Origin of the sequence: Trinickia dinghuensis, from assembly GCF_003367175.1 — a bacterium.
In the GTDB taxonomy this organism is placed as follows: Bacteria; Pseudomonadota; Gammaproteobacteria; order Burkholderiales; family Burkholderiaceae; genus Trinickia; species Trinickia dinghuensis.
Genome location: NZ_QRGA01000018.1, coordinates 1 through 57,671, shown reverse-complemented (window position 1 = coordinate 57,671; position 57,671 = coordinate 1). Strand labels below are relative to the sequence as shown.

The 57,671-nt window shown below is 62.8% G+C and carries 48 protein-coding genes and 2 tRNA genes (1 of these 50 running past the window's edge); 33 read left to right on the top strand and 17 right to left on the bottom strand.

What is annotated here, in order from left to right; genetic code table 11:
* From DWV00_RS27290 to DWV00_RS27245, 9 genes are all read left to right on the top strand, one after another.
* Nucleotides 1–748, top strand: the 3' portion of a protein-coding gene (locus tag DWV00_RS27290; RefSeq protein WP_115536749.1) for a transketolase. The gene continues 119 nt to the left of window position 1, outside the view; 748 of the gene's 867 nt are visible here — the last part of the coding sequence; the start codon falls outside the window, past its left edge; its stop codon occupies nt 746–748.
* Nucleotides 745–1,746 (top strand): transketolase family protein, encoded by a 1,002-nt coding sequence (locus tag DWV00_RS27285; protein ID WP_115536748.1) that lies wholly within the window; start codon nt 745–747, stop codon nt 1,744–1,746. Before DWV00_RS27290 ends, DWV00_RS27285 begins: the two co-directional genes overlap by 4 nt.
* 56 nt (nt 1,747–1,802) lie before the next feature.
* Complete coding sequence (locus tag DWV00_RS27280) at nt 1,803–2,567, top strand: SDR family NAD(P)-dependent oxidoreductase (protein WP_115536747.1); 765 nt, start codon at nt 1,803–1,805, stop codon at nt 2,565–2,567.
* A gap of 100 nt (nt 2,568–2,667) precedes the next feature.
* Complete coding sequence (locus DWV00_RS27275) at nt 2,668–3,711, top strand: TRAP transporter substrate-binding protein (RefSeq protein WP_115536857.1); 1,044 nt, start codon at nt 2,668–2,670, stop codon at nt 3,709–3,711.
* The gene (locus tag DWV00_RS27270; protein ID WP_115536746.1) at nt 3,708–5,564 is read left to right on the top strand and encodes a TRAP transporter large permease; all 1,857 of its coding nucleotides are present in this window, start codon (nt 3,708–3,710) and stop codon (nt 5,562–5,564) included. The genes DWV00_RS27275 and DWV00_RS27270 overlap by 4 nt, the downstream gene beginning before the upstream one ends.
* 103 nt (nt 5,565–5,667) lie before the next feature.
* A complete protein-coding gene (gene tkt / locus DWV00_RS27265; RefSeq protein ID WP_115536745.1) occupies nt 5,668–7,656 on the top strand; it encodes a transketolase in 1,989 nt (662 codons plus the stop codon).
* Nucleotides 7,657–7,675: 19 nt separating this feature from the next.
* Complete coding sequence (locus DWV00_RS27260) at nt 7,676–8,629, top strand: D-2-hydroxyacid dehydrogenase (protein WP_115536744.1); 954 nt, start codon at nt 7,676–7,678, stop codon at nt 8,627–8,629.
* A 176-nt stretch (nt 8,630–8,805) separates the two neighbouring features.
* Nucleotides 8,806–9,702: a hypothetical protein gene (locus DWV00_RS27255; protein WP_115536743.1), complete on the top strand. Its 897-nt coding sequence runs from the start codon at nt 8,806–8,808 to the stop codon at nt 9,700–9,702.
* Between the two features lie 604 nt (nt 9,703–10,306).
* Complete coding sequence (locus DWV00_RS27245) at nt 10,307–12,982, top strand: type I restriction endonuclease (protein WP_115536741.1); 2,676 nt, start codon at nt 10,307–10,309, stop codon at nt 12,980–12,982.
* Nucleotides 12,983–13,653: 671 nt separating this feature from the next.
* Here DWV00_RS27245 and DWV00_RS27240 read toward each other — a convergent pair.
* From DWV00_RS27240 to DWV00_RS27220, 5 genes are all read right to left on the bottom strand, one after another.
* Nucleotides 13,654–13,980, bottom strand: a complete 327-nt coding sequence (locus DWV00_RS27240; protein ID WP_115536740.1) for a type II toxin-antitoxin system Phd/YefM family antitoxin — start codon at nt 13,978–13,980, stop codon at nt 13,654–13,656.
* A 100-nt stretch (nt 13,981–14,080) separates the two neighbouring features.
* Nucleotides 14,081–14,155: transfer RNA gene (locus DWV00_RS27235), tRNA-Val, on the bottom strand.
* Between the two features lie 48 nt (nt 14,156–14,203).
* Nucleotides 14,204–14,962: a DNA polymerase III subunit epsilon gene (gene dnaQ / locus DWV00_RS27230; RefSeq protein ID WP_115536739.1), complete on the bottom strand. Its 759-nt coding sequence runs from the start codon at nt 14,960–14,962 to the stop codon at nt 14,204–14,206.
* Nucleotides 14,963–14,973: 11 nt separating this feature from the next.
* The gene (gene rnhA / locus DWV00_RS27225; RefSeq protein WP_115536738.1) at nt 14,974–15,429 is read right to left on the bottom strand and encodes a ribonuclease HI; all 456 of its coding nucleotides are present in this window, start codon (nt 15,427–15,429) and stop codon (nt 14,974–14,976) included.
* 1 nt (nt 15,430) lies between these two features.
* Nucleotides 15,431–16,276, bottom strand: a complete 846-nt coding sequence (locus tag DWV00_RS27220) for a methyltransferase domain-containing protein (RefSeq protein ID WP_115536737.1) — start codon at nt 16,274–16,276, stop codon at nt 15,431–15,433.
* 19 nt (nt 16,277–16,295) lie between these two features.
* Between DWV00_RS27220 and gloB the strand changes: the two genes are divergently transcribed.
* From gloB to DWV00_RS27190, 6 genes are all read left to right on the top strand, one after another.
* Nucleotides 16,296–17,087 (top strand): hydroxyacylglutathione hydrolase, encoded by a 792-nt coding sequence (gene gloB, locus DWV00_RS27215; protein ID WP_115536736.1) that lies wholly within the window; start codon nt 16,296–16,298, stop codon nt 17,085–17,087.
* 152 nt (nt 17,088–17,239) lie between these two features.
* Complete coding sequence (locus tag DWV00_RS27210) at nt 17,240–18,937, top strand: transglycosylase SLT domain-containing protein (RefSeq protein ID WP_115536856.1); 1,698 nt, start codon at nt 17,240–17,242, stop codon at nt 18,935–18,937.
* A gap of 526 nt (nt 18,938–19,463) precedes the next feature.
* The gene (carA, locus tag DWV00_RS27205; protein ID WP_115536735.1) at nt 19,464–20,612 is read left to right on the top strand and encodes a glutamine-hydrolyzing carbamoyl-phosphate synthase small subunit; all 1,149 of its coding nucleotides are present in this window, start codon (nt 19,464–19,466) and stop codon (nt 20,610–20,612) included.
* 78 nt (nt 20,613–20,690) lie between these two features.
* On the top strand, nt 20,691–23,945 hold the full coding sequence (gene carB / locus DWV00_RS27200; protein ID WP_115536855.1) for a carbamoyl-phosphate synthase large subunit: 3,255 nt from the start codon (nt 20,691–20,693) through the stop codon (nt 23,943–23,945).
* Nucleotides 23,946–24,090: 145 nt separating this feature from the next.
* Nucleotides 24,091–24,567 carry a transcription elongation factor GreA gene (gene greA / locus DWV00_RS27195; RefSeq protein ID WP_115536734.1) on the top strand — a complete coding sequence of 159 codons (477 nt, stop codon included), beginning with the start codon at nt 24,091–24,093 and terminating at the stop codon, nt 24,565–24,567.
* 18 nt (nt 24,568–24,585) lie between these two features.
* Nucleotides 24,586–25,089: a DUF4149 domain-containing protein gene (locus DWV00_RS27190; protein ID WP_115536733.1), complete on the top strand. Its 504-nt coding sequence runs from the start codon at nt 24,586–24,588 to the stop codon at nt 25,087–25,089.
* A 50-nt stretch (nt 25,090–25,139) separates the two neighbouring features.
* Here DWV00_RS27190 and DWV00_RS27185 read toward each other — a convergent pair whose 3' ends face one another.
* On the bottom strand, nt 25,140–25,685 hold the full coding sequence (locus DWV00_RS27185) for a YhbY family RNA-binding protein (RefSeq protein WP_115536732.1): 546 nt from the start codon (nt 25,683–25,685) through the stop codon (nt 25,140–25,142).
* 145 nt (nt 25,686–25,830) lie between these two features.
* Here DWV00_RS27185 and DWV00_RS27180 point away from each other — a divergent pair, with 145 nt between their 5' ends.
* From DWV00_RS27180 to phoR, 11 genes are all read left to right on the top strand, one after another.
* Nucleotides 25,831–26,493 carry an RlmE family RNA methyltransferase gene (locus DWV00_RS27180; RefSeq protein ID WP_115536731.1) on the top strand — a complete coding sequence of 221 codons (663 nt, stop codon included), beginning with the start codon at nt 25,831–25,833 and terminating at the stop codon, nt 26,491–26,493.
* Between the two features lie 182 nt (nt 26,494–26,675).
* A complete protein-coding gene (gene ftsH, locus DWV00_RS27175) occupies nt 26,676–28,568 on the top strand; it encodes an ATP-dependent zinc metalloprotease FtsH (protein WP_115536730.1) in 1,893 nt (630 codons plus the stop codon).
* 196 nt (nt 28,569–28,764) lie between these two features.
* A complete protein-coding gene (gene folP, locus DWV00_RS27170) occupies nt 28,765–29,580 on the top strand; it encodes a dihydropteroate synthase (RefSeq protein WP_115536729.1) in 816 nt (271 codons plus the stop codon).
* 77 nt (nt 29,581–29,657) lie between these two features.
* Nucleotides 29,658–31,016, top strand: coding sequence for a phosphoglucosamine mutase (gene glmM / locus DWV00_RS27165; RefSeq protein WP_115536728.1), 1,359 nt, complete (start codon nt 29,658–29,660; stop codon nt 31,014–31,016).
* A gap of 256 nt (nt 31,017–31,272) precedes the next feature.
* Nucleotides 31,273–32,304: a phosphate ABC transporter substrate-binding protein PstS gene (pstS, locus tag DWV00_RS27160; RefSeq protein ID WP_115536727.1), complete on the top strand. Its 1,032-nt coding sequence runs from the start codon at nt 31,273–31,275 to the stop codon at nt 32,302–32,304.
* Nucleotides 32,305–32,405: 101 nt separating this feature from the next.
* Complete coding sequence (pstC, locus tag DWV00_RS27155) at nt 32,406–33,389, top strand: phosphate ABC transporter permease PstC (protein ID WP_115536854.1); 984 nt, start codon at nt 32,406–32,408, stop codon at nt 33,387–33,389.
* Entirely contained in the window at nt 33,386–34,282 is an 897-nt protein-coding gene (gene pstA / locus DWV00_RS27150; protein ID WP_115536726.1) for a phosphate ABC transporter permease PstA, read from the top strand. The genes pstC and pstA overlap by 4 nt, the downstream gene beginning before the upstream one ends.
* A gap of 15 nt (nt 34,283–34,297) precedes the next feature.
* Nucleotides 34,298–35,146 carry a phosphate ABC transporter ATP-binding protein PstB gene (gene pstB, locus DWV00_RS27145; protein ID WP_115536725.1) on the top strand — a complete coding sequence of 283 codons (849 nt, stop codon included), beginning with the start codon at nt 34,298–34,300 and terminating at the stop codon, nt 35,144–35,146.
* 18 nt (nt 35,147–35,164) lie between these two features.
* Entirely contained in the window at nt 35,165–35,869 is a 705-nt protein-coding gene (gene phoU / locus DWV00_RS27140) for a phosphate signaling complex protein PhoU (protein WP_115536724.1), read from the top strand.
* Nucleotides 35,870–35,907: 38 nt separating this feature from the next.
* Nucleotides 35,908–36,609: a phosphate regulon transcriptional regulator PhoB gene (gene phoB, locus DWV00_RS27135; RefSeq protein WP_115536723.1), complete on the top strand. Its 702-nt coding sequence runs from the start codon at nt 35,908–35,910 to the stop codon at nt 36,607–36,609.
* A gap of 97 nt (nt 36,610–36,706) precedes the next feature.
* Nucleotides 36,707–38,020: a phosphate regulon sensor histidine kinase PhoR gene (gene phoR / locus DWV00_RS27130; RefSeq protein WP_115536722.1), complete on the top strand. Its 1,314-nt coding sequence runs from the start codon at nt 36,707–36,709 to the stop codon at nt 38,018–38,020.
* Between the two features lie 110 nt (nt 38,021–38,130).
* Here phoR and ppk1 read toward each other — a convergent pair whose 3' ends face one another.
* Nucleotides 38,131–40,194 carry a polyphosphate kinase 1 gene (ppk1, locus tag DWV00_RS27125; RefSeq protein ID WP_115536853.1) on the bottom strand — a complete coding sequence of 688 codons (2,064 nt, stop codon included), beginning with the start codon at nt 40,192–40,194 and terminating at the stop codon, nt 38,131–38,133.
* Between the two features lie 281 nt (nt 40,195–40,475).
* Here ppk1 and ppx point away from each other — a divergent pair, with 281 nt between their 5' ends.
* Nucleotides 40,476–41,987, top strand: coding sequence for an exopolyphosphatase (ppx, locus tag DWV00_RS27120; protein WP_115536721.1), 1,512 nt, complete (start codon nt 40,476–40,478; stop codon nt 41,985–41,987).
* A gap of 125 nt (nt 41,988–42,112) precedes the next feature.
* Here the strand turns inward: ppx and DWV00_RS27115 are convergent, their stop codons facing one another.
* Together DWV00_RS27115 and sixA are read right to left on the bottom strand one after the other, a co-directional pair.
* Nucleotides 42,113–42,916, bottom strand: a complete 804-nt coding sequence (locus DWV00_RS27115; RefSeq protein WP_115536720.1) for a GNAT family N-acetyltransferase — start codon at nt 42,914–42,916, stop codon at nt 42,113–42,115.
* A gap of 134 nt (nt 42,917–43,050) precedes the next feature.
* Complete coding sequence (gene sixA / locus DWV00_RS27110; protein ID WP_115536719.1) at nt 43,051–43,509, bottom strand: phosphohistidine phosphatase SixA; 459 nt, start codon at nt 43,507–43,509, stop codon at nt 43,051–43,053.
* Nucleotides 43,510–43,676: 167 nt separating this feature from the next.
* On the opposite strand from sixA, the gene DWV00_RS27105 reads away from it, so the two are divergent.
* Nucleotides 43,677–43,753, top strand: a tRNA-Pro gene (locus DWV00_RS27105).
* A gap of 257 nt (nt 43,754–44,010) precedes the next feature.
* On the top strand, nt 44,011–45,729 hold the full coding sequence (locus DWV00_RS27100) for a sensor histidine kinase (RefSeq protein WP_115536718.1): 1,719 nt from the start codon (nt 44,011–44,013) through the stop codon (nt 45,727–45,729).
* 128 nt (nt 45,730–45,857) lie between these two features.
* On the opposite strand, the gene DWV00_RS27095 is transcribed toward DWV00_RS27100, so the two are convergent.
* The 4 genes from DWV00_RS27095 to wrbA all read right to left on the bottom strand — a co-directional run bounded on the left by DWV00_RS27095 (nt 45,858) and on the right by wrbA (nt 49,285).
* Entirely contained in the window at nt 45,858–46,682 is an 825-nt protein-coding gene (locus DWV00_RS27095; RefSeq protein ID WP_115536717.1) for a metallophosphoesterase, read from the bottom strand.
* An 87-nt stretch (nt 46,683–46,769) separates the two neighbouring features.
* Nucleotides 46,770–48,233 (bottom strand): FAD-binding oxidoreductase, encoded by a 1,464-nt coding sequence (locus DWV00_RS27090; RefSeq protein ID WP_115536716.1) that lies wholly within the window; start codon nt 48,231–48,233, stop codon nt 46,770–46,772.
* Between the two features lie 15 nt (nt 48,234–48,248).
* Nucleotides 48,249–48,680 (bottom strand): DUF2069 domain-containing protein, encoded by a 432-nt coding sequence (locus DWV00_RS27085; protein WP_425452848.1) that lies wholly within the window; start codon nt 48,678–48,680, stop codon nt 48,249–48,251.
* 2 nt (nt 48,681–48,682) lie between these two features.
* On the bottom strand, nt 48,683–49,285 hold the full coding sequence (gene wrbA / locus DWV00_RS27080) for an NAD(P)H:quinone oxidoreductase (protein WP_115536851.1): 603 nt from the start codon (nt 49,283–49,285) through the stop codon (nt 48,683–48,685).
* Between the two features lie 120 nt (nt 49,286–49,405).
* Between wrbA and DWV00_RS27075 the strand changes: the two genes are divergently transcribed.
* On the top strand, nt 49,406–50,707 hold the full coding sequence (locus tag DWV00_RS27075) for a YihY family inner membrane protein (protein ID WP_115536715.1): 1,302 nt from the start codon (nt 49,406–49,408) through the stop codon (nt 50,705–50,707).
* A gap of 151 nt (nt 50,708–50,858) precedes the next feature.
* On the opposite strand, the gene DWV00_RS27070 is transcribed toward DWV00_RS27075, so the two are convergent.
* The 3 genes from DWV00_RS27070 to DWV00_RS27060 all read right to left on the bottom strand — a co-directional run bounded on the left by DWV00_RS27070 (nt 50,859) and on the right by DWV00_RS27060 (nt 53,552).
* Entirely contained in the window at nt 50,859–51,179 is a 321-nt protein-coding gene (locus DWV00_RS27070; RefSeq protein WP_115536850.1) for an Mpo1-like protein, read from the bottom strand.
* 202 nt (nt 51,180–51,381) lie between these two features.
* Nucleotides 51,382–52,218, bottom strand: a complete 837-nt coding sequence (locus DWV00_RS27065) for an alpha/beta fold hydrolase (protein ID WP_115536714.1) — start codon at nt 52,216–52,218, stop codon at nt 51,382–51,384.
* Nucleotides 52,215–53,552: an O-acetylhomoserine aminocarboxypropyltransferase gene (locus tag DWV00_RS27060; protein WP_115536713.1), complete on the bottom strand. Its 1,338-nt coding sequence runs from the start codon at nt 53,550–53,552 to the stop codon at nt 52,215–52,217. The genes DWV00_RS27065 and DWV00_RS27060 overlap by 4 nt, the downstream gene beginning before the upstream one ends.
* 181 nt (nt 53,553–53,733) lie before the next feature.
* Here DWV00_RS27060 and DWV00_RS27055 point away from each other — a divergent pair, with 181 nt between their 5' ends.
* The 3 genes from DWV00_RS27055 (at nt 53,734) to aroC (ending at nt 57,391) form a co-directional block, all read left to right on the top strand.
* The gene (locus DWV00_RS27055; protein WP_115536712.1) at nt 53,734–54,192 is read left to right on the top strand and encodes a CBS domain-containing protein; all 459 of its coding nucleotides are present in this window, start codon (nt 53,734–53,736) and stop codon (nt 54,190–54,192) included.
* A gap of 3 nt (nt 54,193–54,195) precedes the next feature.
* Entirely contained in the window at nt 54,196–56,133 is a 1,938-nt protein-coding gene (locus DWV00_RS27050; RefSeq protein WP_115536711.1) for an MFS transporter, read from the top strand.
* Nucleotides 56,134–56,290: 157 nt separating this feature from the next.
* Nucleotides 56,291–57,391 carry a chorismate synthase gene (gene aroC / locus DWV00_RS27045; protein WP_115536710.1) on the top strand — a complete coding sequence of 367 codons (1,101 nt, stop codon included), beginning with the start codon at nt 56,291–56,293 and terminating at the stop codon, nt 57,389–57,391.
* A gap of 108 nt (nt 57,392–57,499) precedes the next feature.
* On the opposite strand, the gene DWV00_RS27040 is transcribed toward aroC, so the two are convergent.
* The coding region (locus DWV00_RS27040) for a 4Fe-4S dicluster domain-containing protein (protein ID WP_181885593.1) at nt 57,500–57,671 on the bottom strand (172 nt) is incomplete at its 5' end.

Genomic DNA, 57,671 nt, shown 5'->3' with positions numbered 1-57,671 from the left:
CGATATTGCGGATGTGCTGGCCGTCGCGTACTGCGACGCGCTCAAACTCATGCCGGAAGACCCCGAATGGGAGGGGCGCGACCGCTTTCTGCTCTCCAACGGTCACTACGCCATTGCGCTGTATGCCGCGTTGATCGAGGCCGGCGTGATTCCCGAAGCCGAATTGGAGACTTACGGCAGCGACGACAGCCGCTTGCCGATGTCGGGTATGGCGAGCTACACACCTGGCATGGAGATGTCCGGCGGCTCGCTCGGACAGGGCCTGACGATCGCGGTCGGCCGCTGTCTAGGCCTCAAGCGCAAGGGCTCCGACGCGTTTGTGTACACGCTGTTTTCCGACGGCGAGCTCGATGAGGGGGCCGTTTGGGAGGCGCTCATGTCGGCCGCCCACTGGAAGCTCGATAACCTGATCGGTATCGTCGACGTCAACAACCAGCAGGCGGACGGTCCGTCGGCGCAAGTCATGTCGTTCGAGCCGCTCGTCGAGAAGCTCCAAGCGTTCGGATGGTACGTCCAGCGCGTGGACGGCAACGACCTCGCAGCCGTGGTGTCCGCATTCGACGCTGCGCGCGCCCACTCCGGGTCCTGCCCGCGAATGATCGTTTGCGATACGAAGATGGGGTGCGGCGTTCCCTTCCTGGAAGCGCGCGAAAAGAATCACTTCATTCGCGTGGAGCCTCACGAATGGCAACTCGCACTCGAAGCACTCGAAGCATCGGATGCGCACGACGCAGGGAGCCGCACATGAGCACGAACGCATCATCGAAGCCTCGTCTGAAGACGTCCGCGATGATCGCCTCGATCGCCGGCGAAGGACAAAAGACGCGTTCGGCCCCGTTCGGTCACGCGCTGGTGGAACTGGCACGCGAGCGAAGCGATGTGGTCGGCATGACGGCCGACCTCGGCAAGTACACCGATTTGCATCTTTTTGCCAAGGCATACCCCGAGCGCTTCTACCAGATGGGGATGGCCGAGCAGCTGCTGTTCGGCGCCGCCGCCGGCATGGCGCACGAAGGTGCGCTGCCGTTCGTGACGACCTACGCCGTATTCGCGGCGCGCCGAGCTTACGACTTCATCCATCAGGCGATTGCCGAGGACAACCTCGACGTCAAGATCGCTTGTGCGTTGCCCGGCTTGACGACGGGATATGGACCCAGCCACCAGGCCGCCGAGGACTTGGCGCTGTTCCGAGCGATGCCGAACCTCACCGTCATCGATCCTTGCGATGCGCTCGAAATCGAGCAGATGGTGCCGGCGATGGCCCGTCACCGCGGCCCTGTCTATGCGCGTCTGCTGCGCGGCAACGTTCCCGTGGTGCTCGACGAATACGGCTACCGCTTCGAAATCGGTCGGGCAAAGATGCTGCGCGACGGTGCCGACGTGCTGATCATCTCGTCGGGAATCATGACGATGCGCGCGCTCGAAGTGGCGAAGGCGCTCGAACTCGATCGGATCGGCGTAGGGGTATTGCACGTGCCGACGATCAAGCCGCTCGACACCGTGACCATTCTGCGTGAGGCCAAGCGTAACGCTCGCCTGGTCGTCGTCGCCGAGAATCATACGGTGATCGGCGGGCTCGGCGAAGCCGTTGCCGCGCTGCTGATCGGCAACGGCGTCACGCCGCCGTTTCGGCAAATCGGCTTGCCCGATGCATTCCTCGACGCCGGCGCGCTGCCGACGTTGCACGACCGTTACAAGATCTCGACGTCGGCGATCAGCGAGACGATCAAAGTCTGGCTTCGCTAGCCCCAGCACGCTCAACGATCCATTCAATTACCCATTACGTTACTTAGGAGAACTACATGTCAGAAACTCATCTGCTCGATGGCAAGGTGGCTGTCATCTCGGGTGCGGCTTCGCCGCGCGGCATCGGTCTGGCCACTGCGCGCATGTTCGCGCGTCATGGCGCCCGCGTCGCCATCCTCGATCTGAACGAGGCGGATGCCTCCGCCGCGGCGGCCTCGCTCGGCGCGGCACATCGCGGCTATGCCTGCGACGTGACGGATCGCGATGCATGCCAGGCAACGATCGAGCGGATCGTCCGCGAGTTCGACCGGATCGACGTGCTCGTCAACAACGCCGGCATCACGCAGCCGGCCAAGTTGCTCGATATCGACGCGGCAGGTTGGGACCGCATCCTGGACGTCAATCTGCGCGGCGTGCTTTATCTCTCGCAGGCCGTGCTGCCGCAGATGAAAAAGCAGCGGTCCGGTTCGATTGCGTGCATGTCCTCGGTGTCGGCGCAGCGCGGCGGCGGGATTTTAGGCGGTCCGCACTATTCGGCGGCGAAAGCGGGTGTGCTCGGATTGGCAAAAGCGATGGCTCGTGAATTCGGCATCGACGGTATCCGCGTCAATTGCGTGACCCCGGGCCTGATCCAGACCGACATCAACGCCGGGAAGATCAGCGACGAGAAACGGGCGGAAATCCTCACGGGCATTCCGCTCAATCGTCTGGGTGGGGTCGACGACGTCGCGGGGGCGTTCCTTTTCCTCGCGTCGGATCTGTCTTCGTACATCACGGGCGCGGTGATCGACGTGAACGGCGGCATGCTCATTCACGGCTGAGCGATCGGATCGGAGGCAGACGATCGGCGCGCTCGGCTGCGCGCCACGGTTTCGACGAACAACTAGAAAAACGACCCACACCATCATGGAGGAGCAGATCATGACGACGAATTCGAACACGAAGAGCCGTATGGACCGACGCACGTTTCTGAAAGCAGGAGCAGCGCTGTCGGTCGCTGCACCGCTTTGGGGCGTCGCGCGCCGCGCATCGGCAGCGCCGCAGTTTTCGTACAAGCTGGCGACGGGACAAGATCCCACCCACCCGGTCAACGTCCGAGCCAAGCAAGCCGCGGATCGGATCTTGGCCGCATCGGGCGGGCGGCTGGAAATCAAAGTCTTCCCGAGCAATCAGCTCGGCTCCGACACGGATTTGCTGTCGCAGATTCGCAATGGCGGCGTCGAGTTCATCAACATGGCTGCCTCCGTCATGTCGACGCTCGTGCCGGCGGCCGGCATCGCGAATACAGGCTTCGCATTCCCCGACTACGATCATGTCTGGAAGGCCATGGACGGCGAATTGGGCAAGTACATTCGCGGCCAGATCGACAAAGTCGGAATGTTGACCATGTCGCGTCCGTGGGACAACGGATTTCGGCAGATCACGTCGTCGACGAAGGCCATTCGGACGCCCGACGATCTGCGCGGATTCAAGATCCGGGTTCCGGTCGCGCCGATGATGATTTCTCTGTTTCGCTCGCTGCAAGCCGGTCCGACGCCGATCAATTTCAACGAACTCTATTCCGCGCTGCAAACCCACCTCGTCGACGGCCAGGAAAACCCGCTGCCGATCATCGCCACGGCCAAGCTCTACGAGGTGCAGAAATACGTGAGTCTGACCAGCCACGTATGGGATACCTACTGGATTCTCGGCAATCCGGCCGCATTCAAACGCTTGCCGCCCGACATCCAATCGATCGTGCAGCACGAGTTCGACCGTGCCGCGCTCGAGGAGCGCGCCGATATCGCAAGCTTGAACGACACGCTCAAGCAGAATCTCTCGTCGAAGGGGCTGCAGTTGCTCGACGTCGACAAGCAAGCCTTTCGCGATCAACTGCGCAAGACGAGCTTCTACAAGGATTGGCGGACGAAGTTCGGCGATCAAGCGTGGGCGCTGCTGCAAAACACGACGGGAGCGCTGGCATGAGCGGGACACTGTCGTTAGGCGAGCATCGTCCTCCCTTATGGCAGGTACGGTGCGATACCGCGCTCGGCTGGATCGTCGAATTGCCCGCGGCGCTCATTGTGCTGGCCGAGGTCGTCGTCTTGCTGGCCGGCGTCATTTCACGCTTCGTGTTCGACTATCCGCTCGTCTGGAGCGACGAGTTGGCCTCCATTCTCTTCCTGTGGCTCGCGATGCTCGGTTCGGCCGTGGCGTTGCGCCGAGGCGATCACATGAGGATGACGGTGCTCGCCCAGCGTCTGCAGCCGGCCTGGCGTGCATATGCCGAAGCGCTCGCCGTCGGAGCGCCGTGTCTGTTCCTCGCCGTCATGCTCGGGCCGTCGATCAACTACGCGCAAGATCAGTGGGTCGTGCAGACGCCGGTCATGGGGATTCCGGACACGATCCGAGTCGCGGCCGTCCCCGTCGGAAGCGTCCTGATGCTCGCGATCTGCTGCACGCAACTCGCGCGTCATCGGCTGCGCGAATTGGTGTGTGCGCTCGGCACGCTGGCGGCGATTGCGCTCGCGCTCTATTTCGCGCGGAACTGGATATGGGGGATCGGCAATTGGAGCCTCGTGATTTTCTTCGGCGTATTGCTGGCAGCCGGTGTGCTCGGCGGCCTGCCGATCGCATTTTGCTTCGGGCTCTCGACGGTTGCCTGTCTGCTCAGCACCACGACCACTCCGCTTGCGGTCATCACGGGGCAGATGAATGAAGGAATGAGTTCGCTCGTGTTGCTGGCGGTGCCGCTATTCGTGTTGCTCGGGCAACTGATCGTGATGACGCGGATGGCGAATGCGATGGTTGCATTTCTCGCTGCTTTGCTCGGACACGTCAAAGGTGGCCTGTCGTTCGTGTTGATCGGCGCGATGGTTCTGGTCTCGGGCATTTCCGGTGCCAAGACGGCCGATATGGCCGCTGTCGCCCCGGTGCTCTTTCCCGAGATGAAAAAGCGTGGGATCCCGGAAGGTGAACTCGTTTCGCTGCTCGCCGCTTGCGGCGCGATGGCGGAGACGATTCCTCCGTCGCTCGTGCTGATCATCATCGGCTCCGTGACCGGTGTGTCGATCGCCGCGCTGTTCACGGGCGGCTTGCTGCCCGGCCTCGTGCTGGCCGTAGCGCTCGGGGTGATTGCGCGCAAGCGCACAGGGGACCTAGCCGGGAAGGCGGAGCGTGCAAGCGCGAAGACGGTGCTGAAAACCTTTGTGGTGGCGTTGCCCGCGTTGGTGCTGCCTGTGCTGATCCGCTTCGTCGTGGCGGACGGCGTGGCCACGGCCACCGAGGTGTCGACGATCGGGATTGCCTATACGGTCGTGGTCGGCTTGCTCGTCTACCGTCATTTCGATTGGCGCCGTATTTATCCGATGCTCGTGGAAACCGCGTCGCTGTCGGGGGCGATCTTGCTGATCATCGGGGCCGCGACGGCGATGGCCTGGGCGCTCACGCAAGCCAGCTTTTCGCAGGCGCTGGCGCAGGCAATGGGGCACATGCCGGGTGGCGCTTGGGGCTTCTTGTTCATCTCCGTCATCGCCTTCATCGTATTGGGTAGCGTGCTCGAAGGTATTCCCGCGATGGTCCTGTTCGGTTCGCTGCTCTTTCCGATGGCACGTCAGGCTGGAATCCACGAGGTGCATTACGCGATCACCGTGATCCTCGCGATGGGCATCGGCTTGTTCACGCCGCCGTTTGGTTTGGGCTACTACGCCGCGTGCACGATCGGACGCGTCGATCCCAATGCGGGATTGCGGCGGATTTGGCCGTACTTGGGCGCCCTGGCGGTCGGACTTGCCGCGGTCGCGGCAATCCCTTGGATTTCCACGGGCTTCTTGAGCTGAATGGGCGGCGCGTTCCGCTCGCATCGATCCCTTTCCTTTTCCTTTTCCCTCACATTGCCGGCGGCGGCCCTGATTCAGGGCCGCGCGGAGGATGCTTTTTGCTATGTCGACCATGGACACCCCCTCTTTGCCCAACGCGATCCGCTTTCTTGCCATCGACGCTATATTGCGTGCCGGCGAGGGGCACCAGGGCGTACCGCTCGGAATGGCCGAAGTCGCGACGGCTTTGTTCACACGCCATTTGAAATTCAACTCGGGCGAACCCACTTGGCCCGATCGCGATCGATTCGTCCTGTCGAACGGCCATGGTTCGATGCTGCTGTATGCGTTGCTGTACTTGACCGGTTACGAAAGGGTGGGGCTAGAGCAGATCCGATCCTTCCGTGAGCTGGGCGCGCATTGCGCCGGCCATCCCGAATACGACCCCGCCTCAGGCATCGAGGTGACGACGGGTCCGCTCGGTCAAGGTATCGCGAACGCGTGCGGCATGGCGATTGCCGAAGCCTACCTGGCGGCCAAGTTCGGTAGCGGTATCGTCGACCATTACACCTATGCGTTCGTGGGCGACGGTTGCCTGCAGGAGGGTATCGGCCAGGAAATGATTTCGCTCGCGGGCCATTTGCAACTGGGCAAGCTGATCTTGTGCTGGGACGACAACCGCATCACCGACGACGGCAGCACGGCGCTGTCGATCAGCGAGGACGTCGGCGAGCGATTTCGCGTCGCGGGCTGGCACGTGCAAGAGGTGGACGGTCACGACGTCGACGCCGTTTCCGCCGCGCTGACGCTGGCGCGCAAAGACGCGAGGCCATCGATGATCGCCTGCCGGACCGTCATCGGCCGCGGTATCGCACGCCTGGAAGGTCAGCGCGGTGGACATAGCGGGCGCCTGTTTCCATCGGATGCCGATGAAGCGAGGACTCGGCTCGATTGGGCGCATGCCGAATTCGAGGTGCCGCCGGCCGTGCTCGACGCGTGGCGCGCGGCAGGGCGGCGCGGCGAGACCGAATACCTTCAATGGCAGGCGCGCGTGGATGCACTGCCCGAAGCCGATCGTGCCGAGTTCGAACGCATTCAGGCTGGCGTATTGCCCGACGATTGGCGAGAGGTACTCCATGCCTATCGCCGCCGCGCGATTGAAAGCGCCGAGGCGGTGCCGGGCATCATGATTTCGGCCGACATCAACGATGCGCTTACACGCTGCCTACCCGAGCGAATCGTGGGTTGCGCCGATCTCGAGGCGCCGACGGGGCACAAGCGCCAGTTGCAAGCGTTCACCGCGCACGATCGCGCTGGGGGCTACGTGCACTGCGGGGTGCGCGAACACCTGATGGGCGCGATGGCCAACGGCATGGCCGCGCATGGCGGCGTTATTCCGCTTGCCGTGACGTACCTCGCCTTTTCCGACTATGAGCGACCGGCGATGCGGATGGCGGCGCTGATGGGTTTGCCGGTGAAATTCGTCTTCAGTCACGACTCGATCGGCGTAGGCAAGAACGGTCCCACGCATCAGCCCGTCGAAATCCTCGCATCGTTGCGTGCGATGCCCAATATGCTCGTGATGAGGCCGGCCGACGCAGTCGAGGCCGCCGAATGCTGGGAGTTGGCGCTCGAGCATCGCACGGGGCCGAGCGCCTTGGTTTTTGCGCGCCAGGCGCTGCCGCCCGTGCGGCGCGAGCATGACGAGCGCAACCTTTGCCGGAGCGGCGCGTATGTGCTCGCCGAGGCCGAAGGCGGCCCGCGCCGCGTCACGCTGCTGGCCAGCGGCTCCGAAGTGACTGTCGCGCTGGAGGCGAGAGTGCGGTTGCAGGCGGCGGGTGTGGCGGCAGCGGTGGTCTCGATGCCCTGCTGGGAGCAATTCGATCTCCAAGATGCCGCGTATCGGGCAGCCGTGCTGGGCCCCGGCACCGTACGCGTCGCGGTCGAGGCGGCGGTCAGATTCGGCTGGGATCGGTATCTCGGCGAACGGGGCGGTTTCGTCGGCATGAACGGCTTCGGCGCATCGGGGCCGGCCGATGCGCTCTTCGAACACTTCGGCATCACGGCCAAGCATGTCGTGGCCGAAGCGATGCGTCTCATCAACTTAGGATGACCCATTGAATCAGCGCGCTATGCACAAGATCGTCTTTCTCGACCGCGCGACGCTCGCGCCTCAGATTCGGTTGCGCGTGCCGTCCTTCGCGCACGAGTGGATCGAATATGACCGCACGACGCCCGATCAGGTGGCCGAGCGGCTTGCGGGCGCCACGATCGCCATTACGAACAAGGTGGCGTTGCCCGGTGAAGTGCTGAAGATGCTGCCGAATCTCACGCTCGTTGCGGTGGCGGCGACCGGCACCGATTGCGTCGACAAGGCCGTGTGCCGGCAGATCGGCATCGTCGTGAGCAACATCCGCGGTTACGCTGCGAATACCGTTCCGGAGCACGCATTCGCGCTCATGCTGGCATTGCGCCGGAACCTCATCGCTTATCGCGAAGACGTATTGGCGGGCGAGTGGCAAAAGTCAGGGCAATTCTGCTTTTTCAACCATACGATCCGCGATCTTGCCGACGCGCGTCTCGGCATTATCGGAGAAGGCGTGCTCGGGCAGCGCGTGGCCGAGATCGGCAAGGCATTCGGGATGGTGCCGATGTTTGCGGCGCACAAGGGGCGCACGGGGCAGGGAGGGCTCTACACGCCGTGGGAGGACGTGCTTGCAACGAGCGACGTCATCACGCTGCATAGCCCGCTCACGGAACGGACGCGCAACATGTTGGCGCTTCCCGAGTTTCGTGCGATGGCGCGGCGGCCGTTGATCATCAATACGGGGCGGGGCGGCTTGGTCGACGAAGCCGATTTGGTCACGGCGCTCGACGAGGGACTCGTCAGCGGTGCGGGATTCGACGTCGCGGATGGCGAGCCGCCATCCATGGACAGTCCGCTCATGCGCGTGGCGTCGCGCCACAACGTGATCGTGACGCCGCACGTCGCGTGGGCCTCGAACGAAGCACAGCAAACGCTTGCCGATCAATTGATTGGGAACATCGAGTGGTTCGTCGAGGGGGCGCCGGTGAATGTTGTTTGAGCGGGGCCGCGTTGCCTCCAGCTTTTTTTGTGTTGCCGGGACTGATGATCGGTAGCGGGCCGCATCACGGTTCCCGCGTAGCGCGCTAGGGCGACTTGGTCCTAAATTTTTGCGAAGCTTATCGCGGATCGTTATCTGTTTGCTATGGTCCGGCCCACTGCTTTTGAAGTGGGCTTATGAAACCATTAACTGACGCGGATATTGAGGCGGAGCGGATGGATAAGACGATCGCGCCCACAGACCTCCGCGATTTCCTGGAATCGCTCGGCTGGCGGTATATCGAGCGAGCTTTAAGAGATCGCCGATATGTCTTCGAGAATGTCAGCTTTCCGCAGCGCCAACTCATGTTCCCGATGGACATTGCAGCACCGGACTACCAGGAGGCGACCTGCAGAGTGGTGCAGAAGCTTTCCGAAATGACGGGGCAGTCGAACGGATCAATCCTATCCAGAATGGGGACGTTCCGTGACGACGTGTTGCGCTTACGCGTTTTGGTCGAGGGCAATGATCGCGAACTCCCGCTGAGTTTTGCATCGCTGCTGATAAGCAGCACTGAAAAGCTGCTGAGGGCTGCGGCATATACGGCGCTTCGTCCTCAGATGCATCATTCGCGACTCGTCCTGAGCGAAGCCGCACAGTTCGTCGAACACGCGCGATTTGATCCGACGGAGGCCGGCAGCTTGGTCTTGCGCGTGGCATGTCCGATCAACGCAATGGAAGTACAGAGTGGGTTGCCGCTCGAAGCTAGCGACACACCGTTCGTGCGGCAGGTGATGCTCTCTTTGCAGCGCGCGTTGTCGGGACTTGCGACTGCGATCGAGGCGGACCGGCTGGATGACTTGGTGCACGTTCTGAAGTACTCGCAGGCACCGCTTATATCGTCAAATCTGTGCGAAGCGATCTGCGCGATGTACGACGATCGCATTGGAAACTCCTTAGACATTGGATTCGATTGGTCTGTCCTGCACAAGGTTGATGATCCGATGCTGACCAGGCCTATTCGCATACAGCACGGTGATTTTTTGCGTGTGGAGGAGCTTCGCCGAGAATTGCGCGTGGTCGAACGGGATTGAGTCGATACGTCTATCGGTATGGTGGAGAGGCTCGATGGAGACTTAGATGACGATGGCCGTCGGTCGGGCTGCGTTGTGTCGCTCTGTTGTTGCCTGAAGAAGGGGCACGCTGCCAAGGGCAGAAGGGGCTCGACGATCACATTCCGGCGTCGTTCGTCGATACTGCGTGTTCAATCAAGCACTCGCGGAAGGTCGATCGGTTGACTCGCTTCAAGATCGCAGGTGCTAAGGGGCGCGAGTTGAAGCTAACGCGTATGGGCGCTTGCTTGTGAGTGCGTCAATCTGAAGTTGATTCGATGCCGGTTGACTGTGCAGCGACGCGCTCCTCGATCGACCGCATCAAAAGTGTGTCGTTGCCGACGCGCTTGAGCGCGCACGGGTAGCGCACTGAGCGAGTTGGTCAATGAAGGCCGAGCGATCCATGGAGTGATGAACTACACGTCCACAAAGGATGTAGTGGCCGCGTACCATCGTATCGAGAAGACTCGACACGATGGTAGAGTTTATCGCAATATACTAACTTAACGCTATTGACCAACTGCCTCTCGTTGAGTGCACGGTTCACCGGTTCTAATGATTTTTAATTGTCACAGGCGGGGCTAAGATGCAGAAACTTCCCTCATTGGAAGAGTTGCTAACAGAATCCGATGTTGAGCAAAAGGTGTTGTTCCCGATGCTAACTGAGCCCCTGCCATACGGGCTAGGGATAGAGTCTTCGCATATTTTAACGAAGCATTCAACGCGACGATTGGAAATCGGAAAGGGTAAGGAGGCGAAGCTATATTTTCCGGATTATATCGTTATGAGTGATGGCCTGCCCGTACTAATTGTGGAGGCAAAGAAGCCGTCAGAGTCTGCGGAGGTTGGTTTTCGTGAGGCTCGTCTGTATGCAAATGAAATAAATGCAAAATATGAGGCGGAATTTAATCCAGTTAAATACATAATAAGTTCGAATGGTGCGGAATTGATGTATGGGGTGCCCGATTCCGAGCTGTTCGCCAAAGTGGAGCTTCCCGAGTTAACGGTTGGTCATCAGGCATACGCAGATCTTCAAAACTTGATTAATTCAGACTCACTGCAAAAGCACGCAAGCTCCCTTAATTATAAGAGAAAGCCAGATAAATATTGGAAGCCAAAAAAAATGCTGGGGGGAAATTCGGTCCAAAGCGAAGAAGTCGGCCAAAATACGTTTGGACTCACGCTATCCGCCGATTTTGGTTATATTTTTGCCCCCGAGACCACGGAAGACAAGGCGGAAATCGCAAGGAACGCGTATGTAGATTCGCGAGCGTCCATTCGGGCTGTCGAGCCGATTGATAAGATCATCCGTGCGGCCCGACCTCTTAGCGAAACGAGTGCAACTTTAATCAAAGAATCCGCAAATCCATCCGAGTTAATCGAGAAGTTGCGTACTGGCCTACGCCTTGAGCGGAAGATTCTACTTTTGATAGGTAGTGTTGGCTCGGGAAAGTCTACGTTTGTAGATCATCTGATCTACAAGGCGCTACCTCAAGATATCATCGATACCACGCTTTGGTGCCGAATTGATATGAATACGGCGCCTATATCGAGTGATGAAATATACAAATGGCTTCGAAGGCAGATTGCTGTCGGCTGCATGGGTAAATATCCGTCAGAGGATTTCGATAGCTTGGATGTAACCAAAAAAGTTTATTCGGTCGAATATAATAAATTTCAAAAAATAGATGGAAAATTGCTTCTCGATTCGGGGGATACTGTTGAATATAATCGTCGCCTAGTGCAGGCGATTGAGAAATGGCGTGCAGATGACGAAATTACGTCGCAGGCGATATCCAGGTATTGTTGTGGCGATCGTGGGAAATTGCTCATTATCGTTCTCGATAACTGCGATAAGCGTTCGCGCGATGAACAGTTGCTGATGTTCCAGGCGGCACAGTGGATCCAGAACGAATATCGCTCGCTTATCATTCTTCCGCTGCGCGAAGAAACTTTTGAGGCGCATCAGGATCAGCCGCCGCTTGATACGGCCTTGAAGGATTTAATATTCCGTATCGAGGCTCCGCTTTTTCAACATGTTCTTGTTAAGCGGGTGCAACTCGCACTGTCAAAGATGCGTGCTGATGTTGACAAAACGTTGCGCTACGATTTGCCGAATGGGTTTCATGTTGAATATCCGTATACTGATCAGGCCTTTTATCTGGCTTCTATTATTCGATCGCTTTTTGAGCACGATAGATTCATACGACGTATGATAACTGGCCTGTCTGGTAAAAATATTCGGAAGGCACTTGAGATATTTATTGATTTTTGCAATAGTGCGCATTTGGGCGAAGATGAAATATTTAAGATAAGAAAAAGTGAGGGGGCATATACATTGCCGCTCTACCTTGTAACTCGAATTCTCCTTAGGGGCAATTTGCGATATTACGATGGACAAAGCTCCTCCGTAAAAAATGTTTTTGATATATTTCATAAGGATAGTTCGCCATTTTATTTTACCAGGTTGCTTATTTTGCGGTGGCTAAGCGCGCGATTTTCTCAACCAGGACGGAATGGAGTTCGGGGGTACTTCCCCGTTAAGGAGCTGCGTGCCAATCTGATCGTATTGGGGGTGCCTGATTATTCATTTGATCGCGAACTCGATGTGTTGATCAAATCTCATTGCGTTTTATCCGAAAATTTGACGGTCGAAAAAGTCGATGAAGATGATCTAATTCGTCTGTCATCTGCGGGTTTCGTTCATCTTGAACTTCTAAGTAGCGTGGATTACTTGGCGACGATTGCAGAGGACACATGGATCGATGACGTAGATACCGCTAGGCGGATAGCTGATCGCATCGCTAGCTTGAATGAGCATTTCCACTTGAATACTCAAATTCACAATGCTCGCGATTTTGTGAATTATATTGCGAAAAAGCAAGGACAATTAAGGGATCAAATTTCGACGTATCGCCAAATCGATTCAGAGATGACGGACTTGATTGATATATCGGTAGCTCAACGAGGAATCGACGAGCTAATGAAGCATTCTATTCCGGAAGCTTGGAGAAAGCTAGAGCAGTTGCGTGATGATGGGGTCGTTATTTCTGGAAGGGTCGTGAATCGAACTCTGCTGCATGGCCTGTTTGTGGATCTAGGAAGCGGAATTACAGGTTTGCTGCATAAAAATCAGTTGCCCGATGATTATATCGATAGCGATGTGTACATGCCAAATGAAGTTATTGAAATGGCGATCAAGCGAGTTGATATATTTTCTCGAAAAATATGGCTCGAGTTGCCCCGCGCGCCTGCGGTCTAGGCAAGCAAGCTTTGTCTCAATAGTTTGGATTGGCATAAAAAAGCCCCGCTGAGAGCGGGGCTTTAAGTACAACGAGATCACTTTGTGCTTCTCAGAGTGATTAGCACATGATTCCTCCAGGTGCTTGACCATACCCACCGCTTTCGCAGGTGGGCACCATTGATACAACTTCGGATCCACAGATCCGTACAAGAAAGTGCGCAGGCGACTAAGGCCAGCGCTAAGAAAAACCGATTTGAGCGCCACCAACCCGGCGCTTGATGAGGCAAAGATACCTGAAGATGCCGATTAGTCAAGCGCTGGGTTAGTGGTAGTGCGGATTTGTTCCAAAATTTCCCACAATGTGGTTGTTAATTCTCGTCTTTTCTCAATGCGGAGAATTTTTCACTCGTCGCCACCGGTTCCAAGTCACAGCGGCGGGGGCAATGGAACTTTCTGCACTGCAGCATACGTTGCAAGTGTCTATGTTACACCATGCCGCGTCGCTCAGCAGGCCCTCTGCTCGACGCGAGAGGATGCGGCCAGCCTTGCTTGAGCGTCCCCAGGCAAGCCTAGCCTAACAATTTGGATAGCGCCAATCATCTTGGCCGGTGGCAGTGGCGTAGCGACTGCGTTGTGCGTGATTCATCATCGTGAACACACGAGGCCGAGCCGCTACCCTTCTGCCGCTGCTAGGTGCTCGTCCTTTGTGCAACCTTGTGGCTAGTTACCCCTGCGGCGTTGTTTTTCACCTTCTTCTTCTGCGTCATTATCACCAATTCCCTTACAAAGGTCCTGCTGGCCCTGAACTCAGCGATGGATTGGCGCAGTCGATCGGAGTTCGTTGGGGTGCTCAACAGGTGGAGGGTCTCCTGCAAGCTGTTGTAGTCCTCGAGCGACATCATGACGACATGTTCGCCACGCTGACGGGTAATCACCGTTGGTTCGTGGTTCTTGCACACCGCATCCAGGGCCTGCTCAAAGTCGGCTCGCGCCTGACTAAACGTCAGGATGTTCATATCTAGCTCTCGCTTGCTCAAATTCCGCGCGCAAAGAAAAAGGCCCTCGGCTAACGCCTGAGGGCCTTTGTTCTTCGGGCTTTCAACATACCCATGAATCTGGTGGGTAGTACTGGGATCGAACCAGTGACCCCTGCCGTGTGAAGGCAGTGCTCTACCGCTGAGCTAACCACCCGAAGAGCCTCGAATTATGTCAGATACTCGGCGGCTCGTAAAGCAGTTTTTATGCGACTTGCGCATTGGCTGCATCGGCGGCCGCTTCGGGAGCCGGTTCGCTGCGCCAGACGCTCGTTCCCTTGATCGCCTTGTCCAGCTCGTTGAGCACCGCCTCATGCGCCTGCAGCTCGGCCTCGTCAGCCGCCAGCACCGGCAAAGCCAGCCCCTCGAACGACACCGCCTTGCCCGCGGCCGCAGCCGCGGCCTGCTGCGCCGGCGCTTCGCCGAGCATGTCGATGACGAGGCTTTCCTGCCCGCGCGTCATCGCCAGATACACCTCGGCCAACAGCTCCGAGTCGAGCAGTGCCCCGTGCAGCGTCCGGTGCGCATTGCTGACACCGAAGCGATCGCACAGCGCATCCAGCGAATTACGCTTGCCGGGGAATATCGCCTTCGCCTGCACGAGCGTATCGATCACACCCGTGTAGTGCTCTTTAAACGGCGGCAAGCCGAGCCGCGCGAACTCCGCCTCGAGAAACCCCAAGTCGAACGGCGCGTTGTGGATGATCAACTCGGCGTCGCGGAAATAATCGCGCAACTGATCGGCGATCTCGGCGAACTTCGGCTTGTCGCTCAAGAACTCCGTCGTCAGCCCGTGCACGGCCAGCGCGCCCGGATCGCTGTCGCGCTCGGGGTTGATATAGAAGTGCAGGTTGTTGCCCGTGAGCCGGCGGTTCACGAGTTCGACACCGCCGATTTCGATGATCCGATCGCCCGTTCGTGGGTTAAGACCCGTGGTTTCCGTATCGAGAACGATTTGACGCATGTTCGTGTATCTCAGTTTTCCGTCAGCGCGCTGACGCCGCGGTTCGCGAGCGCATCGGCGCGCTCGTTTTCAGGATGGCCCGCATGGCCCTTGACCCAGCGCCACTCGAGCTGATGCTGCGACGCGAGTTCATCGAGACGCTTCCATAGATCGGCGTTCTTGACAGGCGTCTTCGCCGCGGTCATCCAGTTCTTTTTCTTCCAGCCGTGAATCCACTCGCTGATGCCTTTCTGCACGTACTGCGAGTCGGTATGGACGGTCGCCTTGCAAGGCCGCTTCAGCGCTTCGAGCGCGCCGATCACGGCCATCAGCTCCATCCGGTTGTTCGTCGTATTCGCTTCGCCGCCGAAGAGTTCCTTCTCTTGCGTGCCGAAACGAAGCAGGGCGCCCCATCCGCCGGGGCCCGGGTTGCCCTTGCAGGCACCGTCGGTAAAAATTTCGATGAACTCGGGCGTAGCTTCTGTCACGTCATATTCTCGGGTTAGGTGTTTTATGCGTCGCGGCGGGCGCGAGACCCGGAGCCAGCACGGGCTTTTTCGCCTTGATCGCGCCGACGAGCCGCATCCCGCGCACGCGCTTGACGGCCGTCACCATGTAGGCCGCGCCGAAAATAGGCCACCATCGATCGCCGGCCGCCTCCATGAAGGCGAACCGCGTCAGCCAGTTTTCGCGGGCGAGGGGCGGACGATAGCAGCCGAAGCGCCCGCGTTCAAGTTCGAATCCGAGCAGCTTGAGCCAGTCCTTGATCCGGTTGAAGGCGATCAGATCCTGCGCGGCCGGCACGAACGGCCGGCCCGTCATCTTGCCGAACGACTGGCGCGCACCCCACAAGCTCAGCGAATTGAATCCGAGGATCACGAGCTGGCCCTCCGGCATCAGCACCCGCTCGGCCTCGCGCAGGAGCCGGTGCGGATCGCGCGTAAACTCCAGCGTGTGCGGCATGACCAGCAGATCGACGCTCTGCGCCTCGAACGGCAAATCCAGTAAATCGCACCAGAGCGTCGTACGCGCGGCCGGCGCGTAGCGGCCATCAACCCCGGCGAGCCCCGGAAGCCCGGCCACATCGCCCTGACGCCGGCGCGGCGGGTACGTAAAAGGCGCGCTGGCCCCGCTGGCGGCGTCCAGAACGAGCGCGCGCGAGGGCATGCGGTTCTCGCGCAGCGCGTCGAGCTGCGGCAGGCCGAGCTGCAGCGCGTGGTAGCCGAACACGTTCGACACCACGCTGTCGAGCTGTGCCTGTTCCCAGTCGAGCACGTAGCGCCCCGGCGCCGAGGCCGTCCAGGCGGGCCAGTCTATAATCGTTCGATCAGACATCGTGATGGGTGCGTCGCCTATGAATACGCTCGAATACGTGCCGGTGCCGGCGTTTGCGGACAACTACATCTGGCTCGTATCGGACGGGCGCGATGCCGTCGCCGTCGACCCGGGCGAGGCCGCCCCGGTCAGGGCGTATCTCGCGAAACGGAACTGGCGACTCGCCGCTATTTTACTCACGCACCACCATGCCGACCACGTCGGCGGCGTCGCCGAGCTCATAGGCGATACCCGTATTCCCGTGTACGGCCCCGCCGCTGAAGCGATTCCCGTCGTCACGCATCCGCTCGCCGGCGGCGATCGCGTCCGGCTGCCGTCGCCGCATCTCGAATTGGACGTGCTCGACGTGCCCGGGCATACCCGCGGCCATATTGCCTATTTCCAAGCGGGGCAGGCGGGCGCCGCGCCACACGTCTTTTGCGGCGACACGCTGTTTGCCTGCGGCTGCGGCCGCCTGTTCGAGGGCACGCCGGCGCAGATGCTCACCTCGCTGGATGCACTCGCCGCATTGCCCGGCGAGACGCAAGTGCATTGCGCCCACGAATACACGCTCTCGAACATCCGTTTCGCGCTCGCCTGCGATCCGGAGAATGCGCGCCTGCGCGAATGGCACGACCAAGCCTCGGCGCTGCGCGAGCGCGACGTGCCCACGCTTCCTACGACGATTGCGCATGAGCGTGCCGTCAATCCGTTCCTTCGATCCGACGATTCCGCGGTTCAGCGTGTTCTCGCCGAACAGCTGCATGAAACGGTACCCGATCGGCTGACGTCCTTCACGCTGATGCGCGAATGGAAAAATCGTTTCCGCTGAGCGTGTTGCACGCGGCGCAATTTTCGTTCGATGGATCGGAGAAATGCGGCAAGTCTTGGATTTGACTGGTTTTTTTATCGTTTTCTGTTGACGCGGGCGGCTTGCTTTCGTACTATCGCCTGCAATTTCCAGCTTTGGAAGCAGAGACGTTCATGCGATTTATCTTCAGTGCACTGTTGGTTTTGATGCTTGCCGCGTGCGCAAGCCAAGGACCGACGGCGCCCCCAGCCTCCGACGCTTCCAACCCCGCCAACGCCACCGACTCCGTCCGCATCACCGCCGCCAAGCAGACCATCGACGTCGACAAGAGCTCCGTCACTCAGCTGACCACCGCCGATTCCGATCTTTGGGCACGCATCCGTCGCGGTTTTCAGATTCCTGATCTGAACAATGATTTGGTGGACATGCAGGCCAATTGGTATGCGCAGCGTCCCGACTACGTCCAGCGCATGACGGAGCGCTCGCAGAAGTACCTGTATTACATCGTCGAGGAACTCGAGTCCCGGCACATGCCGACGGAACTCGCGCTGCTGCCGTTCATCGAGTCGGCGTACAACCCGCAGGCGCTGTCGGTCGCCAAGGCCGCCGGCATGTGGCAGTTCGTGCCCGATACGGGGCGCACCTACAACCTCAAGCAGAACATGTGGCAGGACGAGCGTCGCGACGTGCTGGCCTCGACCGGTGCCGCGCTCGACTATCTGTCGCGCCTGCATGACATGTTCGGCGATTGGTATCTTGCGCTCGCGGCCTACAACTGGGGCGAGGGCAACGTGCAGCGGGCGATCGCGCGCAATCAGGCGGCCGGCTTGCCGACCGACTACGAAAGCCTGCGCATGCCGAACGAGACGCGCAACTACGTGCCGAAGCTGCAGGCGGTCAAAAATATCGTCATGAATCCGCAGGCCTATGGCCTGACGCTGCCGGACATCCCGAACCACCCGTACTTCGTGACGGTAACGACCTCGCACGACATCGACGTCGACGTCGCGGCCAAGCTCGCGAACATGACGACGGACGAGTTCCGCGCGCTCAATCCTTCGTTCAAGAAGCCGGTGATCGTCGGCGCGACGCAGCCGCAGATCCTGCTGCCGTTCGACAACGCGAGCGCGTTCGAGCACAACTTGAAGACCTACGCCGGCCAGTTGTCGTCGTGGACCACCTACACCGTGACCGAACGCGTCCGCCCGCAGGCGCTCGCGGAAAAAATCGGCGTCGATCCCGAGACGCTGATGTCGGTCAACAAGATCCCGGCCGGCATGCGGCTCAAGCCCGGCTCGACGCTCGTCGTTCCGCGCGCCGATGACGACGACGAGGACATCAGCGCTGACGTCGCCGAGAGCGCCGTGCTGGCGATGGAGCCGGACGTTCCCGATACGCGCAAGATGCTGATTCGCGTGCGCCGCAAGCAGTCGATGGAGGCCATCGCCGCGCGCTACGGTGTTTCGATGGGCCAACTCAAGGCCTGGAACAGGACGCATCGCTCGGAGGCGATGCCAGGACAGGTCATCGTGCTGCACGTGCCCGTCGGCAAGGCGATGCCGGCCGAACCGGGGCCGCAAAAGATCGCGACCGCGATTCCCGCGAACGCGCACATCGAGCGGATCGACGCGCGCGCGGCCGACATGAAGCCGAAATCGCGCTACGATAAGGGCCCGAAGGGCCGTGTCCACGTCACGATGGCCAAAGCCGCCGCGCATGCGGCGAAGCCGGTGAAGGGCAAGGTCGAGAAGTCCGCCGCCGTCGCTTCGAAGCCGTTGGAAAAGGCATCGAAAGCCGCGTCTGCCCATGAAAAGGGCGGAAAGAGCGAAAAGGTCGCGACCGACACGCGTAAGCCAAAGCGTAAGTCATAACAAGCGGTTTTCCGCGAGGTGACCCATGTGCCGCGGGGGCGGCGCAAGGCTGATGCTCCGATACACCTCACGTTGCCTGCAGCGCCGTCGCTCTTCTCCGGAATAGCGGCGGCGTTTTCGTTTGCGCCGCTCGCCCGCGGGTGTAGCATCGTCGGAGCGCCCCCGGCCGAGTCGAGCGGAGCGTGTCGCGACGTTCCCGGCGTAACTTCGAATTGTAGGGAAGGGGTGTTTCGAGCTATAATTCGAAAGTTTGCACTATCCAACCCGCACCCTAGCGCCTACCTCCTACATCCCGTTCATCCGCCGCGCGCCGTCATCGCGAGCCGTGCCGCCGAGCCCTTCCGGTCAACGGATCGAAGCCTCGAGCACCGTTCGTGTCGTCGCAGCAGCGCACGAACTCGCGCCACGCCGCCAGCCATCGCCTAGTCGACTTCGACCATCCGATGGCGAGCGCGGCGACAGCCACGAGCGTTCGTGTGGTCGGATAAACAGGTCGGCAACAGGGTGTTCCTGAAGGAGCCTCCCCGTGTTGCCGTCTTTTCCTCCCGCTCTGCTTGCACTCGCCGACGGCACGATTTTTCGCGGCTATGCCATCGGCGCGGCTGGTCATACCATCGGCGAAGTCGTGTTCAATACCGCCATCACCGGCTATCAAGAAATCCTGACTGACCCGAGCTACGCGCGTCAGATCGTGACGCTGACGTACCCCCACATCGGCAACGTCGGCGTGAACGCCGAGGACGTCGAATCGACGAAGGTCCACGCCGCCGGCCTGATCGTGCGCGATCTGCCCCTGCGCGCGTCGAACTTCCGCATGGAGCGCACGCTCGGCGAGTACCTCCAGGCTGAAAACGTCGTGGCGATCGCCGGCATCGACACGCGGCGCCTCACGCGCATTTTGCGCGACAAGGGCGCCCAAAACGGCTGCATTCTCGCAGGCAGCGATGACGAAACGAAGGCGGTCGAGTTGGCCCGTTCGTTCCCGGGCCTCGCGGGCATGGACCTCGCGAAGGTCGTTAGCACCGCCAAGCCCTATGAGTGGACGCAGACCGAATGGCGCCTCGGCACGGGCTTCGGTGCGCAGCGCGCGCCCAAATACCGCGTCGTCGCGTTCGATTACGGCGTGAAGTACAACATCTTGCGCATGCTGGCCGAGCGCGGCTGCCACGTGACGGTCCTGCCCGCTCAAGCGAGCGCCGCCGAGGCGCTGGCGCTCAATCCCGACGGCATCTTCCTCTCGAACGGCCCGGGGGATCCGGAGCCCTGCGATTATGCGATCGCGGCCACGAAGGAATTCATCGAACGCGGCATTCCGACGTTCGGCATCTGCCTCGGTCACCAGATCATGGGTCTGGCCGTCGGCGGCAAGACGGTCAAGATGAAGACGGGCCACCACGGCGCGAACCACCCGGTCAAGGATTTGGCCGACGGCCGCGTCGTCATCACGTCGCAGAACCACGGGTTCGCCGTCGATGCGAACACGCTGCCCGCGAACACGCGCGTGACGCATATCTCGTTGTTCGACGGCACGCTGCAAGGCTTCGAGCTGACCGATAAGCCTGCGTTCTGCTTCCAGGGCCACCCCGAAGCATCGCCGGGGCCGCATGACATCGGCTACCTGTTCGATCGCTTCACGGCGTTGATGGACGCCAAGCGCGGCAGCGCCGCCGCTTAATTGCAGCGCCGCGGCGCGCGAGGCGCGCCGCCGCCCATCGAAGACACCAGAAAGACGAAAGACATTAGCGAGAGCGTTATGCCGAAGCGGACAGACATCAAGAGCATTCTCATCATCGGCGCGGGGCCGATCATCATCGGTCAGGCGTGCGAGTTCGACTACTCGGGCGCCCAAGCCTGCAAGGCGTTGCGTGAAGAGGGCTACAAGGTCATCCTCGTCAACAGCAATCCGGCGACGATCATGACCGACCCGAACACGGCCGACGTCACCTACATCGAGCCGATCACCTGGGAAGTCGTCGAGCGCATCATCGACAAGGAGCGCCCCGACGCGATCCTGCCGACGATGGGCGGCCAGACGGCGCTCAATTGCGCGCTCGATCTGCATCACCACGGCGTGCTGACCAAGTACGGCGTCGAGTTGATCGGCGCTTCGCCCGAGGCGATCGACAAGGCAGAGGATCGTCAGAAGTTCAAGGACGCCATGACGAAGATCGGGCTCGGCTCGGCGAAGTCGGGCACCGCGCATTCGATGGAAGAGGCGCTCAAGGTCCACGCCGACATCGCGGCGCTCGTGGGCGGCTCCGGCTATCCGATCGTCATCCGTCCGTCGTTCACGCTCGGTGGTTCCGGCGGCGGCATCGCCTACAACAAGCAGGAATTCGAGGAAATTTGCCGCCGCGGGCTCGATCTGTCGCCCACGCGCGAACTGTTGATCGAAGAGTCGCTGCTCGGCTGGAAAGAGTACGAGATGGAAGTCGTGCGCGATCGCGCCGATAACTGCATCATCGTCTGCTCGATCGAAAATCTCGACCCGATGGGCATCCACACGGGCGATTCGATCACGGTCGCGCCGGCCCAAACGCTGACGGACAAGGAATACCAGCTGCTGCGTAACGCTTCGCTCGCCGTGCTGCGCGAGATCGGCGTCGATACCGGCGGTTCCAACGTGCAGTTCGCCATCAATCCGCGCGACGGCCGCGTCATCGTCATCGAAATGAATCCGCGCGTGTCGCGTTCGTCGGCGCTGGCCTCGAAGGCAACGGGCTTCCCGATCGCGAAGGTCGCGGCCAAGCTCGCCTGCGGCTACACGCTCGACGAGCTCAAGAACGAAATCACGGGCGGGCAGACCCCGGCCTCGTTCGAGCCGACGATCGACTACGTCGTGACCAAGATTCCGCGCTTCGCGTTCGAGAAGTTCCGCGAAGCCGATTCGCGTCTGACGACGCAGATGAAGTCGGTCGGCGAAGTGATGGCGATCGGCCGCACGTTCCAAGAGTCGTTCCAAAAGGCGCTGCGCGGCCTCGAAGTCGGTGTCGACGGCCTCGACGAAAAGACGGCCGATCGCGATGAAGTCGTGCGCGAAATCGGCGATACGGGCCCCGAGCGGATTTGGTATGTCGGCGATGCTTTCCGTCTCGGCATGTCGATCGAGGAAGTGTTCGAGGAAACGGCGATCGATCCGTGGTTCCTCGCGCAGATCGAAGACATCGTGAAGACGGAAAAGGCGCTGGCCGGCCGCACGCTGCAAAGCCTTTCCAAGGACGAACTGCTGTTCCTCAAGCGCGGCGGGTTCTCCGATCGCCGTCTGGCGAAGCTGCTGTCGGCAACCGCGGCCGACGTGCGCAATCGCCGCATCGAGCTGAACGTGCGCCCCGTCTACAAGCGCGTGGATACCTGCGCGGCCGAATTCGCCACGAAGACGGCCTACATGTACTCGACGTACGAGGAAGAGTGCGAGGCACAGCCCACGTCGAACAAGAAGATCATGGTGCTCGGCGGCGGGCCGAACCGGATCGGGCAGGGCATCGAATTCGATTACTGCTGCGTGCATGCGGCGCTCGCGATGCGCGAGGACGGCTATGAGACGATCATGGTCAACTGCAACCCTGAGACGGTGTCGACCGACTACGACACGTCGGATCGCCTGTACTTCGAGCCGCTGACGCTCGAAGACGTCCTCGAGATCGTCGACAAGGAAAAGCCGCTCGGCGTGATCGTGCAATACGGGGGGCAGACGCCGCTCAAGCTTGCGCTCGATCTCGAAGCGAACGGCGTGCCGATCGTCGGCACGTCGCCCGACATGATCGATGCCGCCGAGGATCGCGAGCGCTTCCAGAAGCTGCTGCAAGAACTCGGCTTGCGCCAGCCGCCGAACCGCACCGCGCGCGCGGAAAACGAGGCGCTCTCGCTGGCCGATGAAATCGGCTATCCGCTCGTCGTGCGTCCGTCGTACGTGCTGGGTGGCCGCGCGATGGAAATCGTGCACGAGCCGCGCGATCTCGAACGCTACATGCGCGAGGCCGTGAAGGTCTCGAACGATTCGCCGGTGCTGCTCGATCGCTTCTTGAACGACGCGATCGAATGCGACGTCGATTGCATCTCCGATGGTAAGAATGTCTTCATCGGCGGCGTGATGGAGCACATCGAACAAGCGGGCGTTCACTCGGGCGATTCGGCTTGCTCGCTGCCGCCGTATTCGCTGTCGAAGGCGACCGTGGCCGAACTGAAGCGCCAGACGGCGGCGATGGCGAAAGCGCTGAACGTCGTCGGCCTCATGAACGTGCAGTTCGCGATCCAGCAGGTGCGCAGCGAGAGCGGCGGCGTCGACGACGTCATCTACGTGCTCGAAGTGAATCCGCGCGCATCGCGTACGGTGCCGTACGTGTCGAAGGCGACCAGCCTGCCGCTCGCGAAGATTGCGGCGCGCGCGATGGTCGGCCAGTCGCTCGATGAGCAGAAGGTGACGAAGGAAATCGAGCCGCCTTACTTCAGCGTCAAGGAAGCCGTGTTCCCGTTCGTGAAGTTCCCGAGCGTCGATCCGGTGCTCGGGCCCGAGATGCGTTCGACGGGCGAAGTCATGGGCGTGGGGCAGACGTTCGGCGAGGCGCTGTTCAAGTCGCAGCTCGCGGCCGGCTCGCGCCTGCCCGAGTCGGGCACGGTGCTGCTGACGGTCATGGATGCCGACAAGCCGAAGGCCGTGGAAGTGGCGGCGATGCTGCACGAACTCGGCTATCCGATCGTCGCGACGAAGGGCACGGCAGCCGCGATCGCCGCGGCGGGCGTCCCCGTCAAGGTCGTGAACAAGGTCAAGGACGGCCGTCCGCACATCGTCGACATGATCAAGAACGGCGAGATCGCACTCGTGTTCACGACGGTCGATGAAACGCGCGCGGCGATCGCCGATTCGCGTTCGATCCGCATGAGCGCGCAGGCGAACAAGGTCACCTACTACACGACGATGTCGGGCGCGCGCGCGGCCGTGGAAGGTCTGCGCTACCTGAAGAACTTGGAAGTCTATGATTTACAAGGCCTTCACGGTCGCCTAAACTAATCGTTCGGTTACACCAACACGCTGGGGTCGCATCACGCCCCACCATGCCGCGGTTAAGCGGCGTCCTGTCGAAGTCGTTCATAAGGCGGGATGCACTTAACCGCGGTGCTTTTTTATTTCCGTTTTTTGGGTTACTGGTCTGTCTATGAGCACGATTCCATTGACGAAGCGTGGCGCCGATCAACTGCGCGACGAACTGCAGCGCTTGAAATCGGTCGAGCGTCCGTCCGTCATCAACTCGATCGCCGAGGCGCGCGCCCAGGGCGATTTGTCCGAAAACGCCGAATATGACGCCGCGAAGGAAAAGCAGGGCTTCATCGAAGGGCGCATCGCCGAGATCGAATCGAAGCTGGCCGCCGCGCAAGTGATCGATCCCTCCGCGCTCGACGCGGAAGGCCGCGTGGTGTTCGCGGCCACGGTCGATCTCGAGGATCTCGACTCGGGCGACAAGGTCACCTATCAAATCGTCGGCGACGACGAAGCCGACATCGATCACGGTCTCATTTCGGTCAGCTCGCCGATCGCGCGCGCCTTGATCGGTAAGTTGGAAGGCGACGTCGCCGCGGTTCAAGCACCGAGCGGCGTGCGCGAGTACGAAATCATCTCCGTGCGTTACGTCTGATCGACGAGAGCACACGTCGTGTCTTCCGCTCCCCATCGCGTATTTCGGCTGCTGATCTTGATTTGGGTCGGCAGCGCGCTGACGATCGGCTATGTCGTCGCGCCTACGCTTTTTACGACGCTTGAACGCGCGATGGCTGGCGACGTCGCGGCACGGCTGTTCCGGATCGAGGCTTTCCTCGGCGTGGCATGCGGCATTTTGTCGCTCGCGCTCGGCAACATGCTCGTGCGGCGCGGTGCGGCGGGCTATCGCCGGCTGCGCTGGCTCGTCGTCGGCATGCTGCTGTGCGTGCTGATCGGCTATTTCGGCCTGCAGCCGTTCATGGATGCGCTGCGCGAATCGGCTCGTGCCGCGGGGCTCGACCTGGCGCACTCGCAGTACGCGGCGCGCTTCGGTCTGCTGCACGGCATCGCGACATTGTTCTATGTCGTCGAAACGCTGCTGGGTTTGGCGCTGGTGTGGATGCTGCCGGCAGGTACGCCGGCGCAGGGCGCCGAGCGGCAGGCGGGCGTGACCGCCTGATACGGCGAGCGCGCACCGCGCATGGGCGGTGCGCCGCAGCTCGTTTCGGCTTATTTCGCCGTTTGATGTTGACGCTTCGCGCCCGTTTGGCGCTTTTTCGCGCGTTTGACGGTGCCGCCGGCCGTGACGCGCTCGTTGCCGAGCACGCGCACTTTTTGTGCCTTCGGCCGCCGCAAGGTTTCCGATTGCGATTGCTTGACGACCTTGACGACGCGGGGCGCCGCGCCGCGCTTGCCGGTATCGGCCGCCGCTTCGCGGGCCGTGGGCAGTGCGGTTTTGCCCTTGGCGCTCTTGGCTCCCGTGCTCTTGCTCACAGGCGCCGCCTCGGGCTTCCAGATCACGAGCAATTTGCCGATATGCTGGATGGGCGCGGCGTTCAGCGTGTCGCAGATCGCGTCATAGACGGCGACACGCTCCTCGCGTTCGTCGCCGAACACGCGGATCTTGATGAGTTCGTGTGCGGCGAGGTGAACCTTGATTTCGGCCAGCACGGCGTCGGTCAGCCCTTCGGCCCCGATCAGGACGACCGGTTTGAGCGCGTGGGCTTGAGAGCGCAAGTCGGCGCGCTGGGCAGGGGAGACTTTGAGGGCAGGCATAGGACGAAGTACGACTCGACTAAAATAGGGACGGCCGCGCCATGAAATGTATGCCCGGTCCGGCCGAGCCGACCGGACGGCGCGCCGGCAAAACGCGTATTATCCGCCAAAAGTGCGGCTCGACGCAGTAATTGATTCCTTTTCGATGGCAAAAAACCGTTTTAATCAATCGTGGTTGCACGATCACATCAACGACCCTTACGTCAAGCTTGCGCAGCGTGAAGGGTACCGTGCGCGCGCCGCATACAAGCTGAAAGAGATCGACGAGCAGGACAAGCTCATCCGTCCCGGACAGGTCATCGTCGATCTCGGGTCGGCGCCGGGAAGCTGGAGCCAGTACGTCCGCAACAAGCTGGCGCAAGGCAGGGGGCGCGACGCCGAGCGCGAAGGCGGGATCGACGGCACGATCATCGCGCTCGACATCCTTCCGATGGAACCGGTCGCCGACGTCCACTTCATCCAGGGCGACTTTCGGGAAGACAGCGTGCTCGCGCAATTGGAGGAAGTTGTCGGCGAGCGTCGCGTGGACCTTGTAATTTCCGACATGGCGCCCAATCTGTCGGGCGTGGCCTTGGCCGATGCCGCGCGGATCGAACATATTTGCGATCTCGCACTCGAATTTTCCCAGGCGCATTTGAAGCCGGAGGGCGCTTTGCTCGTGAAATGCTTTCACGGCAGCGGCTACAGCCAGATCGTCGAGAAGTTCAAGCGCCAGTTCAAAACGGTCGCGGCGCGCAAGCCCAAGGCGTCGCGGGACAAATCGTCCGAAACGTTCATTTTGGGCAAGGTTTTGAAGCGGCCCGAATAATGCGGGTGCGTTTTGCAGTGGTTAGACCCTAGCCGCGGGGCTTGACAGCACCGTCGGTGCGGCCGGACACGCTATTTTGCCGGTAGCGAAACGTTATGGCAGGGGCTTGCCGACTGGATTAGAATGCTTTGGTGGTGCCGCAAGGTAAATGTAGGCACCCGTCTATGAGGAAGGAGTGGGCTTTGAACAACAATATGTTTTCGAAGGCGGCAGTGTGGCTGGTGATCGCACTGGTGCTGTTTACGGTGTTCAAGCAGTTCGACAAGCCCCGTGTCCAGGAAGGCGTCTCGTACTCGCAGTTCATGGACGATGCCAAGCTGGGCAAGATCAAGAACGTCGTGGTGCAGGGACGTAATCTGACGGTCACTCCCGCAGACGGTCAAAAATATCAGATCGTATCGCCGGGTGACATCTGGATGGTCGGCGATTTGATGAAGTACGGCGTTCAGGTGAGCGGCAAGGCCGATGACGAACCGAACGCGCTGGTCTCCGCGCTTTACTACCTCGGGCCGACCATACTGATCATCGGCTTCTGGTTCTACATGATGAGGCAGATGCAGGGAGGCGGCAAAGGCGGCGCCTTCTCGTTCGGCAAATCGAGAGCGCGCCTGATCGACGAGAACAACAACGCCATCAATTTCACCGATGTCGCCGGCTGCGACGAAGCGAAGGAAGAAGTCTCCGAACTCGTCGATTTCCTGCGCGATCCGCAAAAATTCCAGAAGCTGGGCGGGCGCATCCCGCGCGGCGTGTTGCTCGTCGGCCCGCCGGGTACCGGCAAGACGCTGCTCGCGCGTGCGATCGCGGGCGAGGCGAAGGTGCCGTTCTTCAGCATTTCGGGTTCCGACTTCGTCGAAATGTTCGTCGGCGTCGGCGCGGCGCGCGTGCGCGACATGTTCGAGCAGGCCAAGAAGCATGCGCCTTGCATCGTGTTCATCGACGAAATCGATGCGGTCGGCCGTCATCGCGGCGCCGGCATGGGCGGTGGCAACGACGAGCGCGAGCAGACGCTGAACCAGATGCTCGTCGAGATGGACGGCTTCGAGGCGAACTCGGGCGTCATCGTTATCGCCGCCACGAACCGTTCCGACGTGCTCGACAAGGCGCTGCTGCGTCCGGGCCGTTTCGACCGCCAAGTCTACGTCGGCCTGCCCGACATCCGCGGCCGCGAGCAGATCCTGAAGGTGCACCTGCGCAAGGTGCCGATCTCGAACGACGTCGACGCATCGGTCATCGCGCGCGGCACGCCGGGCTTCTCGGGCGCCGATCTGGCGAATCTCGTCAACGAGGCTGCGCTGTTCGCGGCTCGCCGAGGCAAGCGCATCGTCGAAATGCTCGACTTCGAAGACGCGAAGGACAAGATCTTCATGGGTCCGGAGCGCAAGTCGGCCGTCATCCGCGAGGATGCGAAGCGCGCCACGGCCTACCACGAGTCCGGGCACGCCGTCGTCGCGAAGCTGCTGCCGAAGGCCGATCCCGTGCACAAGGTCACGATCATTCCGCGCGGCCGTGCGTTGGGCGTGACGTGGCAGTTGCCCGAGCACGACAACGAAACGTACTCGAAGGAATATCTGCTCGATCGCCTGGCCATCCTGTTCGGTGGGCGCGTGGCCGAAGAGCTGTTCCTGAACCTGATCAGCACCGGCGCATCGGACGACTTCAACAAGGCGACGCAAACGGCGCGTGCGATGGTGGCTCGCTTCGGCATGACCGACGCGCTCGGGCCGATGGTCTATGTCGACGACGAGAACGATGCGTCGCCGTTCGGCCGCGGTTTCACGCGTACGATCTCCGAAGCCACGCAGCAGAAGGTCGATGCCGAGATTCGGCATCTGCTGGACGAACAATATAGCCTCGCACGCCGTCTGCTGGAGGAAAACCGCGACAAGGTCGAGGCCATGACCGCCGCGCTGATGGAGTGGGAAACGATCGACGCGGACCAAATCAACGACATCATGGAAGGCCGTCCGCCGCGCTCCCCCAAGAGCGTATCGGCCACGGATGCTTCGTCGGGTGGTAGCGGCGGCAGTGCCGGCGCCGAAGTGCGTCCCGGCAGCGCAACCGCGCCGGCGTGACGCTGCGCGATTAGAATGACGGGCTGGTGCAAGCGCACCGGCCCGTTTTTTCATTTTCACGCCTTTCTTTTAGCTGGCCGCGCATTGCCGTTCCGTTCCTAGCCGTACCGTGTCTATTCCTCATTTCTCACGTACCGCCATTCCAGAGCCGCTCGTTTGTGGGCGCTTCGCCCTGACGTTCGAGCGCCCGCTCGTGATGGGCATCCTCAACGTCACGCCAGATTCGTTTTCCGACGGCGGGCGCTATATCGCCCGGGACAACGCGCTGCGCCAAGCCGAGCGGATGGTGGCCGACGGCGTCGACATCGTCGACATCGGCGGCGAGTCGACGCGCCCCGGTGCGCCCACCGTGCCGCTCGAGCAGGAACTCGCGCGCGTGGTCCCCGTGATCGAGGCGCTGGCCGGCATTGGCATCCCGCTCTCGATCGACACCTACAAGCCTGAAGTGATGCGCGCGGCATTGGCTGCCGGGGCGGATCTCGTCAACGATATCTGGGGCTTTCGCCGTGCGGGCGCGCTGGACGCCGTGAGCGGCACCGATTGCGGCCTGTGCGTGATGCATATGCTCGGAGAGCCGCAGACGATGCAGCGCGGCGAGATCGACTATGAGGACGTCGTGGGCGATGTCCGTGCGTTCTTGGAAGCGCGGGTCGATGCGTTGACGCAGGCCGGGATCGCGCGCAACCGGATCAGCGTCGATCCGGGATTCGGGTTCGGCAAGGCCACGCGCGAGCACAATTACGCGTTGCTCGCCCGCTTGCGCGACACCGCGCCGCGGCCTGCAGCCGGCGAGGCGCCGTTTCCGATTCTGGCCGGGATGTCGCGCAAATCGATGCTCGGCGCGGTGACCGGACGCAGTACGCCGGCCGAGCGCGTGGCGGCGAGCGTGGCGGCCGCGGTGTGCGCGGCGGAGCGGGGCGCGGCGATCGTGCGCGTGCACGATGTCGCGGAAACCGTCGATGCGCTGAAGGTGTGGGCAGCCGTTCGTGAAGCGGAAAACGTGACGCGCTGACGGATAGCACAGCAGGAATAGCAGTTACGCAGTAACCAATCATTCAAAACGTTCGAGAGAGCGGGGGAATTCGAGAAATGGCACGTCGTTATTTCGGCACGGATGGGATTCGGGGCAAAGTGGGCGAGGCGCCGATCACACCCGATTTCGTGTTGCGGCTCGGCTATGCGGCCGGCAAGGTACTGGCCGAAGCGGATCGATGGGCGAAGGCGGGCTCGCGGCCGACGGTCCTGATCGGCAAAGATACGCGCGTGTCGGGCTACATGCTCGAAGCCGCGCTCGAGTCGGGCTTTTCCGCGGCAGGCGTCGACGTGATGCTGGCCGGACCGATGCCCACTCCCGGTGTCGCCTACCTCACGCGCGCGCTTCGGCTGGCGGCCGGCGTGGTCATCAGCGCTTCGCACAATCCTTACTACGACAACGGCATCAAGTTTTTCAGCGCCGATGGCAACAAATTGCCCGACGAGGTCGAGTTGCGAATCGAAGAGCAGCTCGAGCAGCCGCTCGCCTGCGCGGCGTCGGAGCAGCTGGGCAAGGCCCGCCGTCTCGACGACGCAGCGGGACGCTATATCGAGTTCTGCAAGAGCACGTTTCCCGCGGCGTTCGATCTGCACGGGCTCAAGCTCGTCGTCGATTGCGCGCACGGCGCGGCCTATGACATCGCGCCGCATGTGTTTCACGAACTCGGTGCCGATATCGTGCCGATCGGCGTGACGCCGAACGGATTCAACATCAACGACGGCGTCGGCGCGACGGCGCCCGATGCGCTGATCCGCGCCGTGCGCGCGAACCGCGCCGATCTGGGGATCGCGCTCGACGGCGATGCGGACCGCTTGCAAATCGTCGACTCGACGGGCCGGCTCTTCAACGGCGACGAACTGCTGTACGTGCTCGTGAAGGACCGCATAGCGACCGACGGCCGCGTGCCGGGCGCCGTCGGCACCCTGATGACGAACATGGCCGTGGAAGTGGCGCTCGCCCGCGAGGGCGTGCCGTTCGTGCGAGCGGCCGTGGGCGATCGCTACGTACTCGAGCAATTGCGCGAGCGCGGCTGGCAGCTCGGCGCCGAGGGCTCGGGCCACATTCTGTCGCTCGATCGGCATACGACGGGCGACGGGATCGTCTCCGCGCTGCTTGTGCTTGCCGCCATCAAACGCAGCGGCCGTACGCTCGCCGAACTGCTGGAAGGCGTCACGTTGTTCCCGCAGCAGCTGATCAACGTGCGGATGCGCCCAGGCTCGGATTGGAAGGGCAGCGCGGCGATCAAGCAGGCCGTGGCCGATGCCGAGCGCTCGCTCGACGGCAGCGGCCGCGTGCTGATTCGCGCCTCGGGGACGGAACCCGTGCTGCGCGTGATGGTGGAGGCAAGCCAACGCGAGGCCGCCGTGAGCCATGCGCAGGACATCGCGCGCGTGGTCGAGCAGGCGACCACTTAGGCGATTCGCCGATCGCTCCGGATGACGTCAAAAACGCTGTCTCGGCAGCGTTTTTCTTCTACGCTACCTGCGACGTGACCGACGTCATGCTTGTATCTTCCCTTAATTCATCGTAATTTTCGCTAATCTGGTGAATGTCGCTTTCACGATGTAAGGAACCTGTCACATGTCCTTCACCGTTGGTCATATTACTGTCACAGTTTCGACCTAATCTTCGCGGTGTCGCGTTTGAGACCACACCACTGGGGATTAACTCATGAAATTGATGCAAACCGCGTTCGCTGGCCTGGCCGGCGTGCTTTTCGCCGTTTCCGCGCAAGCCGCCGACATCACCGGCGCGGGCAGCACGTTTGCCGCTCCGCTCTACACGAAGTGGGCCGACACGTACGCCAAGACGGGCGGCGGCAAGGTCAACTATCAAGGCATCGGCTCGGCCGGCGGCATCAAGCAAATCGAAGCGAAGACGGTCGATTTCGCCGGTTCGGACATGCCGCTGAAGGACGACGAACTCGCGAAGCAAGGCCTGTTTCAGTTCCCGACGGTGGTCGGCGGCGTGGTGCCCGCGGTCAACCTGCCGGGCGTGAAGGCTGGCGAACTGACGCTGTCGGGCGAAGTGCTGGCCGACATCTATCTGAACAAGATCACGAAGTGGAACGACCCGGCCATCGCCAAGCTGAACCCGGGCGTGAAGCTGCCGAACCAAGCGATCGCCGTGGTGCGCCGCGCCGATGGCTCGGGCACGACGTTCATTTGGTCGGACTACCTCTCGAAGGTGAGCCCGGAGTGGAAGTCGAAGGTCGGCGAAGGCACGTCGGTGAACTGGCCGACGGGTACGGGCGGCAAGGGCAACGACGGCGTCGCCGCGTTCATCCAGCGTCTGCCGGGCGCGATCGGCTACGTCGAGTGGGCCTATGTGAAGCAAAACCACATGGTCTACACGAAGATGGTGAACCACGACGGCAAGGTGCTGACGCCGGATACGACGACGTTCGCCGCCGCCGCCAAGGGCGCCGAGTGGAACAAGTCGTTCTACCAGATCCTGACGGACGAGCCGGGCGCGAACGCATGGCCGATCGTCGGTGCGACGTTCGTGCTCGTGCACAAGACGCAAGACAAGCCGGCGGAAGGCGCGGAAACGCTGAAGTTCTTCAAGTGGTCGTTCAAGAACGGCTCCGATTCCGTGAACTCGCTCGACTACATCGCGCTGCCGGAGTCGGTGACGGCTGAGATCGAGAAGCAGTGGACGTCGAACGTGAAGGACGCTTCGGGCAAGCCGGTCGCTCAATAAGCGTGTCGTAAGGGTAGTCATGGCCCGGCAAGGCAAGCGCCTTGCCGGGCGTCGCCATCGCCGGCGCCTATCCCGGGCGCGGCAACAGCAAACGGGTTCACATGTCCGACACTCGACTCATGTCGACGGCCCCAGCCGAACACGCGCAACGCGCGCCGAGTCAGCTCGGCGACATCGTTTTCGGCTCCTTGGCGTGCCTCGCAGCAATCGTCACCTTGTTGCTGCTCGGCGGCATCATCGTGTCCCTCATCATCGAATCGTGGCCGACGATCCATAAATTCGGCTTGAGCTTCCTCTGGACCGCCGACTGGGATCCGCCCAACGACAAGTACGGCGCGCTCGTGCCCGTGTACGGTACGCTGGCGACGTCCATCATCGCACTCATCATCGCGGTGCCCGTGAGCTTCGGCATCGCGCTCTTCCTGACCGAACTGTCCCCCGCTTGGCTGCGCCGCCCGCTCGGCATCGCCATCGAATTGCTGGCTGCGATCCCCTCGATCGTCTACGGCATGTGGGGCCTGCTCGTGTTCTCGCCGATTTTCGCGACCTACTTCGAGCAGCCGCTCGGCAACGTGCTCGGCTCGATGCCGATCATCGGCTCGCTGTTCCAAGGGCCGCCGATCGGCATCGGCATTCTGTGCGCCGGCGTCATCCTGGCGATCATGATCATTCCGTATATCGCCGCGGTCATGCGCGACGTGTTCGAGGTCACGCCGGTCCTGCTGAAGGAATCGGCATACGGCATCGGCTGCACGACCTGGGAAGTGATGTGGAAGATCGTCCTGCCGTTCACGAAGAGCGGAGTGATCGGCGGCGTCATGCTCGGTCTCGGCCGCGCGCTGGGCGAAACGATGGCCGTCACGTTCGTGATCGGCAACACCAACTTGCTCAGCAACGTCTCCCTGTTTTCGCCGGGCAACAGCATCACGTCGGCCCTGGCCAACGAGTTCGCCGAAGCGGGCCCCGGCTTGCATACCTCGGCGCTGATGGAGCTCGGCCTGATTCTCTTCGTCATCACGTTCATCGTGCTCGCAATTTCGAAAATCATGCTGCTGCGCCTCGAGAAGGCGGAGGGAGCGAAATGAACGGTCCCTCGATGCAAATCCCCGGCTCGGCGAGCCCCGAAGTGTTTGCCGCGACGCGCGAGCGTCTGCAGCGCCGCCGGCGCGGCGTCAACGCGGTCGCGCTGGCGCTCTCGCTGGCCGCCATGGCATTCGGGCTGCTGTGGCTCGTCTGGATTCTCTATACGACGCTGAGCCTCGGTCTTGGCGGTTTGTCCACGTCGCTGTTCACGCAGTCGACACCGCCCCCGAACACCGACGGCGGCGGCTTGGCCAACGCGATCGTCGGTACGCTGATGCTCGTCGGCGCCGCTACGGTCGTCGGTACGCCGATCGGCGTGCTGGCCGGCGTCTATCTGGCCGAGTACGGCCGCAAGGGCTGGCTCGCGGGTGTCACACGCTTCATCAACGACATTCTGCTGTCGGCGCCGTCGATCGTGGTGGGCCTGTTCGTCTACGCGATCGTCGTCGCGAAGATGGGGCATTTCTCGGGCTGGGCCGGCGTGATTTCGCTGGCGCTGCTGCAAATTCCGATCGTGATCCGCACGACCGAGAACATGCTCAAGCTCGTGCCCAACGCGCTGCGCGAAGCGGCGTTCGCGCTTGGCGTGCCGAAGTGGAAGATGGTGCTGTCGATCACGCTGAAGGCATCGGCCGCGGGCGTGGTGACGGGTGTGCTGCTCGCCATCGCGCGTATCGCGGGCGAGACGGCGCCGCTGCTGTTCACGGCCTTGTCGAACCAGTTCTTCTCGGTCGACATGAACCAGCCGATGGCGAATCTGCCCGTCACGATCTACAAGTTCGCAATGAGTCCGTTCCCGCAGTGGCAATCGCTCGCGTGGGCCGGTGTGTTCCTGATTACCCTCGGCGTGCTCGGACTGAACATCCTCGCGCGTGCAATGTTCGGCAAGAAATAAGCCCCGGAGCGCCTTATGAATATGGCTGAGAGTCACCTGTCCCAAGTCGAGCGTCCCGCCGCGCCCGCCAGTTTCGAGCCGGCGCATGGCGATCGGCCGCTCGCGCCGCTTACGCCGAAGATCGAAGTGAAGAACCTGAATTTCTTCTACGGCAAGTATCACGCGCTCAAGAACATCAACATGAACATCCCCGAAGGAAAGGTGACCGCGTTCATCGGTCCCTCGGGCTGCGGCAAGTCGACGCTCCTGCGCACGTTCAACAAGATGTTCGCGCTCTATCCGGAGCAGCGCGCCGAAGGCGCCATCATGATGGACGGCGAGAACCTGCTGACGACCAACCGCGACATTTCGCTGCTGCGCGCGCGTGTCGGCATGGTCTTCCAGAAGCCGACGCCGTTTCCGATGTCGATCTACGACAACATCGCGTTCGGCGTGAAGATGTTCGAAAAGCTGTCGCGCTCGGAGATGGACGACCGCGTCGAGTGGGCGCTGACGAAAGCGGCGCTGTGGACCGAAGTGAAGGACAAGCTGCAACAGAGCGGCTACGGCCTCTCGGGCGGCCAGCAGCAGCGGCTTTGCATCGCGCGCGGCATTGCGATTCGCCCGGAAGTGCTGCTGCTCGACGAGCCGTGCTCGGCGCTCGACCCGATCTCGACGGGCCGTGTCGAGGAGCTCATCGCCGAGCTCAAGAACGACTACACCGTCGTGATCGTCACGCACAACATGCAGCAGGCAGCGCGTTGTTCCGACTATACGGGCTATATGTACCTTGGCGAGTTGATTGAATTCGGCGATACGGAGAAAATCTTCATCAAGCCGGTCCGCAAGGAAACCGAGGATTACATCACCGGCCGCTTCGGCTGATGAAATAAGGGGGCAACGATGTCGGACAAGCATCTGTCGAGCCAATTCGACGCGGATCTCAATCTGGTCTCGTCGAAAGTATTGGAAATGGGGGGCCTCGTCGAAGCGCAGATCACGCGTGCGATGCAGGCGTTGAACGATTTCGACATCGATATCGCCGATCAGGTGATTTTGGCGGAAGACACCGTCAATACGATGGAAGTCGATATCGACGAGGAGTGCAGCAACGTCATCGCGCGCCGTCAGCCGGCCGCGCGCGACCTGCGCCTGCTGCTCGCGATCTCGAAGACGATCACGAACCTCGAGCGCGCCGGCGACGAGGCCGAGAAGATCGCCAAACGCGTGAAACGTTTGTCGGAAGAGGGGGCGTCGCGCACGGTCAACATCGCCGAGATCAAGCTCTCGGGCGAGATGGCCGCGTCGATCCTGCGCCGCGCGCTCGACGCGTTCGCGCGCCTCGATACGGTAGCCGCCGCGCAAATCGTGCGCGACGACAAGGCGATCGACGAGGAATTCCGCGCGTTCGTGCGCAAGCTCGTCACCTACATGATGGAAGACCCGCGCACGATCTCGGTCGGGCTCGAGTTTCTGTTCATCGCCAAGGCGATCGAGCGCATCGGCGATCACGCGAAGAACATCGCCGAATTCATCATTTACATCGTGAAGGGGACCGACGTGCGCCATAAGGGCCGCGATACCCTCGAGCGCGAAGCGCTTAGTTAAACGTTAAACATGTCGAACGTATCCAGAGGTAGGTGACGATGCCGAGCAGCATTCTCATCATTGAAGATGAGCCCGCGATTTCCGAACTGATTTCCGTCAACCTGCAGCACGCGGGGCATTGCCCCATCCGCGCGTACAACGCGGAGCAGGCGCAGGCGCTGATCAGCGACGTGCTGCCCGATCTCGTCTTGCTGGACTGGATGCTGCCGGGCAAGTCGGGGATCGCGTTCGCGCGCGATCTGCGCAATAACGAGCGCACGAAGCACATTCCGATCATCATGCTGACGGCGCGCGGGGACGAGCAGGACAAGGTGCTCGGCCTCGAGATCGGCGCGGACGACTACGTGACGAAGCCGTTTTCGCCGAAGGAGCTGATGGCGCGCATCAAGGCCGTGCTGCGCCGGCGCGCGCCGCAGCTGACCGAGGACGTGGTGGCCATCAACGGGCTCAAGCTCGACCCGGCCACGCACCGTGTCGCGGCGCACGGGGCGGACAGCGAGATCAAGCTCGATCTCGGTCCCACCGAGTTCCGGCTGCTGCACTTCTTCATGACGCATCCGGAGCGCGTGCACAGCCGCACGCAGCTGCTCGATCAAGTCTGGGGCGACCATGTCTTCGTCGAGGAGCGCACGGTCGACGTGCACATCAAGCGTCTGCGTGCCGCGCTCAAGCCCGCCGGGTGCGATGCTATGATCGAAACGGTGCGCGGCAGCGGCTATCGTCTCGCCAAGAGCGCCTAAACCTGAGAGGCGCGGTCCTGGCGCGCCGCGCGAGGCGGGTGCCCTTGTATCGGCACTCGATGCGGCGCGTATTCGTCATCCGGCTCACCTTGATCACATGAACATCATCTGGGCGCGCTCGATCGTATCGCTCTTGCTGCTTGCGCTCATATGCGCGGCGATCGCCGCCGTCACGAGTGTCCGCACGGCCTTGATCATCGGCGGCTTGGCGCTGGTCGCGCAGAGCCTGTTTGCCACTTATCACACGCAGCGCCTGTGGCGCCTGCTCGATGCGCCCGTATACGGCGAGGTGCCGAGCGCGCCTGGGATCTGGGGCGAAATCTATTACCGCCTGCATAAGCTGGCCAAGCGCTGGCATGCGCAGGTGCGCCAGGTCGAGCAGCAGCATTCACGTTTTATTCAGGCGATTCAAGCCTCGCCGAACGGCGTGGCGATGCTCGACGATCATGACCAGATCGAATGGTGCAACGCCATTGCCGAGCAGCACTTCGGACTCGATGCGAAGCGCGATCTGCGCCAGCACATCACCCATCTCGTGCGGCATCCCGATTTCGTACGGTATCTGAACTCGCACGAGTACGACGCAATGCTCGTCATGCGCGGCATGGGGGAGAAACGGCAGAACGTGCTGTCGGTCCAGGCGTTTCCCTATGGGGAGAATCGCAAGCTCGTCCTCTCGGCCGACATCACCGAACTGGAGCGGACCGACGCCATGCGGCGCGATTTCGTCGCGAACGTCTCGCACGAGCTGAAGACGCCGCTCACGGTCCTGTCGGGCTTTCTCGAGACGATGCGGGAGTTGCCGCTCGATCAGACCGATCGGGAGCGCTATCTGGAGTTGATGGATCAGCAAGCATCGCGCATGCGCAACATCGTCGACGACTTGCTCGTGCTGGCGAAGCTCGAGGGCAACGTGAAGCCGCCGAGCGACCAGGCGATCGATATGCGCGCGGTGATCTCGCACATTCGCGAGGACGCGGCGACGCTGTCGGGTGGGAGCCACGTCATCTCCTTCGCAGCGGACGACGGCTTGACGGTTACCGGTGCCGAGACGGAAGTGCTCAGCGCGCTCGGCAATCTCGTGACGAATGCGATTCGCTATACGCCCGACGGCGGTTCGATCGACGTCGCGTGGAAGCAGGCCGGCAAGGAAGCCGTATTCTCGGTGAGCGACACGGGCTTCGGCATTCCCGCGGCCGACATTCCCCGGCTGACCGAGCGCTTTTACCGCGTCGACCGTAGCCGCTCGCGCGATACGGGCGGCACGGGACTGGGGCTGGCCATCGTCAAGCACGTGCTGCAACGGCACGATGCGATACTCGACGTGAAAAGCGAAGAGGGCAAAGGCAGCACGTTCAGCGTCCGCTTTCCGTCCCAGCGCACGACGCGCCGGCAGCCGGCCCACGTATAGGCGGCGCATCGGTCCGATCGCTCGATTGCCCTGCGTGCGCCGCGCGTGCGGAAGGGCCGGCGCCGCATTGGGCGCCGGCTAAAGAGAATCAGCCGCGAATCGGCCGCGAATCAGCAGCCGAATTTCAAGAGCAGACTGGCCTGCGCGTTGCGCGACGTTTTGCCGGGGCGGCTGCGCCGATAGTGGCCGTCGCTCTGCATGACCCAAGCCGATTGGTTGTCGCCGAGGAACGACGAGAGCCCCTCCGCGATGACGCGCCGCTTCAGGCGGCGATCCTTGATCGGGAACGCGACTTCGACGCGGCGGAAGAAGTTGCGGTCCATCCAGTCGGCGCTCGACAAATAGACCTGCTCTTGGCCGTTGGCGAAGAAATAGAAGATCCGGTGATGTTCGAGAAAGCGCCCGACGATCGAGCGCACGGTGATGTTCTCGGACAGCCCTTCGACGCCAGGCTGCAGCGAACACACGCCGCGCACGATCAGATCGATCTTCACGCCCGCTTGCGAGGCTTCGTACAGTTCCGCGATGACGGTGGGCTCGAGCAGGGCATTCATCTTGGCGACGATGCGCGCCTTTCCGCCGGCGCGCGCATTGTCGGCTTCGGCCCGGATCGCCTCGACGAGTCTCGGATGCAGCGTGAACGGCGATTGCCACAGATCGTGCAGCTTGAGTTCGCCGCCGATGCCGGTGAGCTGCTGGAACACGTGATGGACGTCTTCGCAGATGCGCTGATCGGCCGTCATCATGCCGAAGTCGGAATACAGGCGTGCCGTGCGCGGATGATAGTTGCCGGTGCCGAGGTGCGCATAGCGCTTGAGCATCGACTTGCCGCCACTCGTCGTGCGGCGCACGATCAGCATCATCTTCGCGTGGCACTTGTGGCCGACGACGCCGTACACGACATGCGCGCCCACCGCCTCGAGCTGCGAGGCCCAATTGATGTTGGTTTCCTCGTCGAAGCGCGCGAGCAGTTCGACGACGACCGTGACTTCCTTGCCGTTGCGCGCCGCCTGCATCAGCGCGTCCATCAGCGGCGAATCGGTACCCGTGCGATAGATCGTTTGCTTGATGGCAACGACGTTGGGGTCCTGCGCGGCCTGCAGCAGCAACTCGAGCACGGGCTGAAAGCTCTCGTACGGATGATGGAGCAGGACGTCGCCTTGATCGAGCGTGTCGAATAGATTGGCCGTGTTTGCGAGCGCCGCGGGCGTGGCGGGCACGTGCGGGACGAACTTCAAGTCCGGCCGGTCGACGAGTTCGGGCAGCGGCATGAGCCGCACGAGGTTGACGGAGCCCGGGACGCGATAGCAGTCCTTGTCGAGCAGGCCGCTTTCGTCGAGCAGGCGCCGCACGAGATGCGCGGGCGTGTCGGCCGACACCTCGAGGCGCACCGCATTGCCGAGGTGGCGTGCGGGCAACTCGCCCTGCAGTGCCACGCGCAGGTTCGTGATTTCGTCTTCGTCGACGAACAGATCGCTGTTGCGCGTGATCCGGAATTGATTGCAGCTGCGGATGACGAGATTCGGGAACAGCTCGTGGACGAAGCGCTGCATGAACGAGCTCAGCAGCACGAAGCCATAGGCGAAGCCCGACAGCTCCTGCGGCATGCGCACGAGCCGCGGCAGCGCGCGCGGCGCTTGCACGATGCCCATCACCGCCTGCCGGCCAAACGCGTCCTTGCCTTCGAGTTCGACGACGAAGTTCAAGCTCTTGTTGAGCACGCGAGGAAACGGGTGCGCCGGATCGAGGCCGATCGGCGTCAGAACGGGCAGCAGTTCGTCGAGGAAATACTGGCGCGCCCATTCCGTCTGCTCGTCGGTCCACGTCTCCCAGCTATGGAAGTAGATGCCCTCCTGCTCGAGCGCCGGCAGGACCGTCTCGTGCAGCATCGTGTACTGACGATCCACGAGCTTGTGCGCGCGCTCAGCGACGAGGTCGTAGACGTGCTGCAGCGACATGCCGTCGGGCGAGAGCGTGCCGGGGTTGTCGCGCAATTGCTCTTGCAGCCCGGCCATCCGGATCTCGAAGAATTCGTCGAGATTGCTGCTCGTGATGCAGATGAAGCGCAGCCGTTCGAGCAGTGGGACCGATGGGTCCGCCGCCTGCGCCAGCACGCGCTCGTTGAAACCCAGGATACCTAATTCACGATTCAGAAGGGGGTAGCGCGACGACATCGGCAGCAAAAGATGAGAAGGGTCGGATGGTGGAACGAACGGGCGCTCGGACATTCTCATAGTTCGATGTCATTTGGATGAAAGTCAGACTGTTAGTCATTCTACGGACATTGATCTGATTTGGGGCGCCGCCGCATGATGCACGAGCGAACCCACATTCATCCACCGATGCGAAATACTATGCGCTTAAAATGGCAACTTCGACTACTTTGAACAGCGACGCGCGTGCCGGGCGAGTGACCCCCGGCGGGTAGTGCGCGCGAACGGAGCCTTCTTTCCTAATGCCCAATACCCCGCACCTTCTTGCGTCAGTCGATCTCGGCTCGAACAGCTTTCGTCTCATCGTCGGCCGCGTCGAGGAAACGCCCGCCGGCGCGCAGATCTATCAGGTCGACGCGCTGCGCGAACCCGTGCGGCTTGCCGCGGGGCTCTCGGCGGACAAGATGCTCGACCGCGCATCGCAGGTGCGCGGCTGGGATGCGCTCAAGCGCTTCGGGGAGCGGCTGCGCGATTTTCATCCCGACCACGTGCGTGCCGTTGCGACCAACACGCTGCGCGTGGCCAAGAACGCGTCCGAGTTTCTCGTCGAAGCGCAAAACGCGCTCGGGTTTCCGATCGAAGTGATCGCCGGACGTGAAGAGGCGCGGCTGATCTATGCGGGCGCGGCGCATTCGGTGCCCGCGATTTCGGGCAAGCGGCTCGTCGTCGACATCGGCGGCGGCTCGACCGAATTCATCATCGGCCAGCACTACACGCCGCTCGTCATGGAGAGCCTGTACATCGGCTGCGTGAGCCATAGCCGCGCATTCTTCCCGGCCGGCAACGTCGACGACTACACGATGCGCCAGGCCGAACTCGCGGCCAAGCGCGAAATCCAGATCATTTCGCGCGAGTACAAGCAGGCAGGATGGGATCAGGCGATCGGCTCGTCGGGTACCGCGCGGGCGCTCGCCGAGCTCGTCGAAGCGAACAATTTCAACGACCCGGGCATCACGCACGGCATTTCACGCGGCGGCCTCGAGCGGCTCAAGCGCGCCTTGATCAAAGCCGAGAACGTCAACCGGCTCAAGCTCGTCGCGCTCAAGCCCGATCGCGTGCCCGTGCTCGCGGGCGGTTTGTCGATCATGCTGGCCGTGTTCGAAGAGCTGGGCATCGATTATGTCGACACGACCGACGGCGCGCTGCGCTTGGGCGTGCTGTACGACCTGCTCGGCCGCACGCAGCATGAAGACATGCGCGCCGTCACGGTCGAGGGATTCATGCGCCGGTATGGCGTCGATCGCCCGCAGGCCGAACGTATCGGCGATCTGGCCATCGGGTTTTACGATCAGATCGGCGAGCCCGATGCCGAACGCCTGCAAGAAGGGCGTATGTTTCTCGGCTGGGCGGCCGCCTTGCACGAAATCGGCCTATCGATCTCGCACAGCGCCTACCACAAGCATTCGGCCTACATCGCGAGCAATGCCGACATGCCCGGTTTTTCTCGCACGGACCAGGCGCGGCTCGCTGGGCTCGTGCTCGGCCACGCGGGCAAACTCGGCAAGCTTGCGCAAACGCGCGAGGTCGAATGGCCGTTGCTGTTCTGCTTGCGTTTGGCCGCGCTGCTGTGCCGCCGACGCACCGACGTGGGGCTGCCCGGCATCCGCGTGGCGAAGTCGGGCGGCGGATACGAGGTGCGCTTGCCGAACGAGTGGGTCGCCGGCAATCCGCTGACCGACTACAGCTTGATCCAGGAAGCGGCGGAGTGGGAGAAGGTCGGTATGCGCTACCGCGTCGTCTACACCGAGGAATAGGCGGAAGGGCGGGCGCGCTGCGTCCGCGGCTTTCATGCGACTGAAAAGCGCATCGCCAAAACAAACGGCCCGCGCTGCGAAGCGTCCGGGCCGTTTGTTCATCGCTCGTCGTTGCTGATCGGCTTTTAGCCGAGGAAATGGCGGGCGTAGCGCGCGTTGATGTCCGAGAGGCGGAACAGCGTGAGGAAATCGGCGCAGTTGAAGTCGGGATCCCATGCCGGCGCGCCGCAAATCTTCGCACCGAGGCGCATATAGCCTTTGACGAGCGGCGGCGGCGCGACGCGCGCGCCCGTGCTCAACTCCTCGACCGGCAGCGGCGTATGGGGGAATGCGCGGTATTCGGGGCTCGTGAGCGAGTTTTCGCGCAGCGATTCGTAGAGGTTCGCGGCGAAATGGCCGCCATCGGCCATCGGGACGCTCGCGCAGCCGAGCATCGTCTCGTAGCCGTTTTGCATCATGTAGGTGCCGAGGCCGCCCCAAAGCGACATGATGACCGATCCGCTGCGATAGTCGGCGTGCACGCAGGAGCGGCCCACCTCGACCATCTTGGCGCGCAGATGCGCGAGGCGCGACAGGTCGAATTCGCCTTCGGCGTACAGGCGCCCGATGCGGGCGGCTTGGTGCGGCGGCAGCACACGGTAGGTGCCGACCACTTTAAGCGTTTCCAGATCGCGCACGAGCAGGTGGTCGCAATAGGCGTCGAATGCGTCGACGTCGAGGCCGGCGGGGCCGGAAACGCTCGCGCCCATCTCTTCGGCGAATACGCGGTAGCGCAGGCGCTGTGCCTCGCGAAGTTCCTCATCGGTGCGCGCCCAGGCCACTTGCAGACGATGCTCTTGCGTGACGGTTTCTTTTTCGCGCGGCAGGCGGCGGCGCGAATCGAGCAGAATCGAAGCGAGGGGCAAGGTGGGCGTCGGCAGATCTCGCATAGGGATTTCCTGGTTCCTAATAACTATGAAAGGAATGTCCTCGCCAATGTAGTAAGGGGGCATGACGGTTGCATGGCAAACGCGTGTCGTTACAATGACATTTCGCGAAGCAGACACGTACCTTTCATTGTTTGTTAGGCGAGGTCGGGGGAAACGACCGCGCGCACGAGCACGTGGCCCGGCCCGCTACGATCGCGGCTCGCGAGCCACCACACGGCGCCTTTCTTGATCGTCCATTCGATAGGGCTGCCTGTCACGAGTTGAGCAGCGACAAGGCCGAGCGTGGGCTGATGTCCAACGATGACGACCGTCTGTGCGAGGCCTTCCGGCCATTTCGCGGCGGCCAGCACCGCTTCGGGTGGCGCGCCGAGAGCGAGGCTGGCTACGGTGCGGTATTGATCGGTCAGCGATTCGACGGTTTGGACCGTGCGCGCGGCCGGGCTCGCCAGAATCATCGCGTCGGGCGGGAGGCGCTGGCGAAGCCATTTGGCGATGGCCTGTGCTTGCTTGCGTCCGCGGGTGGTGAGTTGACGTGCGGCATCGCTTTGCGCGACGTCTTCGGCTTCCGCATGGCGCCAGAGAATCAAATCCATGTCTGCCTCCTATCCTGTAGCGTTGGGCGCGCCGGGGCGCCATCGTTTGTCGGATGCAAATTGCGGGCGAGGACGCGGGTTCTGTACGACGATGTGGGCTTTCGCGACGGCCGATCTGTTTCGCGATTGACCGCGCATTGCGATTGCAGCTAGAATCCACGGCTCGTCGGAGCGTAGCGCAGCCTGGTAGCGCATCTGATTTGGGATCAGAGGGTCGTAGGTTCGAATCCTATCGCTCCGACCACTATATACAACCGCCTCCCCGGCCATCGACCGATCGCGCAACGCGCGTTCGGGGTCGGGGCGGTGCGTTTTCTTCCCGCCTGACGTTCGTACTTCCTCGTCGTTTTCACATCCTCGTCTTTGGCTGGCCCCGTCGTCCGTCAAGCCCGGTTTCCCGCATCACCGTAGTTTCCCGCTTCCCACGTCCGTGATGGCGTCCCATAATAAAATCGTTACGTCGTAAGAACCGATACCGCGGACGAACGAGCAGGGGGTCATTTGAGCGAGTCGGCTGGCGAGGCACGGATATTCATTTCGACATTGCGGCCGGGCCGCCGGGAGCGGCGGCTTGCGCTCGGCGTGGTCGTCGCGTCGGTCGTCTTTTTCGGTGCGTTGGCGCCGCTCGCCAAAACGCAGCTTGCGCCGGTCTGGGCGTTCGTACCGATCTATCAATCGGCGCTCGCCGTCTGCGATCTGCTGACGGCCGCGCTGTTCCTCGGTCAATACAGCATTCTCTTTTCCCGGCCGCTCTTGATCCTCGCGGGCGGCTATCTCGTGAGCGCCTGCATGGCGATCGCGCACACGCTCTCGTTTCCCGGTCTGTTCTCGCCGACAGGGCTGCTCGGGGCCGGCCCGCAGACGACGGCCTGGCTCTACATGATGTGGCACGCCGCCTTTCCGCTCGCCGTGATCATTTACGCGCGGTCGCGGCCGATCGAGGAATCCGTGCGGCCGGCCGCGCCGGGGCGCAGCGGGGTCCTGTGTGTCGCCGCGGCGGTGTCGAGCGCATGCGCCATGACAGCCGTGGCGACGGTCGGCCACCGGTGGCTGCCGCCGCTCATGCAGGGCTCGCACGAAGCGGGCGTGATCGTCTGGGTCGTCGGCGCCGTCTGGCTGATCAACTTCCTGGCGTTGGCGGCGTTGATCGCGCGGCGCGCACGGACCGTCCTCGATTTGTGGCTGATCGTCGTGCTTTGCGCCTGGGTCTTCGATATCGCGTTGTCGGCCGTGCTCAATCACGGTCGCTTCGACTTGGGCTTCTACGCCGGGCGTATTTATGGGTTCATCGCCTCGAGCTTCGTGCTCGTCGCTTTGACGTTCGACAACATCAAGCTTTATGCGCGCGTCGTCCAGGCGCTCGGACGAGAGCGCGCCGAACACCAGCTCGTGCAGCACGGGACGACGCAGCTGAACGAAGCCAAGGCGCTGCTCGAGCAGCGCGTCGCCGCGCGCACGGCCGCACTCGCCGAATCGAATCGCGACCTGCTGCGCGAGGTGACCGAACGCAAGCGCGCGGAAGCCGCGCTCGTGCGGTCGCAAAGCGAACTGCGGGAAGTGGCCGCGATCGGCAGTTCGGCGCGCGAGCAGGAGATGCGCCGGATCTCGCGCGAATTGCACGATGAACTCGCGCAGACGCTCGCCATGTTGAAGATCGAGGCCGATCGGCTGCGCGAATCGATCGCCGGCTCGCCCTCGAGCGAGTCGGGGGAGCGCAGGCTGGCCGCGATGCGTTCGCTGCTTGATGAGGCGGTCGCTTCGACGCGGCGGATCGCATCCGACTTGCGGCCCCTCGTGCTCGACGACCTGGGGCTGGGTGCCGCCATCCAATGGCTCGTTCAAAACTTTACGGAGCGCAACGACGTCGAGTGCGAGCTGACGCTCGACCCGCCCGAGCTAGAACTCCACGAGCCGTATGCGACGGCGACGTTCCGGATCTTGCAGGAATCGCTGACGAACGTCGCGCGCCACGCGCATGCGTCGCATGTCGAGGTAAGGCTTGCACGCGAGCAGGATCGCGTCGTGCTGACGGTGCATGACGATGGCGTCGGCTTCGATCCGACACGGCCGCGCAAATCGGGCTCGTTCGGGCTGGCGGGGCTGCGCGAGCGTGCTTATCTCGTCGATGGCGAACTGAGCATTGATTCGTCGCCGGGGCGCGGCGCGACGATCGAGGTGCACATTCCGCTGCAGGCCGCGCACGAGCGCGAGATGTCCTAGGGAACGTGAACGCCGAACGCCGAACGCCGAACGCCGAACGCCGAACGCCGAACGCCGAACGCCGAACGCCGAACGCCGAACGCCGAACGCCGAACGCCGAACGCCGAAGATCGACGTACCCAGCGGCCTCAAAGTTCGACGATTTTGTCCCAGACGTAGAGCGGGTTTTCGATGCGATTGCGGCGCCGGTCGACATAGCCGCGCGGGTTGCAGACGATACGCGTGCCGTCCGCCACGTAATCGAACGGCGTGTGCGTATGCCCGTGTATCCACAACGCGACGGGCGGCCCGACGAGGTCGGTCAAATGGCTGATGAAACCGGCCGAAGAGAGATCGTTCGCGAAGCGCTCGGCCAGGCTCGCGCGATGCGGCGCGTGATGCGTGACGACGATGGTTTTGCCGGCGAACGGCTTGGCGAGTTCGCGCGCGAGCCACGCGCGGGCGTGTCGGTGGAGCGCGAGCGTGTCGGCCGCCGTGAACAGGCGCGGGTTGTCGCGCTCGGCCGGGGTGCCCGCGGCGCCCGACGGCCACGTCACCTGTATCGGCCCGCGAAAATCGAGCATGACCTTTTCGGCGGCGGCAACCGACGCGGCGATCGTGGCCTCGCTCGCGCCGAACAACTCGAAATCGGTCCATAGCGTCGTGCCGAGCACGCGCCAGCGGCCGTCGGGATCGATCAACGCGTCGTTGTTGAGGTAATGAACGTTATCGGCGCCTGCCGCCGCGTCGCGCATCGCCACTTCGAGTGCCCCGAACTCGCCATCGTAGTACTCGTGATTGCCGGGCACGTAGACGACCGGGACGTCGGCATCGAAGGACTCGGCAGCCCAGCGGATGCCTTCCGCATGGTTATGGATATCGCCGGCGAGGACGACGAGGTCGGCCTCGGCGTGGGGGATCGCTTCGGGCTCGTCGCACTCGAGGTGCAGGTCTGACAACACGCGTATCTTCACGAGACACCCGTTGGCTTGATGGGCGGGGGCTGAGCGCGCACCGTACCGTTTTGCACGGCTGCTCGCCCTTCGATGATGCCTAGTGCCCTAGCGTAGCACTTTGCCGGGGTTCATCAGTCCGAGCGGGTCGAACGCCGTCTTGAGCGTGCGCATGAGCGCGATCTCGACGCCCGCCTTGTAATGCGTCGCCTCGTCGACTTTGAGCTGCCCAAGGCCATGTTCCGCGCTGAACGTACCGTGATGGCGATGCACGCTGTCGTAGACGATACGGTTCAGCGGCGCCTGGTATTGCGCGAGGAATGCCGGCGCGTCGACGCCTTCGGGCGCCTGAACGTTGTAATGGAGGTTGCCGTCGCCGAGATGGCCGAACGTGACCATGCGCGCGCCGGGGACGGCTTGCGCGATGGCCGCGTCGGTTTCCTCGATGAACGTGCCGATGCGCGAGATCGGCACGCCGATGTCGTGCTTGACGTTCAGGCCTTCCTCGGCTTGCGCGAGCGGGATATGTTCGCGCAGATCCCAGAACGCGCGCGATTGCGCGAGATTCTCCGCCACGACGGCGTCCTCGACGAGGCCCGATTCGAGCGCCTGTTCCATCATCTGTTCGAACAGCGTGCGCGCATGGGCTTCGCTTTCGTTGTCGGACAGTTCGAGCAGCACGATCTGCGCATGCGGCTCGGCGAACGGGTACCGCAACTGCGGGAAATGCTTCCCGACGAGACGCAGACAGAAATCGGACATCAATTCGAAGCCCGTCAGCAGCGGGCCCGCGCAGCGATGCGCGAGCGCGAGAAAATCGAGCGCGGCATGCGGCGAGGGCAGCGCGGCCAGTGCTGTGACGTTCGCGGCCGGCAGCGGATACAGCTTCATGACGGCGGCCGTGATGATGCCGAGCGTGCCTTCCGCGCCGATATACAGATCGCGGAGGTCGTAGCCCGTATTGTCCTTGCGCAGCGCACGCAGGCCATCCCAAATCTCGCCTTGCGGCGTCACGACTTCCAGGCCCAGGCACAACTCGCGCGTATTGCCGTAGCGAAGCACGGCGGTGCCGCCGGCATTGGTCGAGAGGTTTCCGCCGATCGTGCAGCTGCCTTCCGCGGCGAGGCTGAGCGGGAACAAACGCTGCGCCGCGCGTGCCTGGTTTTGCACCTCGGCCAGAACGACGCCCGCCTCGACCGTAATCGTGTTGTTGGACGGATCGAGCGCGCGCGTCCGGTTCAGGCGCGCGAGGTTCACGACGGCTTGACCGCCCGCGGCATCGGGTGTCGCACCGCCCGCGAGCCCGGTGTTGCCGCCTTGCGGCACGAGCGCGACGCGATGCGTGTTCGCAAGTTTGACGATCGCGGCGACTTCCTGCGTTGTGCCGGGACGCAGCACGGCACGGGCGGCACCTGTGTAGCGGCGGCGCCAATCGGTCAGGAACGGCGCCGTGTCGTGCGGGTCGGTGAGAACATGCGCGGCGCCGATGGCGTCGCGGCAGGCGGCGACGAACGCGTCGGCATCGGCCGAAGCGGCTGAAGCTACTGAAGCGTTTGAAGGATGGTCGGTCATGGTCGTGGTCTGGAACTAGCCGGCGGTGTCGACGTTGGCATCGGCATTGCGGCGAGCCGCGCGTGCCGCCCGCTTGAACGGCGCGACATAGGCGAGTGCGCAGCCGAGGAAGATCGTGGCGAGTATCGTTTCGATCCAGCCGAGCCGCGCCGACATCCCGCCGTCGGTCATGCCGCGCACGATCCCCTCGGCCAGGTAAAGCAGCACGAGCATCGAGGCCCATTGCAGCGTATAGAGGCTGCGCCGCCGGACGCCGGGCAGCGCGCACGCGAGCGGCACCGCCTTGAGCACGAACGCGGATCCGCCCGGGCGTAGCGGTGCGAGCCACCACTCCCACGCGATCGCGAGCACGATCAGGGCTGCAAGCGCCAGCGTTGCGCCGAGCGCCCATTGGCCGCGCGCGGCGACAGGCATGGGGGCCGAGGGCCGGGTCGCGCCGCCGGGCATCGTCATGGCCGGCCGGCCAGCAGCGATGCCGTGCGTGCCAGCCGGGCCCCGAGCACGACGGCAAGGGTTTTTTCGTCGGCCGAAAGCGCCGATTCGCGGGCGCCGACGCCGGAAACGTGCGAAGCGCCGTAGGGCGTGCCGCCGGTTTGCGTCGTCGCCAATGTACTTTCGGTGTAAGGAATGCCGAGCATCAGCATGCCGTGATGCAGCAGCGGCAGCATCATCGAGAGCAGCGTCGATTCCTGGCCGCCGTGCATGCTGCTCGTGGACGTGAAGACGCAGGCCGGTTTGCCGGCCAGCGCGCCGCTCATCCACTGCGGCGTCGTGCCGTCGAGAAAATATTTCAGCGAGGCGGCCATGTTGCCGAAGCGCGTCGGCGAACCGAGCGCGAGGCCCGCGCATTCTTCGAGATCGCGCAGTTCCGCATAGGGTGGGCCGTCGAGCGGAATGGCGGGTTCGGTCGCTTCGCTCACGGCCGATACGGCCGGCACGGTGCGCACACGTGCTTGCATGCCGGGCACGCTGTCCACACCTTGAGCAACGGCCAATGCCAAATCGCGCGTCGCGCCGTGACGGCTGTAATAGAGTACGAGAATGTCTTTCATGAGCATGGGTCGTGAGCGGCTTATTATAGGGGCACGCCGCCGCGCTCGCCTTGGAGCGCCGTCGCACCTAGCCTGGCCGGGCGCGCCCGCTCGGTCATCGAACGAATAGGAGAACGATTCTTGCGGACGCTCAGTTCCGAACTGGACACGCTCAAACGTCTGGCGCGTTTCGCCGCGAAGCGCAGCGGCGAAGACCGCATCGCTCAAGTGGCGGGCAGCCTGACGTTTACGACGATGCTCGCGATCGTTCCGCTCGCGACGGTCGCGTTCGCCCTGTTCACGGCGTTCCCGATTTTTGCCCAATTCCAGGTGTCGCTGCAGACGTTTCTCGCGCAGCATCTGATGCCGGATCAGATCAATAGTCAGATTTTCAAGTATTTGAACCTGTTCGCGTCGAAGGCGAAAGGGCTGACGACCGCAGGCATGATCGTGCTGTTCGTCACGTCGGTGATGACGATGATGACGGTCGAATCCGCATTCAACGTGATTTGGCGCGTGGCGAAACCGCGCCCGTTCGCGCAGCGCGTGCTCGTCTATTGGGCGATCGTCACGCTCGGCCCGTTGCTCATTGGCGTGAGCTTGTCGATCTCGTCCTATCTTTTCGGCTCGAGCCTGATGGCGAACCGGCACGTGCCGGTATTGCTCGAATGGGTGCTGACGGGCACCGCCTTGCCATTGACCGCGCTCGCGTTCGCGTTGCTTTACGTCTACCTGCCCAATTGCGCCGTGCAATGGCGCGATGCGGTCGTGGGCGGATTGGCAGCCGCCATCGCATTCGAGTTCGCCAAGCGCGGTTTCGGCTTTTACGTGCGCCGCATGCCGACTTACGCGGCCGTCTATGGCGCCTTCGCGCTCGTGCCGCTATTCTTGCTGTGGGTTTATCTGTGCTGGTTCATCACGCTAGCGGGCGCGACGCTGGTGTCGGCACTTCCCGCGATTCGCGCAGGCGAGTTTTACCGGCGGCGCTACGCGGGCAGCGACCTGCTCGATGCGCTGGAAATGCTCGTGCGCTTGGACGAAGCGCGCGAGGCGGGCCGGCCGGGCCTCACCCCGATGGAGCTGGCGCGCATGGTTCGCTGCGATCTCGATACCGTCACGCGATTGCTCGGCAAGCTGGCCCGCCGGGAGTGGATCACGCGGCTTGCCGACGACAACGCGCAGCGTTTCGTCTTGATCGCGAATCCGACTCAGCTCACCGTGAGACGGTTGTTCGATACGTTCATCATCGACCGGCCCGAGCTCGAATATCAGTTGCGCCTCGATTCGACGCGCGTCGACACGGCCATGCTGCTGGACGCGTTGCACAATCCGAAGCACGAGCTGACGATCGCCACGCTGGTGGCGGCGCGCGGCGCTCGCGGCGTCCCTGGCCCCGCCGGCCAGCCGGCGGCGAGTGCGCCTTGGCCCCATCAGGCCGCCTAGGCGCCGACGTACCGAGCGTAACCGCATCGGACTTGAGCGATATCGGCACCAGGACGCCTAGGCGCCGACGTACCGCTCCGATCGGGCCCCGCGCCGGGGCGCGCACGGCGAATGTCCTCCCGCTGCCCGAACGCTTGTGATCCATGCGCCGCTACAGCGGAATCTTGTTCACGCAGATGTCCTTGAACATCACCCAGTCGCCCATCAAGCTGTAAAGCGGATGGTGGAAGGTGGCGGGACGGTTCTTTTCGAAGAAAAAGTGGCCGATCCAGGCGAAGCCGTAGCCGCACACGACGGCGGCCGGCAGCCAGAGCCAGCCGCCCGTCGCGACGGCCATCGCCAAGCAGCCGATCACGCCGAGCGAGCCGACGAAATGCAGGCGGCGGCAGACCGTGTTGCGGTGCTCGCCGAGGTAGAACGGATAGAACTCGGCGAAGCTTGCGAATTGGACCGTGTGAGCACCGTGACTCATCGCTTCCTCCGTTTTGCGCGGGTGAGGCGCATCGGCTGCGGCGAGTTGCACCGCAGCAATGCGCAATCTGCCGGTGCGGCTGTTGCAGTTGCCGCCGCTGCCGCCAAAACGCCCGGCTGACGAAACCATTGTCCGGCGATCGCGGCGAAGGTGCAACTCGGCCGTTCGGTCTAATGGCGAAGCCGCCTTCGCCCGCGTATCGTCAAGTCCGTTGCATCGCGGCGGCCGATCGCGCGAACGTATAAACCGCGTCCAGCGTGCCGTCGGGCTGCTCGCTCATCAGCGCGTGCCCGGCGTCCAGCGTGACGACGTCCACGGGCGCGCCCGCGGCTTTGAGCGCGTCGACGAGCGCACGGGTAGCGCGCGCGGGCGTCATCATGTCCTTTGCGCCCAACACGAGACGCACCGGGCAGCGCACTTGCGCGGCCCGTTCCAGGCCGTGCGCGTAGCCGTTGCACGCGGCGAAGTCGGTGTGGAACAGGTTCGGTTCGCCGCGCGCCGAAACGCGTTCCATCAGGCGTTGATTGACGCCGTGCAGCCAGAAGCCCGGCGCCGGGCACGACGGCTTGGCGGCGATCGTCGAGTGCGACCAGCGGTTCACGAGCTCGATCGCCTCGGGTTCGCGATTGAGCGCGGCGTCGAGCAGCGCGTCGGAGACGGCCATGGGCACCGCCGTCGCCACGAGCGCGGCGCCCAATGCGCGAGCCGGGTACCGGGCCGCGAAATCGAGCGCCACGAGCGAGCCCATGCTGTGCCCGATGACGAGCGCGCCGGGCGCGCCCGCGGCGTCGAGCAGATCGGCGAGCCAGTCGGCCAGCGCCTCGATCGACGTCTTCGCCGGCCCTTCGCTGCGGCAGTGGCCGGGCAGATCGACGGCGAGCACGTTCAAGCCGTGATGCGCGAAGTAGCGGCTTTGCAGGGCCCAGACGCTGTGGTCGTGCTGGGCGCCGTGCACGAAGACGGCTGTCGGCAGCACCGGGTCGAAGCGCTTGCCGCCGGTGTAGGCATAGGCGGTCTTGCCTTGGACGGTCAGGTTCATGCCGGCTCCTTCGCCGAGGGTGCGCCGGAGCTCGGACCGGGTTTGCCCTCGCTCTTGCTTGCGGCTTTCAGGGCGCGCTTGAGATCGTCGATCAGGTCGTCGGGGTCCTCCAGGCCAATCGAAAGCCGGATCGTGCCCTCTGCGATGCCCGCGGCGGCGAGCGCGGCGGCATCCATGCGGAAATGCGTCGTCGACGCCGGATGGATGACGAGCGAACGTACGTCGCCTACGTTGGCAAGGTGGGAGAACAGCGTCAGCGTTTCGATGAAGCGGCGGCCGGCCGCGCGATCGCCGCGCAAATTGAAGCTGACAACCGCGCCGGCGCCTCGCGGCAGCAGGCGCTTGGCGAGCGCATGGTCGGGATGCGACTCGAGTTCGGGGTAGGCAACCGATTCGACGGCCGGCTGCGCGGCGAGGAACTCGACAACCTTGCGCGTGTTCGCGACGTGCCGCTCCATCCGCAGCGGCAAGGTTTCGATGCCCTGCAGCAGCTGCCACGCGGCTTGAGGATGCAGGCAGGCGCCGAAATCGCGCAGCCCTTCGCGGCGGGCGCGCAGCAGGAACGGCGCGACGGTGCTTTCCTCGGCGAAGACCATGCCGTGAAAGCCGTCGTAGGGTTCGGTGAATTCCGGAAACCGGCCCGACGCGGTGAAATCGAACGTGCCGCCGTCAACGAGCACGCCGCCGATGGTCGTGCCGTGGCCGCCGAGGAATTTCGTCGCCGAGTGATAGACGAAATCGGCGCCATGCTCGAAGGGTTTGATCAGGAACGGTGTCGTAAACGTCGAGTCGACGAGCAGCGGAATCGAATGGGCGTGCGCGATTTCGGCGAGCGCCGCGATATCGAGTACGTCCAGATTCGGATTGCCGAGCGTTTCGCCCAGGAATAGGCGCGTATTCGGGCGCACGGCCGCACGCCAGGCGGGCAGATCGCCCGGCTTGACGAACGTCGTTTCGATACCGAAGCGGCGCAGCGTGTAGTGCAGCAAATTGTGAGATCCGCCGTACAACGCGCTCGAGGCGACGATATGCGATCCTGCGCCCATCAGCGTGACGATGGCCAGATGCAGCGCGGCCTGGCCGCTCGCGGTGCCGATCGCGCCGACGCCGTTCTCGAGCGCGGCGACGCGCTCCTCGAAGACGGCGACCGTCGGATTCGAGAGGCGCGAATAGACGTGGCCGGCGCGCTCCATGTTGAACAGGGCCGCTGCGTGATCCGCGTCGCGGAAGACGAAGGCCGTGCTTTGATAGATGGGCGTGGCGCGCGCGCCCGTCGCGGGATCGGGGGCCGCGCCGGCATGCAGCGCGAGCGTATCGAAGCGGTTGGCGGACATGACATCGGCCGGGCGGGGCCGGCAAAGGTTACGGTGGCGGCCATCGTAACATCGGCCGGCGCCCGATCGAATGGGGGCGGCGCTCCAGCGCGCCGGTCCGGTTGGTGGGCGCCTCGCTTTCTTTTTACAGGTCTTTCCGATAGGATCGGCCGATCCACTCAAGCATCACCGGGAGAGAGACATGAGAGTCAGCGACATCCTGAAGGTCAAGGGCAATACCTTGTTTACGGTCACGCCCGATACCGCGCTGCACGATGCGGTGAATACGATGGCCGAACATGACATCGGCTCGCTCGTCGTCATGGAATTCGGCGATCTCGTCGGCATGCTGACGTTCCGCGAAATCATTCTCACGCTGAAGAAGAACGACGGCAGCGTCGGCTCGGTCACGATCCGCAAGGTCATGGACGATCATCCGATCACGTGCACCCCGGAAACGGACGTGAATGAAGTGCGGCGCATGATGCTCGAGCATCACGTCCGCTATCTGCCGGTCATCGAAAACCGGACGCTGATGGGTGTGATCTCGTTCTACGACGTGGCCAAGGCCGTCGTCGAGGAACAAGGCTTCGAGAACCGGATGCTGAAGGCGTACATCCGCGATTGGCCCGAGGAAGGGCAGTCTACGGAGACGCGCTGACGCATGAGCGACCAACCGTTGCCCGCTGCCTCGGCGCCGGGGCGCGCGCCGCGCGAACATCCCTCTCAATTCTCGCTTTTTCGCGAGCGGAGATTCGCTCCTTTCTTCTGGACGCAATTTCTCGGCGCGCTGAACGATAACGTTTTCAAGGTGGGCTTCACTTCGCTCGTGACCTATCAAACCGCCCGTTTTTCGGGCGTCGATGCGAAGACGGCCGCCTTCCTGATCTCGGCAATTTTCATCTTGCCCTTCGTGCTGTTGTCGGCCACCTCGGGGCAGATCGCTGATAAATACGACAAAGCGACGCTCACGCGCTTCGTGAAGACGTTCGAGATCGCCGTGATGCTGATCGGTGGGGCCGGTTTCGTCACCCACCATGCGCCGCTGCTCTACCTTTGCACGCTCTTGATGGGGGTGCATTCGACGCTGTTCGGGCCCGTCAAGTACGCCTATCTGCCGCAGCATCTGGACGACCGCGAACTCGTCGGCGGCAACGGCCTGTTCGAGATGGGTACGTTCGTGGCGATTCTGATCGGCACGATCATCGGCGGCGCCGCCGCGGCCGCACCCGTGCACGGCGCGTGGCTGCTGGCCGGCGTGTGCCTCGCCGTGGCGCTGGCCGGGCGCGCCACTTCGAGCCGGGTGCCCGCCTCGCCCTCGTCGCAGCCGGAACTGCGGATCAACTGGAATCCCATCACCGAGACCTGGCGTAACCTGGCGCTCGCGAGGGAGAACCGCACCGTCTTCTTGAGCTTGCTGGGCATTTCCTGGCTCTGGTTCGTCGGCGCGACTTTCCTGACGTCGTTCTTCAGCTACGCGAAGGACGTTCTGTCGGCCGATCCCGATGTCGTCACGGTACTACTCGCCACGTTTTCGCTCGGGATCGGAACCGGCTCGCTCCTATGCGAGCGGCTCTCGAAGCGCCGCGTCGAAATCGGGCTCGTGCCGCTCGGCTCGATCGGCATCAGCGTGTTCGCGCTTGATCTCTACTGGGCCAGCCACGGCATTGCGCCCACGGGGCGGCTCATCGGCGTCGCGGAGTTTCTCGGGCATGCGCGGCATTGGCGGATTCTCGCCGATCTGTTCCTGCTCGCGATGTTCGGCGGCTTCTACAGCGTGCCGCTCTACGCGTTGATCCAAAGCCGGTGCCAGCCGACGCACCGGGCCCGCATCATTGCGGCGAACAACATTCTCAACGCGTTCTTCATGATCGTTTCGGCGTTGATGGCGATCGGGCTGACTTCGCTCGGCGTCAGCATCCCCGGGCTCTTCGCGGTTACCGCGCTGCTGAACGTGCTCGTCGCCGCCTATATCTATTCGCTCGTGCCTGAGTTCCTGCTGCGGTTCGTTGCGTGGCTGCTCGTGCATACGTTCTATCGGATTCGGCTCGTGCATGCCGAGCGCATCCCCGAGCAAGGGGCGGCGGTGCTTGTCTGCAATCACGTGAGCTATGTCGATGCGGTCGTGATCATGGCCGAGAGTCCGAGGCCGATTCGATTCGTCATGGATTACCGGATCTTTCGCTCGCCGGTTGCGGGCTGGCTTTTTCGTCATGCAAAAGCCATCCCGATCGCGCCCGCGCACGATGACCCGGCGATGCTCGCCAAGGCTTACGACGCATGCGCGCAGGCGTTGGCCGAGGGTGAACTGGTCTGCATCTTTCCCGAGGGGAAGATTACCCGCGATGGTGAGTTGAACACGTTCCGCCACGGTGTGACGCAGATCCTCGAGCGCACGCCCGTGCCCGTCATTCCGATGGCGCTGCGCGGCCTGTGGGGCAGCGTGTTTTCGCGTCACGCCGATGCGCATTGGCCGCGCCCGGTGAACAAGGGCGTGATGAGCCGTCTGACGCTGGCCGTGGCCGAGCCGCTCGAACCGGGGGCGGCCACCCCCGAGGCGCTGCAGTCCATCGTTGCCGAGCTGCGCGGGGCACGGCGCTAGCGAGCCCGTCGGAGCCCGCCGCCGGCCGAACCTAGGACGGTGCCGATGCGGCGGCGATGGGACGCTGTAGGACGTCTATCGCACGGCCACAGGACGTCTCGGGCACGGGGCAGGGCATAATATCGCTTTGCTCAATACTTCTCCCGAGGCCACCTCCATGTCCGGCAATACTATCGGCACGCTCTTCACCGTCACGACGTTCGGCGAGTCGCACGGGCCGGCCATCGGCTGCGTGATCGACGGTTGCCCCCCGGGCATGGCGATTTCCGAGGCCGACATCCAGGGCGAACTCGATCGCCGCAAGCCCGGCACGTCGCGGCACGTGACGCAGCGCCAGGAAGACGACAAGGTCGAGATTCTCTCGGGCGTGTTCGAAGGCATCACCACGGGCGCGCCGATTGCGCTGTTGATCCGTAATACCGATCAGCGCAGCAAGGACTACGGCAACATCGCCCAAACGTTCCGTCCCGGGCATGCCGATTACACCTACTGGCAAAAGTACGGCGTGCGCGACTATCGCGGCGGCGGGCGTTCGTCGGCGCGGCTGACGGCACCGACTGTCGCGGCTGGCGCCGTCGCGAAGAAATGGCTGCGCGAGAAATTCGGCGTCGAGGTGCGCGGCTATATGAGCGCGCTCGGCGAGATCGACATTCCGTTCGTCGATTGGTCGCATGTATCCGAAAACCCGTTCTTCGCGCCGAATGCGCAGATCGTGCCGCAACTCGAGGCCTATATGGATGCGCTGCGCAAGGACGGCGATTCGATCGGCGCGCGCATCAACGCCGTGGCTACGGGTGTGCCGGCCGGCTGGGGCGAGCCGCTGTTCGATCGTCTGGATGCCGACATTGCCCACGCGATGATGGGTATCAATGCCGTGAAGGGCGTCGAGATCGGTGCCGGCTTCGCAAGCGTCGCGCAGCGCGGCTCGGTTCATGGCGATGAGCTGACGCCCGAGGGCTTCGTCGGCAATCGTGCGGGCGGCGTACTCGGCGGCATTTCGACGGGGCAGGACATCACCGTATCGATCGCGATCAAGCCGACCTCGAGCATTCGCACGGCGCGCCGCTCGATCGACAAGGAAGGCACGCCGGCCGTCGTCGAGACGTTCGGGCGGCACGACCCGTGCGTCGGCATTCGCGCGACGCCGATCGCCGAGGCCATGCTGGCGCTCGTGTTGATCGATCACGCGTTGCGTCATCGTGCGCAGTGCGGCGATGTGAACGTGGCCACGCCGAAGATTGCCGCCAGCGCACCTTGATTCGAGTGGGCTGCTGAAACTGCGCGCTGTACTTCCCGATGAAAAACACCCCAAAGGTTGGATCGGTGTCCAACTTTTGGGGTGCGGTTCAGTACGCGGCTCTTTTCCTTACATATTCGCGTAGTTCGGCCCGCCGCCGCCTTCGGGCGTGACCCAGACGATGTTTTGCGTCGGGTCCTTGATGTCGCACGTCTTGCAATGCACGCAGTTCTGCGCATTGATGACAAGGCGATCGGTGCCATCCTCGTTCTTGGCGAACTCATAGACAGCCGCGGGGCAG

Coding starts and splice junctions, on each gene's coding strand:
- carB (WP_115536855.1), top strand. CDS start 20,691: ATGCCGAAGCGGACAGACATCAAGAGCATTCTCATCATCGGCGCGGGG.
- DWV00_RS27185 (WP_115536732.1), bottom strand. CDS start 25,685: ATGCCTGCCCTCAAAGTCTCCCCTGCCCAGCGCGCCGACTTGCGCTCT.
- DWV00_RS27210 (WP_115536856.1), top strand. CDS start 17,240: ATGCGATTTATCTTCAGTGCACTGTTGGTTTTGATGCTTGCCGCGTGC.
- DWV00_RS27070 (WP_115536850.1), bottom strand. CDS start 51,179: ATGAGTCACGGTGCTCACACGGTCCAATTCGCAAGCTTCGCCGAGTTC.
- gloB (WP_115536736.1), top strand. CDS start 16,296: ATGAATACGCTCGAATACGTGCCGGTGCCGGCGTTTGCGGACAACTAC.
- DWV00_RS27115 (WP_115536720.1), bottom strand. CDS start 42,916: ATGCGAGATCTGCCGACGCCCACCTTGCCCCTCGCTTCGATTCTGCTC.
- greA (WP_115536734.1), top strand. CDS start 24,091: ATGAGCACGATTCCATTGACGAAGCGTGGCGCCGATCAACTGCGCGAC.
- pstS (WP_115536727.1), top strand. CDS start 31,273: ATGAAATTGATGCAAACCGCGTTCGCTGGCCTGGCCGGCGTGCTTTTC.
- sixA (WP_115536719.1), bottom strand. CDS start 43,509: ATGGATTTGATTCTCTGGCGCCATGCGGAAGCCGAAGACGTCGCGCAA.
- DWV00_RS27285 (WP_115536748.1), top strand. CDS start 745: ATGAGCACGAACGCATCATCGAAGCCTCGTCTGAAGACGTCCGCGATG.
- phoU (WP_115536724.1), top strand. CDS start 35,165: ATGTCGGACAAGCATCTGTCGAGCCAATTCGACGCGGATCTCAATCTG.
- phoR (WP_115536722.1), top strand. CDS start 36,707: ATGAACATCATCTGGGCGCGCTCGATCGTATCGCTCTTGCTGCTTGCG.
- wrbA (WP_115536851.1), bottom strand. CDS start 49,285: ATGAAAGACATTCTCGTACTCTATTACAGCCGTCACGGCGCGACGCGC.
- DWV00_RS27270 (WP_115536746.1), top strand. CDS start 3,708: ATGAGCGGGACACTGTCGTTAGGCGAGCATCGTCCTCCCTTATGGCAG.
- DWV00_RS27060 (WP_115536713.1), bottom strand. CDS start 53,552: ATGTCCGCCAACCGCTTCGATACGCTCGCGCTGCATGCCGGCGCGGCC.
- DWV00_RS27220 (WP_115536737.1), bottom strand. CDS start 16,276: ATGTCTGATCGAACGATTATAGACTGGCCCGCCTGGACGGCCTCGGCG.
- DWV00_RS27090 (WP_115536716.1), bottom strand. CDS start 48,233: ATGACCGACCATCCTTCAAACGCTTCAGTAGCTTCAGCCGCTTCGGCC.
- DWV00_RS27275 (WP_115536857.1), top strand. CDS start 2,668: ATGACGACGAATTCGAACACGAAGAGCCGTATGGACCGACGCACGTTT.
- ppx (WP_115536721.1), top strand. CDS start 40,476: ATGCCCAATACCCCGCACCTTCTTGCGTCAGTCGATCTCGGCTCGAAC.
- DWV00_RS27180 (WP_115536731.1), top strand. CDS start 25,831: ATGGCAAAAAACCGTTTTAATCAATCGTGGTTGCACGATCACATCAAC.
- DWV00_RS27050 (WP_115536711.1), top strand. CDS start 54,196: ATGAGCGACCAACCGTTGCCCGCTGCCTCGGCGCCGGGGCGCGCGCCG.
- DWV00_RS27260 (WP_115536744.1), top strand. CDS start 7,676: ATGCACAAGATCGTCTTTCTCGACCGCGCGACGCTCGCGCCTCAGATT.
- glmM (WP_115536728.1), top strand. CDS start 29,658: ATGGCACGTCGTTATTTCGGCACGGATGGGATTCGGGGCAAAGTGGGC.
- tkt (WP_115536745.1), top strand. CDS start 5,668: ATGTCGACCATGGACACCCCCTCTTTGCCCAACGCGATCCGCTTTCTT.
- ppk1 (WP_115536853.1), bottom strand. CDS start 40,194: ATGTCGTCGCGCTACCCCCTTCTGAATCGTGAATTAGGTATCCTGGGT.
- DWV00_RS27065 (WP_115536714.1), bottom strand. CDS start 52,218: ATGAACCTGACCGTCCAAGGCAAGACCGCCTATGCCTACACCGGCGGC.
- DWV00_RS27280 (WP_115536747.1), top strand. CDS start 1,803: ATGTCAGAAACTCATCTGCTCGATGGCAAGGTGGCTGTCATCTCGGGT.
- DWV00_RS27255 (WP_115536743.1), top strand. CDS start 8,806: ATGAAACCATTAACTGACGCGGATATTGAGGCGGAGCGGATGGATAAG.
- pstB (WP_115536725.1), top strand. CDS start 34,298: ATGAATATGGCTGAGAGTCACCTGTCCCAAGTCGAGCGTCCCGCCGCG.
- DWV00_RS27085 (WP_425452848.1), bottom strand. CDS start 48,680: ATGCCCGGCGGCGCGACCCGGCCCTCGGCCCCCATGCCTGTCGCCGCG.
- DWV00_RS27240 (WP_115536740.1), bottom strand. CDS start 13,980: ATGAACATCCTGACGTTTAGTCAGGCGCGAGCCGACTTTGAGCAGGCC.
- dnaQ (WP_115536739.1), bottom strand. CDS start 14,962: ATGCGTCAAATCGTTCTCGATACGGAAACCACGGGTCTTAACCCACGA.
- pstA (WP_115536726.1), top strand. CDS start 33,386: ATGAACGGTCCCTCGATGCAAATCCCCGGCTCGGCGAGCCCCGAAGTG.
- DWV00_RS27055 (WP_115536712.1), top strand. CDS start 53,734: ATGAGAGTCAGCGACATCCTGAAGGTCAAGGGCAATACCTTGTTTACG.
- aroC (WP_115536710.1), top strand. CDS start 56,291: ATGTCCGGCAATACTATCGGCACGCTCTTCACCGTCACGACGTTCGGC.
- DWV00_RS27245 (WP_115536741.1), top strand. CDS start 10,307: ATGCAGAAACTTCCCTCATTGGAAGAGTTGCTAACAGAATCCGATGTT.
- folP (WP_115536729.1), top strand. CDS start 28,765: ATGGGCATCCTCAACGTCACGCCAGATTCGTTTTCCGACGGCGGGCGC.
- pstC (WP_115536854.1), top strand. CDS start 32,406: ATGTCCGACACTCGACTCATGTCGACGGCCCCAGCCGAACACGCGCAA.
- phoB (WP_115536723.1), top strand. CDS start 35,908: ATGCCGAGCAGCATTCTCATCATTGAAGATGAGCCCGCGATTTCCGAA.